Origin of the sequence: Sphingomonas sp. Leaf231 (assembly GCF_001421995.1) — a bacterium.
Taxonomy (GTDB): domain Bacteria; phylum Pseudomonadota; class Alphaproteobacteria; order Sphingomonadales; family Sphingomonadaceae; genus Sphingomonas.
In genome coordinates, this window is record NZ_LMLS01000004.1 from 1 (window position 1) to 56145 (window position 56145).

The window sequence follows — 56145 nt, forward strand, 5'->3', positions numbered from 1 at the left end:
GGCACTTCCCCCTTCCTACCTTCCGGTAGGTCGTGGCCAGCACCCTGTCCCTGCTACAACCACCGCGGCACCGGATCTCCCAGCCCGCCGCTGCGGTGACACCCATCTAGGGGAGCGATCTGGCGGCGTAAAGCCCTTTTTGTACATTTTCGGCAAAAAAATGGAACGAGCCCTCCTGTGGGTCATTGTGGGCGCCTGACGCGCCATGATGTTGGCCCATATGCCGGCGATGCGCGACGTCGCCATGGTCGGAGCCGAACTTCGCACCCGTCGTCATCGGAGCGAGACTTCAGTTCGGCATCATCCCGCTGGACCATACCGTCGTACAATCGCCCAACCGCCGCAGCCAGGGACGGTCCAGGTCCCGCTTCGTTGCGTTCCCGGACTCGTCCACGCGGCCGAACCGCGGCAAAGTTTCATCCTTATGAGAAGCAGGGATACCGCTGCGCCGTCACCGAGCCTTAGGTCGATCTCTCTGTCATATGCTGTGCCGAGCCAATCGTGATCGCCGCAGCCGCCAAATTTCCGCGCATTGTCGATCGTACGATCCTGCGCAGCGGCAACGATCCGACGAATATCTCGTTGCTGCGCGCGACCCGGGGTGGGATGGTCGCCGCCATGCGCCGCACCCTCGCTTTGTCCGCCCTGCTCTGCCTTACCGCCCCCGCGCTTGCGCAATCGCCGCAATCAGTACGCGCCGACGATCGCGCCAATTACGTCCGTGCGATCGCGGCCGGGTACAAGGCCGCATTCCTGTGCGGCGGCATCTTCAACGCCGGTCGAACCGAACGACAGGTCGAGGCGCTGGAGTTGAAAGGTATCTACCCCGAATACGACCAGATCGTCCCCACCCTCTCCGCGCAGGTCGATCGTCGTGCCGGCACCGTCAGCGTCGCTTTCGACCGCCAGCTTACGCCGCGACTGGCCGTGTGGACTGCGGGCAAGGGCTGCACCCTCGCCCCGATCGGCGCACCTGCCGCCGCGCACCGCTCCGTCGCGCCGCCGCCGGTCGCCGGTCCCGATCCCCGAGCATGGCCGCTGGGAGACGCCGGCATCGCACCCCGCCCCTCCGACGCGATGGCCCGTGTCGTCGACCGTGCCTTCGATGGCGGCTATGGTCGCGGCAGCGAAACGCTGGGCATCGTCGTCCTGCGCGACGGGCGCGTCGTTGCAGAGCGTTACCGCGACGGTTTCGGCCCGTTCGTCGCCAACCGCACGTGGTCGGTCGCAAAAAGCATCACCGGTACGCTGGTCGGCCTCAGCGGGGTCGACGTTCGTTGCCCCGCCGACATACCGGAATGGCGCATCCGCCACCGCGCCGATCCGCGCGCCGCCATAACGCTCGACAAGTTGCTGCGCATGGCGTCGGGGTTGCATAGCGACACCGCCGGCAACCGCACCGACGCGATCTATTTCGGCGGCACCACCGTCACCGAACAGGCGACGTCGTGGCCGCTTTCGTCGCGCCCGGGTGAACGGTTCCGCTACGCCAACAACGACATCATGCTGGCCGCGCGGTCGCTACGCGCGACACTGGGCGACGCCCGCTACCGCGCACTGCCCGCACGGCTGTTCACCGCGCTCGGCATGCGCCACACGGTCGCGCAGAGCGACTGGCAAGACAATCTCATCGCCTCCAGCGATATGTGGACCACGGCCCGCGATCTCGCCCGCCTCGGCCAGTTCTGGCTGCAGGACGGCTTGTGGCAGGGGCGCCGCCTGCTTCCCGCCGGCTGGATGCGCTACATGACGACCCCCGCCGGCCCGCAGCCCGATCGCAGCGAGGGTTATGGCGCGTCGATCTGGCTGTTCGGTGCCGCGCAGGGGCTGCCGGACGGCAGCTATTCCGCGCAGGGGAACCGTGGCCAGTACGTCATGGTCGTCCCCTCGCAGCGACTGGTCGTCGTCCGTCGCGGCGAGGACCCCGGCAGCGCACGGTTCGACGTCGCCCGCTTCACTGCGGATCTGATTGCCGCACCATGACCTTCGACAGCTGGGAACACGTCGCCACCTTCGCGCTCACCCTTCCAGCGACGGAGGCAGCGACGTCCTACAATCAGCCCGCCATCAAGACGCGCGGCAAGCTGATCTGCTCGACCGGGCACGAAGCCGGCAGCTTCCATATCGCCGCCTCGCACGCTGAAAAGGCGGTGCTGATCGACAGCGATCCCGAGACCTTCTGGCAGACGCCGCATCATGCGAACTGGCCAGGCCTGCTCGCGCGCCACGGCAGCAGCGATCCCGCACGGATCCGGATCGTCATCACCCGCGCATGGTGGGATCGCTCGACCCGGGTGACACAGGCGGCCTATGGCCCCCGTCCCTGATCGCTTCACCCGCTTCGTCGCGATCGACTGGTCGGGCGCGAAAGGAGCGCGGCACCCGGGGATCGCGGTCGCCATGTGCCACGCCGGCGACACAGCTCCCGCGCTGGTCGCGCCGCCCGCCGGAACGCTGTGGTCGCGCACCGGCGTCCTCGACTGGTTGCGCGACCGCCGCCACGAGCCGCTGCTGGCCGGATTCGACTTCAGCTTCTCCGCGCCGTTCGTGGCGCGCGGCGCACATTTGCCGGGGGAGACGACCACCGCCGACGCCCACGCGCTATGGGCGTATGTCGATCGTCACTGCGACGACGTCGATCTCGGCGCGGCCTCCTTCCTCACCGCGCGCCGCGGTCGCCACTTCTACCTCGGTGCGGCCGACGGGGCGAAACGCGACTTCCTCCACTGGCGGGTCTGCGAACAGGCCGATGCCACCACCAAGCCCTCGACCGTTTACGACGCGATCGGCGCGGCCCAGGTCGCCAAGGCGAGCTTCGCCGGCATGCGCCTGCTCCACCATCTCGACGATCACATCCCGGTTTGGCCATTCGATCCGGTACCGAAAAGTGGCGCGCTGATCATCGAGATCTACACCGCGATCGCCGCCCGAGCGGCCGGCCTACCGCGCGGGCGCAGCAAGCTGCGTGACGCCGCCGCGCTCGACACCGCGCTGGCGGCGCTCGGCAGCGGCCCGCATGCGCCGCTCACCCGCTACACCGATCATGCCACCGACGCGCTGATGACCGCGGCATGGCTCCGACGCGCAGTGAGCCGCAGCAACCTGTGGCACCCAGCCGCCCTGACCCGCGCTGTTGCTGTCACGGAGGGCTGGACCTTCGGCGTCGCCTGACGCATGGAGGGCGGACGATGGTCGGCCGGTTTAGCTCAGCTGGTAGAGCAGCGGTTTTGTAAACCGAAGGTCGCGGGTTCGATTCCTGCAACCGGCACCACGTAGAAAATCGCAAGACTCAGGTGAGTGCGCATGTCCGCCACTCATGCTCCATTCTCGTCGGTCCCGTGATGGAGCAGCCGATACCGGGCGCCAGCAATTCGTTCGCCCGCTCCGTCGCCGCTTGAGTCGCGCTCGCCAGTTTTTTGACCTCATCGGCGACCACGCCGAAACCACGCCCGGCGTCGCCCGCCCGCGCCGCCTCGATCGACGCATTCAGCGCCAGCAGGCGGGACTGGCTGGCGATGCTACCGATGGCATTCACGACCTGCGCCAGTTCCTGCATCGCGATCTCGAGCCTGGACTGCTGCCTGGTCAGTTCGTGCTGCGAAAGCAACAACTCGCTGTTGCGCGCAACGAGTTGCTCGTTGGCTTCGGCGAGGCGGATGTTGATGCCGTAGATCTCGCGCGTTTTGGCTTCCGCAAGTTGCTCGGCCGCCTCTCGCGCCGCGCGCTCTCGCGCGACCCGCCGTTCGAGCCGGGCTATAACGTCACCCGCTCCTTCGTCGCCCGTCATGCCGCCACGGCCTGGTGACAGCGTTCGACGCGAAAGCGGATCGCCTCGCCCGCCGGCGTATAGCTGACAGCGACCGGCTCGTTGAGATGAATTCCAGCGCCACGGATTACGCCCACGGCAAGATCGGCAAGCGGCTTGCAGCTCCTGTAATCGAGGGTCAGCCAATCCGCGCCACGCGCGACCACCCGAAACGACGGGAGCTCGGCATCCGGATACATCTTGCGCACTTCCGCCTCGTGAAAGGCGTCGATCCCCGCGAGTACATCGAACAGCGGGCGGCCACTGAACAAATGGGGGAAGCGTGTCACCCATGTGTCGAAACAGAAGGTGCCGAAGCGTTCAAGCAGCGGCGGCAGGCTCACGCCCGAACGTTGAGCGAGAGCGGTGATGAGCGCCACCATCTCCTGAAAAGGGTAGGTACCGACGCTCGTATACGCACCACCATGCGGCAGATCGGCCGCATCGATAACATCGTCGAGCATATCGGCGCCGAAGTCGCGCTCGCAGAAATCGAAGAATGTTGTGAACACCAACCCCTTCACGCCACCCTCCCTGATGCCAAGCCGGAAGCAGGTGGGCGAAAAGAAATAAGATTCCGTTAGATGCTGGTGTGAAACAGCGGCCTATCGACAGGCCGCGGCCGGGAGTTGCCGTATCATCCCGTTACCGGCGGATCGTCCAGCCGGCGCAGCAGTCGCGCGGGCGATCCGGCGACGACGCAGTCGGGCGGCACATACCGCGTCACCGTCGATCCCGCGCCGACGATCGCTCCTTGCCCGATCCGTACGCCGGGCAGAATCAGGCATCGGGCGCCGATCCACGCACCGTCCTCGACCACCACCGCGGCCGGCGTGACGTGTCCCGCACGACGTTGCGAAGCGCCGATCGTATGATCTGCCGTCACGAAGGTGCAATGGTGCCCGATCACCACGTCGCTTCCCAGCGAGATCACGGCGGAAAGATCGAAGTAGCAATGTCGGTTGATGAACACCCTGCGACCGGCGCGCAATCCGAAGCCGTTGATCCGGCAGCCACCCTTGATGGTTGGCTTCGCGCCGCACCGGAACTGTAGCGGATAGTAGAACCACGTACGCAGCCGTGAGCTGACGGGATCGTCGGGAAGGCGCGCCGCAACCGCGTTGACCATCCAGACGGTGATCGCTCGAACCGTCACCCGGATCATGCCGTCTCCTTCAGCAATCGCCGCGCGATCGGCGATCACGCCCCTAGCCCTTGATATAGATCAAGTTTGCCGGCGTCTACGTTCCACATGTCGGGCGGTCTGACGTATGCCCTCGTGCAACCCCCGCCACCATCGGCCGTTACGCGTGGGCAATGACGATAAAAGTCGCCAGCTACAACATGCGCAAGGCGCTTGGCACCGATCGGCGCCGCAATCCCGAGCGCGTTCTCCAAGTGCTGCGCGAGGTGGACGCAGACGTCATCGCGTTACAGGAAGCGGATCGCCGGTTTGGGCAACGTACCGCCGTCCTTACCCCGCACCTGCTGGAGGAGCATGGCGACTGGCAGTCGGTCGGGCTGGGCATGCGCGCGTCCAGCATGGGCTGGCACGGCAACGCGATCCTCGTGCGTAAATCGGCGCGCATCCTCGATTGCGAGCAGTTGCACTTGCCATCGCTGGAGCCGCGCGGAGCGGTGATGGCTGACGTCGCGATCGCCGGCATCACGTTGCGCGTGGTGGGCATGCACCTCGACTTGTCCGGGTTATGGCGTCGGCGTCAGGCCGCCGCGATCCTCTCCCACCTCGCCGCCAGCAGCCACGCGGTGCCTACCGTCATGATGGGCGACCTGAATGAATGGACACGCGCTGCCGGATGTCTGCGCGATTTTGGCACCGCTTTCCGGTTTGCGGAGACTGGCCCCAGCTTCCATGCGCGCCGCCCGATCGCGCGGCTCGACCGGATCATGGTTTCGCCCGAACTGAGCATCGTCGCTTGCGGGGTGCATCATTCACCCGCTTCGCGCGTCGCATCCGATCATTTGCCGATCTGGGCTGAACTTGCTCCATGATCGGCTCTTCGGCCCTGCCGTGCGGGCGCATGTGGCGCGGTCACTCGCCTTCGGCGATGCGCAGAGGCACGCCAGCGGTCGATCAACCACGTTCCGCCTTGTGCAACCGGTCGCACACGGGCAAAACCCTTTTGACGGCCACTCAGGATGAACTTGCGCTTCATCCGCGTGTTGCGCCATTCGATCAACGTTCAGGACAGGAGCACAAGATGGCAAAGTCGGCGGAAAAGCGCGGCAAGGACGAAACCAAGGCGGCCGAGAAGAAGGTCAAGGACACCGGTAAGCCGGCCAGCGGCGCACGCGGCGGCATCACCGCCCCGGTGACCCCATCGGCCGACCTTGCCGAGATCGTCGGCAAGGACGATCTGCCGCGGAGCGAGGTCGTCAGCAAGGTGTGGGAATACATCAAGAAGCACGATCTGCAGGACGCCAAGGACCGTCGTCAGATCAACGCCGATGACAAGCTGGAGAAGATCTTCGGCAAGAAGTCGGCGAGCATGTTCGAGATGAACAAGTTCCTCAGCGCGCACCTGACCGCCAAGAAGGCGTAACGGTCCCGGGTTCCGCACCCGTCTCGTCGAGGTCGACGTGGCGGGTGCGCGGCCGATCGCTTGCAACAGGCCGCACACCGCGCATCATCGCGATCCACAACATGTCGGCGACGTGACGCATCGCAGGGGGCAGTGCGCGATATTCAGGCGCCAACGTTACAGACGAAGATGCAGCAAGCTGCGCTCGCTACAGCATCGCATGAGGCCTTCGGCCTGACGCTCGCTTAGCCAACCCCGGAAGTCGAGCGGCACTCGCGCCAGGACGCGCCATCGTCCATGCCCGGTTCAAGCGCACAACGCGGCGACATCGTCCGGTCTGGCACCGCCCTGTGTCGGCCGACCGAACCCGATCCGGTACCATTTGCCCGCCGGACAGGCAGAGTCCGTCCTAGCGAATCCAGTTGCAAGGTAGATTTGGCCTACGCCAACGCCGCCTGAACATTCATGGCTGTAGCCAGCGCCCGATGACGTTTCTGGACTGCCTCTCCGTACAGCGGCGCGTCGCCCGGTTGCAGCACGAGCCGCAGCGTCGCGCCATCGACCGCAACCGACGACCGGGTCAGCGGGGCGGCGAGCCCGCCACTCAGCCGCTGGCCCAGCCGCATCGCCAATCCCCACTGCACCGCGCGACGCAGGGACGCTTCGTTTGCCAACGCCGGCAACGGTGCGGGGCTGGTGGTCGTCCCGCCCAGCGCGGTCCACAGTGCCTGCGCGAGCATCGCCCGTCCGCGTGCATCGATCGCGACCCAATTGCCGTGCAGCGCGATCTCCACGCCGCGCTCCGCTCGAAAGTCCGGATTGGCCCGCCAGCCGACGTCGGCGAGCTGGCACGCCGCGATCCGCAACCGTGCGTCGGCCACGCGATCATCCGCGAACAACGGCGCAATCCAATCGTCCAGCAAGTCACCATGTTCGGGAAAGCGCCCGCTGCGCCGCCCCTCGTCACGCGTCGCCACGATCAACGGGTCGGCGGCACGTTGCTCCACGGTCAGTTGCTCGTACAGCAACCCCTCGCGCAGGCCGTAGGCCGACACGATCGTGCCGGTATTCCGCAAATGCTTCAGGAGCGACGAAAGCAGGGCCGTCGCGTCGGCCAGGGTCGGGATGCGACCCGATGACAACCCCGCCACCCCCTTCAGTCGCGCCCGCCCGACCTGCGCCAGCGTGCGGCGCAGGCGCACGACCGTTTCGGGCGACATTTCATATTGATGGATGACCGGCAGCGGATAGCGCGTCGCCTCCATGTCGAGCCGGGCCAACGCGCGCCACGATCCGCCCACGAGGTAGAACGGGACATTCTTGCCGGCCCCCAGCCACTCGCTGTCGGCCAGCAAGGTACGGACGTGACCGTCCAGCCGACCCTTTTCGCGGAGCGCCGCGATCCGCAACACGCCCAGTGGAAAGGACGCGCGTTGCAGCAACTTGCCCCGGCGTACGCGGATCAGTTCGAGACTGCCCCCACCCAGATCGCCGACGATGCCGTCCGCTTCCGGGATGCCCGAAAGCACGCCGTAGCCGGCGGCCTCGGCCTCCTTTTCTCCGGGCAGGATTTCGACCGTGAGCCCCGCAGCCTCGGCTACCGCGATCAGCGCCACGCCGTTGCTGGCGTCGCGGACGGCGGCGGTGGCGACCGTGCGCAGCCTCGTGACGTCCATTTCGCGCGCCAGTGCGGCGAACCTGCCCAGCGCGGTTGCGGCCAACGCCATCGCCTGCGGGTCGATCGATCCCGACTGCGCAAGGCTCCGTCCCAATCCGGCCAGCACCTTTTCGTTGAACAGGATCGCCGGCAGTCGAGGCGGTCCCTGGTAAACGACCAGGCGGATCGAATTGGAGCCGATGTCGATGATCGCAGCGCGTGGTTCGTCGATCACGGCATCGGCACCGCGCCGGGGCCACTTCAACGCTTGCGCCTCAGCGACAATACGGGAACCTCGTCCCCGTCCAGTGCGGCGCCGCGACCCGACAGCGACGGATTGACCATGAAATAGCGGTGCAGGTTGAACGGCTTCTCACCGGGCGTATCGCGGACATAGCTGCCGTCCGCCTCCAATTCCCAGCTTTGTTCGTTGTCGATCAAATTGGCGACCATCACCTGGTCGAGCACCTGATCGTGAACGGTCTCGTTTTGCAGTGGCAGCAGATATTCAACCCGGCGGTCGAAATTGCGCGGCATCCAGTCCGCCGACGAGATATAGACCACCGCCCCATCGTTCGGCAGCGCCGCGCCGTTTCCAAAAGCGGTGATGCGGCTATGCTCCAGGAAGCGCCCGACCACCGATTTGACCCGGATGTTGTCTGACATGCCCGGCACCTTCGGCCGCAGGCAACAGATACCCCGCACGATCAGGTCGATGTCCACACCCGCGCAACTCGCCTCGTACAGCTTCTCGATAATCGCCGGATCGACGAGCGAGTTCATCTTCGCCCAGATCGACCCGCCTCGCCCGGCGCGTGCGTGCGCGATCTCGGCATCGATGCAGGTAACCAACTGCTCACGCAATGCCCGCGGGCTGAGCACCACCTTCTCGAGACCGGCCGGCTCGACATAGCCGGTTATGTAATTGAACATTCGCGCCGCATCACGTCCAATGCGAGGATCGGCAGTGAAGAAACTGAGATCAGTGTAGATTTTTGCCGTCACCGGGTGATAATTACCCGTTCCGAAATGGCAGTAGGTGCGGAATTTACCGTTTTCCCTGCGCACCACCATCGCCACCTTGGCGTGGGTCTTCCAGTCGATGAAGCCGTAGACCACCTGCACGCCGGCGCGTTCCAGTGCGCTGGCCCAATGCAGATTCTGCTCCTCGTCGAAGCGCGCCTTCAACTCGACGACTGCCGTCACCGACTTGCCGGCCTCTGCCGCCGCGATCAGCGCGCTGATGACCGCCGATTGCTTGCCGGCCCGATACAACGTCTGCTTGATCGCCACGACGTCGGGGTCGTTCGCCGCTTGCTTCAGGAAGGCCAACACCACGTCGAATGACTCGTAGGGATGGTGGACGACGATGTCCTTGCTTCGGATCGCGGCAAAGCAATCGCCGCCAAACTCACGGATCCGCTCGGGAAAACGCGGAGTGAACGGCACGAACTTTAAATCGGGGCGGTCCTCGTCCGCCAGCAGCGACAGGTCACCCACGCCCAGGAACGATCCGGTCTCGGTCACGATCGCGTCGGCGCTGCCCAGTTCCTCGCGCAGCGCGGCGGCCAGCGTCGCGGGCATGTTGGTTTCCAGCTCCAGCCTTATCACGCGCCCGCGTCGACGTCGCTTGATCGCGTTGGTGAAATAGCGGACGAGATCCTCCGCCTCTTCCTCTATCTCGATATCGCTGTCGCGCAGCACCCGGAACTCGGCGGCGCCCAGCACCTCATATCCGGGGAAAAGCATCGGCGCGAAGCGCTTGAGGACCGATTCTATCGCAACATAGCACGCACGTTCGCTGCCCGGCAGGCGTACGAAGCGCGGCATCGCGGCGGGCAGCATCACCAATTCGCGGATCGGCTCCTGGTCCGAACGGCGCACCAGATCGAACATCACCGCCATGCCGCGGTTGGGCATGAAGGGGAACGGATGAGCCGGGTCCAGTGCCTGCGGGGTGATGACCGGGAACAATTGCTCCTGGAAATACGTGTCGAGCCAGGCGCGCTGGTCGGCATCCAGCGCGTCCAGCGAGCGGCTGCCCAGCACCGAGATGCCGGCGTCGTTCAGGTCGCGGCGAATGTCCTGCCACACCGCCTGCTGGCTCGCCATCAGGGCATCGGCCTGATCGATGATCGCCGCCAATTGCTGTCCCGGCGTCAGCCCGTCGGCCGAGCGCGCCTCGACATCCTGCAGCTGCTGCCCTTTCAGCCCGGCGACCCGGACCATGAAAAACTCGTCGAGATTTGCTCCGGAAATCGCAAGGAAACGCAACCGCTCCAATAGCGGATGCGCCGGGTTGCACGCCTCTTCAAGCACACGCCGATTGAAGGCCAGCCACGACAATTCACGATTGAAGTATCGCTCGCCGTCACGCTCGACGAACGGATCGTCCAGCTGCATCTCGGCGTCCTTGCGCGCGATACTGGCAGGTCGGGTCATGATGGGCAGTCGCTCCGCTTGTTCGCTGTTCTTGCGCTTTCCAGCGTCTCGCGCGCCAGCGGGATCGTCAGGCGACGGCGCCCGGCCAACGCCGCGCGATCCAGTCTATCGATGGTGTCTGTGACGGCGGCATGACTCCGCTCCGTCCGCGCCGTCAACCACGTGATGAGGTCGGCCCGTGCTTCGAGATGGCGATGCGCGAAACCGCGTTCGAACAACGCCCCCATCAAAACGTCCTCGGGCGCGCCGATCTCTGCCGTCGGGCTGGCGGACAGACGGGAGCGAAGATCGGGCAACATGACGCTCCACGCGGGCGGCACCGCAGCGGCGATCAGCAGCAAGGGACGTCGTTCCTCTTGCGCGCGATTCCAGCTGTGGAAGACGACCTCTTCCTCGATCCGGTCGGCATCGTCGATCACCGATCCGCCCGATCGCGCGGCGAAGATCCGCCCGAGCAGCGAGCGACCCGATTGCGGAGGACCGGCCAGCACCGCGGTGCGCACGGGCCATGTCGCCCAATGTTCGAGCATCCGAACCGCACGGGCGTTCGAGTCGACGACGAGGAACTCGCCCTGCTGATCCGACGGCCAGGCCAGCGGCAGCGCAATCTGGTTCATCCCGCGGTTCCGGGGCGCGGCGCGATCGGCGGGGTCGCGACGGGCGGGCCGCCCCGGCGGATGCGCAACGTCGCGCCCGTTCCGATCACCTGCCAGCCACGCGCCTCCAACGCCGTCCGCAACGCCTCCGGCGTTCCAGCATACGTGACGTTCATCGACGACACGCCACCCAACGCCAGACTGGTCGTTACCGCGCCGGTAACGCCGGGCACGCCCCGCACCACCGACTCGGCGCCGGTCACCGCACCGGCGTCGGGCGTGTCGAACTGGATCGTCAGCGCCATCGTGGCGGTCGAGAGCGCCGGTTCGTCGGCGAGCAGGTCGGAGGCTTCCTCGGGCGGCGTTTCCACGACGGGCATGATCGGGTTCAGCCCGGGATCCAGCCCGAGATATCCCTCCCGCAACGCCCGCTGGTACACTTCGTCCAGTCGCTTCACACCGGCATCCAGCAGCGCCGCGATCCCGCTGGCCCCGCCGACGCGAAGGGTGAAGCGGCGAAGCAGCCGGTGGTCCGGGCCGTAACGGGCCTCGAACACGCCGACCACCGGCCCGCCCGGCCATTGCCGGTACAGGCGCACCATCGGCATCAGCACGTCGCTGGCGCCATATTGATCGACCAGCGCACGCCACCATCCCCGGTCCGGCCGCTGGGTCTGGCCCACGTTCAGCAGCAAGGGGTCCGGGCCGGTACCGGCCGGACGCACGTAATCGATCGCACTTGCGCCGGTACGGAAGCGCGCCCACGCCTCCTGCCACTGGGTGCGTTGCTCGAAAGCCGTGCCGACCCCGGTCGACCATTGCACCGGCACCACCACGAATGGCGAGGATCGCGAGACCGCCGCCGATACGCCCAGCAATCCGGCGGTCCGCGCGCGATCGAACAGAACGCCGAGACGGGCCAGATAGCGATGCGGCCCGATCTGCTCGTTCTCGACCACGATGCTCGACACGATCGAATCGAGCGTACCGTCGGAAACCGAAGCGCTGGCTCCACCCATCCGCTGCGACAATTGCGCATAGGCCTTGCGCTGCGCCTCGCGCCATCCCGCCAGCCGGGCGGCGTCGGGGTTCGTCCCCGCCGCATCGACTCGGATGCCCGACACCTCGAAATCGTTGGAGCTGTCCACCGCCGCCACGCCGCGGTCACCCCCCTCGATCTGCGCGACGACGCCACCGGCGGCAAGCACGGCGACCGTGGCGGTCAGGACGAGGGCGATGGGAAGGCGGCTGCGCATGGCGTTGGTCTTTTGACGAAGCAGGCGTGGAAATCCAAGCGCGATATGGCTAGTCGCATTCCGCATGAGCAACGAAGGCTATACTTACGAGAGCGCCGGCGTGTCGATCGCGGCCGGCAATGCGCTGGTCCGCGCCATCGCGCCGCTGGCCCGCGCCACCCGCCGCCCCGGCGCCGATGCCGATCTGGGCGGCTTCGGCGGCTTCTTCGACCTGAAGGCGGCCGGGTTCACCGATCCGCTGCTGGTCGCCGCCAATGACGGCGTCGGCACCAAGCTGAAGCTGGCGATCGAATGGGATCGCCACGCCGGCGTCGGGATCGATCTGGTTGCGATGTGCGCCAACGATCTGGTCGTTCAGGGTGCCGAACCACTGTTCTTCCTCGATTATTACGCGACGGGCCAGCTCGACAATGCAGTCGCGGAGGGCGTGGTCGCCTCGATCGCGGAGGGTTGCCGTATGGCGGGATGCGCGCTTATCGGCGGCGAAACGGCCGAAATGCCGGGTATGTACGCACCCGGAGATTACGACCTCGCCGGCTTCTGTGTCGGCGCGGTCGAACGTGGCGACGTGCTCACCGGGGCGACGATCGGCGCGGGTGACGTGATCCTTGGCCTGGCATCGTCAGGGGTGCACTCCAACGGTTTTTCGCTCGTACGGCGGCTGGCGACGGATAAGGGCTGGAAGCTGGATCGCCCGGCGCTGTTCGACGCCGACCGGTTGTTGATCGACGTGCTGATGGCACCGACTCGCATCTATGTCGCCAGCCTGCTGCCGCTGTTGCGCGCACACCGGATCAAGGGGCTGGCCCACATCACCGGTGGCGGGTTGCTCGAAAACATCCCGCGCGTGCTGCCGCGCGATGCGCACGCGCATATCGACGCCGATGCATGGGAACAGCCGCGGTTGATGGCGTTCCTCCAGGCGCAAGGTGCGATCGAGCCGGAGGAAATGGCTCGCACCTTCAATTGCGGGATCGGCATGGCGGTCGTCGTCGCGGCGGAGGAAGCCGGGGCGGTCGCGCAGATGTTGTCGGAGGCAGGCGAAACCGTCTTCACGATCGGGCGGGTCGAAGCAGGCGAGCGCGGCTGCACTGTGTCGGGCAGCACCGAGACGTGGAGCGCACGCGCCGGCTGGACCGCGACGCACCTCCAATGACCTCTGCCCGTCCCGCCAGGGTCGCAGTCCTGATCTCGGGTCGCGGCTCGAACATGCAGGCGCTGGTGACCACCCAGGACGAGTCGTTCCGCATCGTGCTGGTCGCCTCCGATCGGCCGGAGGCGGCCGGGCTTGCCTGGGCGCGCGAGCACGGTTTGCCGACCTTCGCGCTCGCTCCAAAAGGCATCGGCAAGCCTGCGTATGAGGCCGCTCTCGATGCCGCGCTGCGCGAGGCCGGCGCGGAATATATCGCGCTGGCCGGCTATATGCGGCTGTTGTCCGACGCGTTCGTCGCACGCTGGCGCGACCGGATCATCAACATTCATCCGTCGCTCCTGCCCAGGTACAAAGGCCTCGATACGCACGCACGCGCGATCGCAGCGGGTGATGCGACGGGCGGATGCTCGGTGCATGTCGTGACCGAAGAGCTGGACGCTGGCGAGGTGCTTGGCCGCGCCGAAGTGCCGATCCACGCGGACGACACGGCCGAAACGCTCGCAGCACGCGTGCTGATCGAGGAACATCGCCTGTATCCGGCGATGCTGAGGGAGTTTGTCCGACGATGACGAATATCGATCGAATTCGCGACGTCGCGATGCTGTTGCCGGAGGTGGAGGAGCGCACCACGGACGGCACGACGTCGTTCGTCGTCGATGGCAGCACCTTTGCGGAATATCGCCTGGACGCTTCCAGCATGCGCGTCCGCGACGAACAGCCGTTACCGGGCGATCGCGGGGAGCGCGCCGGCGACGGCGCAGCGTGGAGCGACATCGACATGACCGGCGATGTGGACTGGGTTCACACCGAGGATCGTATCGCGAGAAGCTGGGAGCTTGTCGCACCGCAGCGGCTCTTGGAAACCGGCGGGCGCTGAGGGCACTACCCGTCGTCGTCGGCAAGCCGCCGGTACAGTGCAGCTTTATGGGAAACGAGGACGCGCCCGGATATGCCGGCTCGCCTTCTGACCAACCCCGCCCTTCGAACCGGGTCGGTCTTCAGCGGAAGGCGTTATCGTGTCGTCCCGTCCGCGTCCTGAACCATCTCCACGTCGATCGACCGATCGAAGGCGATGCCGGCGCGCCCCTCCGTCTGCCACACCACACGCCCGACGACCCAGCCGACCCCGTCGATCTTGATCTGCACGACGCTGTCAGGTGGAAGGGGATGGGGCAATTCGGCCATCAACCCACCAGCGGAAACGTTGCGTATCCGCACGAGAAAGCCGGTGTCGTCGTCACCCAGGCGCATCCTGGCCGACAGGTGAAGTTCGCCACGGCCGCGATCGTCGGGGCGTTCAGAGGGGTTATGTTCGACCAAGCTGTGTCTCAACTGCCCCATTGCACTCGTCCGGATACCGGCCGGACGGATACCGTCTTAAAGGTTGACGAACGGTTAAGATCCGGTCGTCAGTCGTCGCGCGAAACCTTCTCCGCACGCTCGTGCCGCTCCTGCGCTTCGACCGTCATGGTCGCGATCGGTCGCGCTTCCAGCCGCCCCAGGCTGATCGGCTCACCCGATACCTCGCAATAACCATATTCGCCTTCGTCGATGCGACGCAATGCGGCGTCGATCTTGGAAATCAGTTTGCGCTGCCGGTCGCGCGTGCGCAACTCCAGCGACCAGTCCGCCTCGCTGGAGGCGCGATCGTTGAGATCGGCCTCACGCAGCGAATCGACTTGCAGTTGCGACAGCGTTCCTTGCGCCTCGCGGCGGATGGCGTCTTTCCAGTCCAGCAACTTTCGGCGGAAATATGCCTGCTGGCGCGGATTCATGAACGGTTCGTCGCTGCTTGGACGATAACCGTCCGGTGCCGGACCCGGTGGCGCCACCGGCTCGTCGAGCCCATTTTCGACCTGCGTCATCACCGTCGCCATCGACCTACTCCCGCCCACGTTCAGGATGTCGTCAGCATCGCTGCACGCCCCTTTGGGCGGGCCTATAATCCCCCGACCCGTCCCCGACAAGCGAGCACGACACGCTTGTCACCCACCATCGTCCTGCGGCTGTACACCCGTGCCGGCGCCGGGCGCGGCACGTCGGCACGGGCACGATCATGCCGCCTGCAACGCCTTCTCGATCTCGGCGATGGGATGGCCGGTCAAATCCTTGTCCAGCTCCCCGGCAAGCCGCGAACTGACTTCCTTATGATAATGCTTGCGCAGTTCGCCCAGGGTGCGCGGCGGCGCGACGACGATCAGCGAATCGAAGTCGTTCGACAGCGCGCGGCGCTTCAGCAGTTCGGCGGCGTCGGCGGCGAAGCGATCCTCTTCCAGCTGGTGGAAGTCGGTTTCCGCCATGCTGCCGCGCGACGGAGCGAATTGCGCCCCGCCACCCTGTGCGTGGTTCGATCCGCCCTGCGCCACATGCGGCGCACCTGCCCCGCTTTGCGTGGACGACGCACCGCCAGCCGCATCGGTCTTCTGGTCGCGATTGGCGGGGTTGGGACGTTCCTCGGCGTGTTCGACGACCAGGTTCGGATAGGTCGCGTCCCCTTCGTTGCGCAGGAACAGCAGCTTGCGCCCGTCGGCGACCAACACGACCGAATTGTGGGGAACCTGCATGCAAACTTCTCCTCTTGCGTTGTGGGTCAAGCGGAAGAACGCCGGCCACGCCGTGCGGGTTGCCTCGCGCTTGCGTGGCGGTCATAGCGCGGCCATGCACGACATCCGCCTGATCCGCGACGATCCTGACGCCTTCGATGCCGCCATGGCCCGGCGTGGCCTGCCCGCCGATGCGGAGATGCTGGTCGCGCTCGACCGCCGCCGCCGGGAAGCCGCCACCGAGGCGCAGGCTGCGCAGGCACGTCGCAACGAAGCGTCAAAGGCGATCGGCGCGGCGAAGGCGAAAAAGGACGAAGCCATCGCCGCCGCCTTGATGGCAGAGGTGGCGACGCTGAAAGAGCGATTGCCGCAACTCGAAGCCGAGGAAGCGGCGGCTGGCACCGCGCTCGACGCCGCCCTTGCCGCATTGCCCAACCTTCCCGCCGCCGACGTGCCGAACGGTGCGGACGAGGCGGACAATATGCTGGTGCACGAGCGTGGCGGGATTCCGTCGTTCGCGTTCGTGCCGCGCGAGCACGATGCGATCGGCCCGGCGCTCGGGCTGGATTTCGAAACGGGCACGGCGATCGCGGGTACGCGCTTCACTTTGGTCCGCGCCGATGCCGCGCGGCTGCAACGTGCGCTCGGGCAATTCATGCTCGATCGGCTGACCCGCGAACATGGCTATGAGGAAGTCGCCCCGCCGTTGATGGTGCATGACGAGGCGATGTTCGGCACCGGGCAGCTCCCGAAGTTTGCCGAGGACCTCTTTCGCACCACCGACGGCCGTTGGCTGATCCCGACCGCGGAGGTCTCGCTGACCAACATCGTCCGCGAGAAGATCCTTGCGCCTGACGTGCTGCCGTTGCGCTTCGCGGCGCTCACCCCGTGCTTCCGTTCCGAGGCGGGGGCCGCCGGGCGCGACACGCGCGGCTACATCCGCCAGCATCAGTTCGACAAGGTCGAGATGGTGTCGATCGTCGCGCCCGAGGCGAGCGAAGACGAACATGAGCGGATGACCGCCTGCGCCGAAGGTGCGCTCGACGCACTGGGTCTTGCCTACCGCCGCATGAAATTATGCACGGGCGACATGGGCTTCACCGCCGCGCGCACCTACGATCTGGAAGTGTGGTTGCCGGGGCAGCAGCGGTATCGCGAGATTTCCAGCTGCTCGACCTGCACCGATTTTCAGGCACGCCGCATGAACGCACGTTTCCGGCCGGAGGGGGAAAAGGCGACGCGCTTCGTCCACACGCTGAACGGTTCGGGGCTTGCGGTCGGGCGGACGCTGGTGGCGGTGCTGGAGAACTACCAGCGCGAGGACGGATCGGTGACCGTGCCGGAGGTTTTGCGGCCCTATCTCGGCGGCCTTGATGTGCTGGAGCCACGCTGATGCGCATCCTGCTTTCCAACGACGACGGCTATCACGCGCCGGGACTGGCCGTGCTGGAGCGGATCGCCGCGCAACTTTCCGACGACGTCTGGGTCTGCGCGCCGGCATCCGAACAATCGGGAACCGGACGATCGCTGACCCTGACGCGGCCGTTGCGCGTACGCGAATACGAACCGCGCCGTTTCGCGGTGTCGGGCACACCCACCGACGCGGTGATGTATGCACTGTCCGAGCTGCTGCGCGACACGCCGCCCGACCTTGTGCTGTCGGGCGTAAACCGCGGCGGCAACATCGCCGAGGACGTGATGTATTCCGGTACGGTCTCCGCCGCGATGGAGGGGGCTTTGGCCGGCATCCGTTCGGTGGCGCTCAGCCAGCGTTACGGACGCCGCGAACCCGGGGCGGACGTGTCGTTCGCCGCGGCGGAGGAATGGGGTGCGCGCGTCTTGCGGCCGCTGCTCGATCACGAATGGGCACCGCGGTCGGTGATGAACATCAACTTTCCCGAGCCGGAGGCCGGTGCGGTCAAGGGGGTACGCGTCGTGCCGCAGGGATTGCGCGATTACGGCCGCGTCCGTTTCGACCGGCGCACCGACCCGCGCGGCTTCGACTATCACTGGTTGTCGATGGGTGGCGCGATCCCGCGCGCCGACGATGCCACCGACATCTCCGCCGTCACCCAGGGCTGGATCACCGTCACCCCGCTCCAGCTAGACCTGACGCTGCACGGTTCGCTGCCGGCGCTGGCCGACGCCTACGCCGGGATATAGCGTAGGGGGCATGAAGGCGGCCACGGGAATTTCGGCGGCGCTGCTGCTCGCGGCATGTATTCCCGCCGGCGCGCCACCGTTCCCAAGCGCACCCTATCCTTCACCGACGTCCGTCCACCCGGAACCCGCTTCTGACCCACCGCCCCCGGCTGCGGAACCATCGAAAACCCGCGCGGCGCGGGTGCAACAACTGCCCGCCGCTCGTCCCGCATGGGAGGCGCGCCCGGTTTCCGCCGGCGCGCGGCTGGTGCGCGCGCAGGACATCGTCGTCAGGCCGGGCGACACGCTGGGCGCGATCGCCACGCGCACCGGGGCGGCCGTCGCGGCGATCGCGCGCCGTAACGCGCTGTCGCCGCCCTACATCCTGCGTGCGGGCCGGCGGCTGGAGATACCCGGCGGCCGCTATCACCGCGTCGAACCCGGCCAGACCGGGATCGCGATCGCGCGTGCCTATGGTGTACCGTGGAGCCAGGTGATCGCCGCCAACGACCTGCGCGATCCCTTCCTGCTGATGACCGGCCAGCGCGTCCTGATCCCCGCAGTGCCCGCCTCCGCTGCGGATCGTGCCGCCGCCTTCACCCTGGACGTCGATACGATCCTGACCGGCGGCGAGCCGGCGGTGGCAAGCGGACGGGCACCGGTTCGCCCCGTCGCCGGCGCCTCGCGCGTCCCCTCGCCGACCGTACCGATCGCCGGCCCCAGCGCAGCACCCGGACGCTTCGCCTGGCCGCTCTACGGTCGGATCGTCCGCCGCTTCGGTGCGGGGGCCAGCGGGGAGCGCTTCGACGGGATCGAGATCGCGGTCGCTTCGGGTACGGAGGTGAAGGCCACCGCCGCCGGCACCGTCGCCTATGCCGGGGACGGCATCGCCGCGCTCGGCGGGCTGGTGATCGTCCGGCATGGCGGCAACTGGACATCGATCTACGGACATGCCGGCAAGCTGCTGGTACGGCGCGGACAGGCGGTGACGCGTGGACAGGTCGTCGCGCTCAGCGGCGCAACCGGCTTCGCGGACCAGCCCGAGCTGCATTTCGAGCTGCGTCGCGGGCGCACGCCGATCGATCCGGTCACGCAATTGCCGCGCCGCTGACCTGCGTGTAACGAACGCGGCGTCATGACCCAATACCAGTCCGATCTGCTCCGCACGCTGTCCGCCCGCGGCTACATCCACCAGATGACCGACGCGGCGACGCTTGATACGTTGGCGGCGAAACAGGTCGTGCCCGGCTATATCGGCTTCGATCCGACTGCCCCGTCGCTGCACGTCGGCAGCCTGGTGCAGATCATGCTGTTGCGCCGCCTGCAACAGGCCGGCCACAAGCCGGTCGTGCTGATGGGGGGCGGCACTGGCAAGATCGGCGACCCCAGCTTCAAGGATGAGGCGCGCAAGCTGAACAGCGACGCGGTGATCGCGACGAACATCGCCGGCATCCGGCGGATATTCGATCGCTTCCTCACCTTCGGCGACGGACCGAGCGACGCGGTGATGCTCGACAACGCCGAGTGGCTCGACAAGCTGGAATACATCCCGTTCCTGCGCGAGGTCGGGCAGCATTTCAGCGTCAACCGTATGCTCGGGTTCGATTCGGTCAAGTTGCGGCTCGACCGCGAGCAATCGCTGTCGTTCCTCGAATTCAATTACATGATCCTGCAAGGCTACGACTTCCGCGAACTGTCGCGGCGGCAGGGCGTGCGGCTCCAGATGGGCGGCAGCGACCAATGGGGCAATATCGTCAACGGCGTCGAACTGGCGCGGCGGATGGACGGTGTCGAAGTGTTCGGCGTCACCACCCCGCTGCTCACCACCGCCTCGGGCGAGAAGATGGGCAAGACGGTCGCGGGTGCCGTGTGGCTGCACGAGGATCAGCTGCCGCACTTCGATTACTGGCAATTCTGGCGCAACACCGACGACCGCGACGTCGGCCGGTTTCTGCGGCTGTTCACCGACCTGCCGCTGGATGAGATCGCGCGGCTGGAATCGCTGGAAGGCGCGGAGATCAACGAGGCCAAGAAGCTCCTTGCCAACGAAGCGACCGCGATGTGCCGGGGACGCGACGCGGCCGAGGGTGCCGCCGAAACCGCACGTCGAACCTTCGAGGAGGGCGCGAGCGGCGCTTCGCTACCGTCGATCGTCGCTGGCGGCGCGACGCCGCTGGTCGACGTGCTTGTCGCGCTCGGCTTCGCGAGTTCCAAGGGGGAGGCGCGTCGCCTCATCAAGGGCGGCGGCGCACGCATCGACGGAGAGAAGATCGCCGACGAAGCTGCGGTGGTGACGGTCGGCGATGCGCCGGTGCGCATCTCCGCGGGCAAGAAGCACCATGGCATCGTTAACCCCGCCTAACGACTTTGCTCACTCCGCGTTAACCGCCGTCGGGCGATAGCCGGGGGGTAGCGTAGGAGGACGAACATGCCCGCACGACAGGCGATGATGGCGTATGAGGATCGGGTCGAGCCGCGCGACGAAACGCTGCATCGCGCGCGACTTAGCAGCGCCGATGGAAACGCCTGGCTGGTGACGATCGTCAACCTTTCGCCGAACGGATTCATGGCGCGCTGTGATGACGCAATCGCCGTCGGCACCGCCGTGACCGTCACCTTCCCGGTGGTGGGCGCGTTCGTCGCAGAGGTCCGCTGGGCATTGGGAGGCCGGATCGGCTGCAAGCTATCGCGGGAAGTGCCGCCGGCGCTGTACCAGTTCGTGTTGCAGGCGATGCGCTAACCGCGCCGGAACACCACGACACCGATCAGCACCAGGGCGATTCCCGCGAGCTTCGTCACCGTGACCGGTTGCTGCGGCAGATCCAGCAAGCCGAAATGATCGAGCGTCAGTGCCGCCGCCAGCTGGCTGGCGATCGCGACGCTCAACGCCGCCGCGATTCCCATCCGCGGTGCCGCGAAGGCCAACGCCGCGACAAACGCCGCGCCGTACAATCCGCCGAGCCATGCCCACCACGGCGCGCTGCGCAGCGCCGATAACGGCGTGCGATCGACCGCCCACACCGCCAGCAACGTCGCCGTGCCGATCGCGAAGGAGACCAGCGCCGCCAGCCATACCGATCCCGATGCGCGCGCCAGCGCGGCGTTGGTCGGCGGCTGGATCGCCAGTCCCAGCCCGGCGATCACGACGATGACGATCGGCAAGAAACCAGCCATGGGTACGTCCCTTATCCCGAGCGCAGCAGCGCGACGCCCGCATCGCGCTCGAACAGGTACAATGCGACCCGCGCCGCCTGGCCGCGCGCACCGCTCAACCCGCCATCGCGATCGATCAGCAGCCGCGCGTCGTCGGTCGCCGCCGGCAGCAGCTCGGACAGCAGATCGGGCGTGGCGAGCCGGAACATCGCCTCGCCGGATTGGCGCACGCCCAGCAACTCGCCCGCACCACGCAGCCGCAGATCCTCCTCGGCGATGCGGAAGCCGTCGTTGGTCTCGCGCATCAGCGCCAGCCTTGCGCGCGCCGTTTCGCTGAGCGCGTTCCCCCGCAGCAACAGGCACACCGACCTGCCCCCGCCACGTCCGACCCGCCCGCGCAACTGATGCAGCTGCGCCAGCCCGAAACGGTCGGCATGCTCGATCACGATCAGCGTCGCGTTGGGCACGTCGACCCCGACCTCGATCACCGTCGTCGCGACCAGCACGCCGGTCTCGCCCGCCGCGAAGCGCGCCATCACGGCATCCTTCTCCGGCCCCTTCATCCGCCCGTGCACCAGGCCGACGCGGTCGCCGAACCGGCTGGCCAGCGCCGCCGCACGCGCCTCCGCGGCTTGCAGGTCGCTGGTTTCGCTTTCCTCGACCAGCGGGCAGACCCAATAGGCTTGCTTGCCCTCCGACAGATGCCGGCCGAGCGCGTTGACCACTTCGTCGACGCGTTCCTCCGACAGGACGCGCGTCTCGATCGGCTCGCGTCCCGGTGGCATTTCGTCCAGCCGGCTCTGGTCCATCTCGCCATGCAGCGCGAGGGTCAGCGTCCGCGGGATCGGCGTCGCGGTCATCGCCAGCACGTGCGGCGGGGTGCGCCCCTTGTCCTGCAACAACATCCGTTCCGCCACGCCGAACCGATGCTGCTCGTCGACGACCACCAGCCCCAGATCGCGGTACGTCACCGCTTCCTGGAAAATGGCATGCGTGCCGATCAGGATGTGAATCGATCCGTCCGCCACCCCCATCAACGTCGCCTCGCGCACCCGGCCCTTGTCACGACCGGTCAGCACCGCGATCTCAATCGGCAGCCCGGCGAGCAGGCGCCGCAAGGTTTCGTGATGCTGCCGCGCCAGGATTTCGGTCGGGGCCAGCAACGCGCCCTGTGCGCCCGCCTCGACCGCAATCAGCAACGCCAGCGCCGCCACCAGGGTCTTTCCCGAGCCGACGTCGCCCTGCAACAGCCGCAGCATCGGTGCGGCTTGTGCCAGATCGCCCTCGATCTCGCGCACGCTGCGCGCCTGCGCGCCGGTCGGCTGGTACGGCAGCCGCAGCATGTCGCGCAAATGCCCGTCGCCCTGCAACGCCCGCCCACGTCGCTTGCGCGTGTCGGCGCGAACGATCGACAGCGCCAGCTGGTTCGCGAACACCTCGTCATACGCCAGCCGTGCGCGGGCGACCGCATCCGATGGATCGCCATGCAGCCGCGCCACCGCCTCGCGCCACGCCGGCCACTCACGCTGCGCCTTCAGGCTCGGCTCGATCCACTCGGGCAGGTCGGGCGCGCGCGCCAGCGCCTGTTCGATCAAGCCGCCCAGCCGCCGCGACGTCATGCCCTCGGTCAGCGGATAGATCGCCTCACGCTCGCGAAAGCCGTCCTCCTCACCGCCCACTTCCGGATGGATGATCTGCAGATCCTGCCCATATTGGTCGAGCCGTCCGGACACGCGCTTCGCTTCGCCCAGCGGCAGCAGCTTGCGCACGCGCCCCGATCCGCCGCCGAAGAACACCAGACCTACCGTGTTGCCGTGCGCGTCCGCCGCCAGCACGCGGGTCGGCGCACGCGGGCTGCTGCTGGTGCGGTAATCCGTCGGGGTCAGCGTGATCGCGATCGTGCGCCCGACGTCACCATGCAGCAATTCCTCGCGCGGCAGCCGGTCGACCCAGCCGGAGGGCAAATGGAACAGCAGATCCAGCACGCGCGCGATCCCCAGCCGGTCGAGCGGACGCGCAAGGGCGGGGCCGATGCCTTTGAGCGCCTCCACTTCGGCAAACAGCGGATTGAGGATATCGGGTCGCATGACTATCTGGGGTCGATACCCTGCCCCGACGGCCGCCGCCAGCGTCCGCCGGTCGTTTTGCATTGGAACGTCATGGATCACGACATCCGCCTGAAACGTCTGCGCTTCCGTGCGTGGCATCGCGGCACGCGCGAGGCCGACCTGATGATCGGCGGCTTCTTCGACGCGCATGGAGCGTCGTGGAGTGCCGAACAGCTCGACTGGTTCGAGCGCCTGCTGGAGGAGCAGGACGTCGACATCATGGGCTGGGCGATCGGATCGATTTCCTGCCCGCCCGAATGGAATGGCGCGATGATGGACACGATGCGCCGGATCGATTTCGTCACCGTCCTCGATACCGGAATGTGATATTGCCCGACCTTTCCACGATCCTGAAGGCCACCGTTCCGCTCACCCTGTCAGGGGTGCCGGGAGGATTTCTGCCGTCGCTGCTCGCCGATCTGGCGCGGGCCGCCCCGCGCCGCGCGGTGTTCGTCGCCGCCGACGAAGCGCAGATGCGCAGCATCGCGGTCACTGCGCCGTTCTTCGCGCCGGAGCTTGAGGTCGTTCAGCTGCCCGCGTGGGACTGCCTGCCCTACGACCGCGCCTCGCCGACGCTGCGGGTCATGGCGGAGCGGATCGGCGCGCTGCATCGCTTGCAGCAAAAGCCGCGCGGCCCGCAGCTCGTGCTCACCACCGTCAACGCGTTGACGCAGCGTACGTTGACGCCGTTCCGCATCCGCCAATTGGTCGCGGAGCTCAAACCCGGCGCGCGGATCGGCCGCGACCGGCTCGGCGCGCTGTTGCAGGCCAACGGCTATGTCCGCACCGATACCGTCCACGATCAGGGCGAATATGCGGTGCGCGGCGGGATCGTCGACCTGTTCCCCAGCGGCGAGGAGAATGCGCTGCGGCTGGACTTCTTCGGCGACGAGATCGAAAGCGTCCGCACCTTCGATCCCGCGGACCAACGCACCACCGGGCGTCTCGACGGCTTCGTCCTGCTGCCCGCGTCCGAGGCGCTGCTGGACGAGGAGAGCATCAAGCGGTTCCGCACCCAGTACCGCGAGAAGTTCGGTGCGACCGCGACCGGCGATCCGCTGTATCAGGCGGTCAGCGACGGGCGGCGGCTCGCCGGGATGGAGCATTGGCTGCCGCTGTTCGAGGAGAAGCTGGCGACGCCATGGGACCACCTCGGCGACGATGCGGTGGTCGTGCGCGACGCCGGCACGACCGCTGCGGTGGAGAGCCGGCTGGAGGCGGTCGCCGATTATTACGAGAATCGCAAACGCGCCGAGGCGGCGGAGCCGGGCAGCTATCGCGCCTTGCCCGCCAAGACCCTGTACCTCGACGAGGCTGAGTGGCGCGAAGAGGTGGCGGGGATGCCCGCGCATCTTACCACGCCGTTCCACGAACCCGCATCGTCCACCGTATTGGACTTCAACGTCGACGGTCCGCGCGACTTCGCGCCGGAACGCGCCAACCAGGCCAACGTCTACGAAGCGGTCGTGGCGCATGTCGCGCGACTGAAGAAGGACGGACGCAAGCCGATCCTCGCCAGCTATTCGGTTGGCGCGCGTGATCGGCTGAAGAACCTCCTTGACGATCACGGGCTGGCCGGGGCGCGGCTGGCGGATAGCTGGCAGGACGCATTGGGCGCGGCGGATCGCGGCGTCGCGCTGACCGTCGTCGGCCTGGATCACGGTTTCACCGCGCCCGGCGTGGCGGTGCTGACTGAGCAGGACATGCTGGGCGACCGGCTGGTCCGTCGCGCCAAGCGGCGTAAATCCGCCGATGCTTTCCTCGCGGAACTCGCCACGCTGACGCCGGGCGATCTGGTCGTCCACAGCGATCACGGCATCGGCCGCTACGTCGGTTTGACTCAGGTTCCGGTCGCCAAGGCGCCGCACGATTGCGTCCAGCTGGAATATGCCGGCGGCGACAAGCTCTACATACCCGTCGAAAACCTCGAGGTCCTGTCACGCTACGGATCGTCGGAGGAAGGCGCCAGCCTCGACCGGCTCGGCGGCGAGGCATGGCAGCGTCGCAAGAGCCGCATGAAGGAGCGGATCCGCGAGATCGCGGGAACGCTGATCGCAGTCGCCGCAGAGCGCGCTTTGCGTCCCGGCGAAGTCGCCGAACGCGATTCGAGCGGCTATCCCGCTTTTGTCGATCGTTTCCCCTATGAGGAAACCGACGATCAGGATCGCGCGATCGAGGAGGTGCTGGGCGATCTGGCGGCGGGCAAGCCGATGGATCGGCTGATCGTCGGCGACGTCGGCTTCGGGAAGACCGAAGTCGCGCTGCGCGCCGCGTTCGTTGCGGCGATGGCCGGAATGCAGGTCGCGGTCGTCTGCCCGACCACGTTGCTGGCGCGCCAGCATTACAACAATTTCGTGCAGCGTTTCGAAGGCTTCCCGCTGGAGATCGGTCGCCTGTCGCGGCTGGTGACGGCGTCGGAGGCAAAGAAGACCAAGGACGGTCTGGCCAACGGCACGGTCGATATCGTCATCGGCACCCATGCGCTGCTGGCGAAGGGCGTTGATTTCAAGCGGCTCGGGCTGGTCGTGGTCGACGAGGAACAGCGGTTCGGCGTGACGCACAAGGAGCGGCTGAAAACGCTGCGCGCCGACGTCCATATGCTGACGCTCACCGCGACGCCGATCCCGCGCACCCTCCAAATGGCGATGGGCGGCCTGCGCGAGCTGTCGGTCATCCAGACCCCGCCGGTCGATCGTCTCGCGGTCCGCACCTATGTCATGCCGTGGGATCCGGTCGTGCTGCGCGAGGCGTTGCTGCGCGAACATTATCGCGGCGGGCAGAGTTTCCTCGTCACGCCGCGGATCGCCGACCTGCCCGACATCGAGGAGTTCCTGCGCCGCGAGGTGCCCGAGATCCGCTACGTCATCGCGCACGGACAGATGAGCCCGACCGACGTGGAGGAGCGGATGAGCGCCTTCTACGACAAGAAGTTCGAGGTACTGGTGTCGACCTCGATCATCGAGAGCGGCATCGACATCCCGTCCGCCAACACGATGATCGTCAACCGCGCGGACCGGTTCGGGCTGGCGCAGCTGTACCAGTTGCGTGGCCGCGTCGGCCGGTCGAAGACCCGCGCTTATGCGTATATGGTCGCCCCGCCGGAACGACAGATGACCGATGCCGCGGAGAAGCGCCTGAAGGTGCTGAGCGATCTCGATTCGCTGGGCGCGGGTTTCCAGCTTGCCAGCCACGACCTCGACATCCGCGGCGCGGGCAATCTGCTCGGCGACGAGCAGTCCGGGCATATCAAGGAAGTCGGCTACGAACTCTACCAGTCGATGCTGGAAGAGGCGATCATGGAGGCCAAGGCCGGCGGCCTGCGCGAACGCCAGCGCGACTTCTCGCCGCAGATCACGGTCGACGCGCCGATCCTGATCCCGGAGGAATATGTCCCCGATCTCGACCTGCGCATGGGGCTGTATCGCCGCCTGAACGACATCGATGAGGTTCAGGGGCTGGATGCGTTCGCCGCCGAGATGATCGACCGGTTCGGCCCGCTGCCCGAGGCGACCGACAATCTGGTGCGGATCATGGAGATCAAGCTCCACGCGCGAAAGGCGTGCATCGCCAAGCTGGATGTGGGGCCGAAGGGCGCGCTCGTGGCATTTCACGACGATACGCCGCCGAACGTGCCGGCCCTGCTCGCCTATGTCGACAAGCTGGGCGGCGTCGCGAAGCTGCGCCCAGACAGCAAGCTGGCGCTGACCCGCGCCTGGGCCGATCCGAAGGCGCGGCTCCACGGCGCGCTGCAATTGTCGAAGGGGCTGGCGAAGGCGGCGGGGTAACCGCCGCCGTCGATCAGCTGCTGTGGTCGGAAATGATCCGCCAGCCGTCCTTGCGCCGCTCGAACAGCAGCGTCGTCAGCCCGGTCTGGGGCGCGGCGCCGGAAGGGGTCAGCGTCCAGCGCGCGACATGCAGGACGTGCACCGCGCTCAGCGGCCGCCACGCCAGCGGCTGGAAGCTCAGCCGCCCGCGAGTATTGCGGCCGGCCACGAAGCTTTTGGCGTAACTCTCCGCGATTGCCGGCTTTCCTTGCACCACCTTGTCCCCGGCGACATAGACCGCGTCGGGTGCGTAGATGGCCGTGAAGCGGGCGAGATCGCCGGCGTTCCAACCTGCGGCACTTTCCGCCATCGCAGCGGATACCGCCGCCTGCGGCGTACTCGCGGCGGCGGCCGCGACGATCAGCAAACCCATCGTCATCCGCTTATCCCCGCTTGCGCTCGTTCGTGACCAGCTCGATCAGCGCAGCGTCGTCCAGCGGCTCCGCGCAGAGAAATCCCTGATAGAAGGTGCAACCGCGCGCTGCCAGCAACAGCCGCTGCGCCTCCGTCTCCACCCCTTCGGCGATCGTCTCCAGCCCCAGCCCTTCGGCGATCGCGAGCACGCCCTGCATCACCACCCGGTTCCGTGGGTCGTTCACCGCCGCCTGCGTCAGGCTGCGGTCGATCTTCAGGTAATCGAGCGGCAACCGTGCGACATAGGACAGGCTGGAGTAACCGGTTCCGAAATCGTCCAGCGCCACCCGGCATCCTGCGGCACGCAGCGCCGCCAGCGCCGCGCCCGCCGCGTGGAGATTGTCGATCATCGCCCCTTCGGTCACCTCGGCGGTGACGCGCCCCGGTGCGATCCCGGCTTCGCGCACCCGCGCCAGAAAGCGGCTGACGAACGGGGTGCGCGACAGGTCGGTCGCGGTGACGTTCACCGCGATCCGCAAGCGGGCCAGCGCGTCGGGCCAGTCCGCCGCGCGACGCAGCGCCAGCGCCTGGATATGATCCGACAGCGCGATCCCCAGCCCCGCGCGATCAGCGGCCGCCAGCAATGTCTCCGCCCCCAACATGCCGAGCCGCGGGTGGTGCCACCGCGCCAGCGCCTCCACGCCGGTGATCCGCCCGTCGATCAATTGTACCTGCGGCTGGAAGCGGACGTCGATTTCCTGCCGCTCCAACGCGCGGTGGAGGTCGGCCGCCAGCGCCGCGAGCGACACGCCCCTACCGTCCGCCGCAATCCGGCGGGTCGCGCCTTCGTTGGCGCGGGCATAGGCCAATGCCTCTGCCGAACGGCGCAACAGCTGATCGAGCGGCTCGTCCGCCGCCATGCGCGCCACGCCGATCCGGGCGCCCAGCTGGATCGTCTCGGCATCGATCTCGAACGGATGCTCCAGCGCCCGTTCGATCGCGTCCACCGCTGCGTCGCCGACCTGTTCCTCACCATCGACCAGGATCGTGAAGGTCGCGCCGCTGCGCACCGCCGCCGTGCGGAATTCCGCCACCGCCCCACTCAGCCGTGCGTCGATCGCATCGACCAGCTGGTCCGCGGTTGCCCGCCCGTAAGCGGCATTGACGATCTCGAAGCTGGTCGGCGCTACCGTGACCGCAGTGACGCCGGCACGGGCGGCGGCGACCAGATGTTCCTGATCCTCGCTGGCAGTTCGTTCGCCGCGACGCCGTCCAGCGGCACGTTGCATGGTTCGGGAGTGACGCTCCATGACACCGTGGTAGGGTGCGCGGAGCGATGCGGCAATCCGATCTTGCCGGGTGATGAACGACTCAATAGCTTTCGGCGTTGTGACGACAATGACTCAGAACGACAGCGCGGCTGCGCCGCTCATCGACGGCTTCGGCCGCACCATCCGCTACCTGCGCGTGTCGGTGACGGATCGCTGCGATCTGCGCTGCCGCTATTGCATGGCGGAGGAAATGACCTTCCTTCCCCGCGCCAGCATCGCCACGCTGGAGGAACTTGCGATCATCGCCGAACGGTTCGTGGCGCGCGGCGTGCGCAAGATCCGCCTGTCGGGCGGTGAGCCGCTGGTCCGGCGGGACGTGATGCAATTGGTGCAAAGGCTGGGCCGGCATGTCGGCGACACGCTCGACGAACTGACGATGACCACCAACGGCACCCGGCTGCGCGAACACGCCCCGGCGCTGCGCGATGCAGGCATTCGCCGCCTGAACGTCAGCCTCGACAGCCGTGACCCCGCGCTTTTCCGTCATGTTACCCGGCACGGGGATGTGGCGCAGGTGCTGGACGGGATCGCCGCCGCGCGCGATGCCGGACTTGCCGTAAAGGTCAACATGGTGGCGCTGAAAGGCCTCAACGAGGATGAGATCGCCACGATGCTCGGCTGGTGCGTTGCGGAGGGTCACGACCTGACGTTGATCGAGACGATGCCTTTGGGTGCCGTAGACGAGGATCGCACCGATCGTTTCCTGCCGCTGACCGTCGTCAAGGAACGTCTGGACGCCCGCTTCTCGCTGTTCCATGACGCCGCGCAGACCGGTGGGCCGGCACGTTACTGGCGGGTGGACGGCGGGCCGACCCGGCTGGGGTTGATCTCGCCATTGACGCAGAACTTCTGCGACGGGTGCAACCGCGTACGGCTGACCACCGAGGGGCGGCTCTACACTTGTCTGGGCCACGACGATCACCGCGATCTGCGGGCCGCGCTGCGCGACGGCGGCGTGCCCGCGCTCGACGCCATGATCGAAGATGCGCTAGCCACCAAGCCGCGCCGTCACGATTTCCGGATCGGCCGCGACGAAGCGCCCGCGGTGGCACGGCATATGAGCGTCACCGGCGGATGAGCCAATATCCGCGGCGTGCGCTGGTCGCCTCGCCCACCCCCCCGGCCCAGGCCGCGCGCGCCGAGCTTGCCGATGCATGGGATTGGTGCCCGCTGGAGGAAGCCGATCTCGTCGTCGCTCTGGGCGGCGACGGTTTCATGCTTCAGACGCTGCACCTGCTGCTCGAACGTCGCCGCGCGGTGGTGCCGGTCTATGGCATGAATCTCGGCACGGTCGGGTTCCTGATGAACGAATGGCGTCGCCATGACCTCGACGGACGGATCGAGCGGGCGCGCGCCTTCAAGGTCACACCGCTGACCGCCACCGCCACCGCCGGCGATGGACGCCTGCACACCCTGCCCGCGATCAACGAGGTCTCGCTGCTCCGCGAGACGCGGCAGACCGCGAAGCTGGAAGTCAGGATCAACGACCGCATCGTACTTGACGAATTATCGTGTGACGGCATCCTCGTCGCCACGCCCGCCGGGTCGACCGCCTACAATCTGTCCGCACATGGCCCGATCCTGCCGCTGGGTTCGCGGATGCTGGCGCTGACGCCGATCAGCGCGTTTCGGCCCCGGCGCTGGCGCGGTGCGATCCTGCCCGACAAGACGCGGGTGTCGCTGCGCGTGCTGGACGGCGGCAAGCGCCCGGTTTCCGCGGTCGCCGACCACCGCGAGATCCGCGACGTGGTGCAGGTCGATATCGAGATGGACCGCGCCCGCGAGTTGACGCTGCTGTTCGATCCCGAACATGCGCTGGACGATCGCATCACCATGGAGCAGTTCGTCGCCTGAACGGCACCGATCGCAATAAGGGTCTTGCGCCGCGCAAAAGCGGCTTTATAGACCCCCTCCACGACGTTCCCTGATAGCTCAGCGGTAGAGCTCTCGACTGTTAATCGAGCGGCCGTAGGTTCGAATCCTACTCAGGGAGCCAGTCGTTTCGGACTGCCGCGGCGCATGCGCGTCGGGTGCTTGCCGCAGGTGAAGCAATCGCCTTCCGCTCGTGATGGAGCGTTTATGTTCATCGCACGTTCCACTCATCTCGGCTAAGCGACGATTCGTCGCGCCGTAACGGTGCGTTGGAGAGTGCCATGATGAAGAAGTTCGGCCGCTCGGCAATGATCATCGCGCTGGCGGCCAGCACGACGCTGGTGGCTGCGTGCGCCACCGAAACCGCCTATCGACCCGCCACCGGCAATGGCTTCTATCGCACCGGCTACAGCGACGTGCGGATCGAGCCGAATCGCTACCGCATCACCTTCGCCGGCAACACCGTTACCGATCGTGACGTGGTGGAGCGGTATCTGCTGTTCCGCGCGGCCGAGCTGACGTTGCAGAACGGTTATGATTACTTCGTGATGGCCGATCGCGACACCGATCGTCAGGCCCGTACCTATTCGACGCCGGGCTTCGGCGGCGGTGGTTGGGGTCCGGGCTTCGGCGCGTTCGGTGGCGGTCTGTGGGGGCCTCGCTGGGGCTTCTACGGTCGTGGCTTCGGTTATCGCGCCTGGGATCCGTTCTGGGGCGGTGGCTGGGGCGGCTGGGGTGGCGGTGCCGACATCCGGACGGTCGACCGGTACGAGGCATCGGCCGAGATCGTGATGTTCAAGGGCACGCCGGAACGGGGGAACGTCCGCGCCTTTAACGCGCGCAACGTCACCGAGTCGCTCGGGCCGACGATACGCCTGCCCAAGGCGTCGTAGCCGACGTTGATCGCTGGACTTGGACAAGGCGCCGGTCAGATCGACCGGCGCCCTTTTTCATGCATCAGTGCGGCGCCAGACCCAGCTCCACGCCGGTCTTGTCGTGCAAGGCGAAGCGATCGACGAGGTCGGCGCTGGCCCGGTCGTAACCGATCACCTCCACCACCGAACCGTCGCGGCGCAGGCGTGCGACGACCTTGTCGAGCGCGGCAACCCCCGAAATGTCCCAGAAATGCGCCGTCGACACGTCGATGACGACGGCGCGCCCCGCCTCCGCCACGAAAGCGCGGGTGAAGCGGTCGACGGAGGCGAAGAAGATCTCGCCGCGCACCTGGTAGCGCACCGGCACCCCATCGGTCCGCTCGACCGCGAACATCCGGCGTACCTTGCCGGCGAAGAAGATGCCCGACAGCAGCACGCCCGCCGCGACGCCCTGCGCCAGATCGCGGGTGGCGACGACGACGGCGACGGTCACCAGCATCACCACCGAGGATGTGGGCGGATGACGGCGCAGGTTGGCGATGGAATTCCAGCTGAACGTGCCGATCGACACCATTACCATCACCGCCACCAACGCGGGCATCGGGATGCGCCCGACGACCGGGCCGAGCACCGCGAGCAGGAACAGCAGGAACGCGCCGGCGACGAAGGTCGACAGCCGTTTGCGCCCGCCGGAAGTGACGTTGATGACCGACTGGCCGATCATCGCGCACCCGCCCATTCCGCCGACCAGCGCGGCGGCGATGTTGGCCCCGCCCTGCCCCATGCACTCGCGACGCTTGTCGCTGTCGGTATCGGTCATGTCGTCGACGATCTGCGCGGTCAGCATCGATTCGAGCAGCCCGACCGCCGCCATCGTCAGCGAGAACGGCAGGATGATCCGCAACGTCTCCCAGGTAAGCGGCACCTGCGGCAGCGCCAGCGAAGGCAACCCTTCCGGCAGCCGTCCCATGTCGCCGACGGTGCGAACCGGCATGCCGGACCAGATCGCGACGATCGTCAGCACGACGATCGCGACCAGTGGGGACGGCACCGCCTTCGTGACGCGCGGCAACAGATAGATGATCGCCAGAGCCGCAGCGACCATCGCATAGGTGTGCCACGTCACGCCGGTCAGCTGTGGCAGTTGCGCCATGAAGATCAGGATCGCCAAAGCGTTCACGAACCCGGTGATGACCGAGCGCGAGACGAACTGCATCAACAGATCAAGCCGCAGCAACCCGGCGACGATCTGGACGAGGCCCATCAGGATCGTCGCGGCGAAAAGGTAATCGACGCCGTGATCGCGGACCAGCGGGGTCACCAGCACCGCGACCGCGGCGGTCGCGGCGGAGATCATCGCCGGTCGTCCGCCGAGCAGCGAGACCACGATCGCGATGGCGATCGAGGCATAGAGGCCGACGCGCGGATCGACGCCGGCGATGATCGAGAAGCCGATCGCTTCGGGAATGAGCGCGAGGGCGACGACGACGCCGGCGAGGATCTCGCGGCGCGCCTCGCCCGCATCCGCGCACCACGCGGACCGGAAGTGGGAAATGAAAGAGGTCATGTGCCTGTCGTGAACGCAACACGTGTCCACGCGCGTACGACGACGCGACGAAAGGAATACACGTGGAGGTTGCCCGGCGGATCGGCGGCCGGGATAGCCACCCGGATTTGCACCGGGTCCATGCGGATGTGCGCCCTTACGCGACACCGGCCGGCGAAAGCAAGCGTGGCGCTTCGCGGGCGGAGCGACGGCGCGGAAGTTGACAAACCTCACACCACGTCGCGGTTCGGAACATTCGCCCGAGATCCGGGCAAGGTTCCGCTGTCACGTATCGAACGCGAACGGCCCCGTAGGGGCCGTGGACGGCACGAAGCGGAAGCGCGGATCAGGTCCGGGCGACGCGGGAGCGTGCAAGTCGGCGGAATGTCGATCCGGCACGATCGCGACATCGCTGGCGGACGGGTGGACGACGAAGCAAGCCGGGGCATGGCCACGATGATAACCCGGCCATGGGTTTGTAGGACAGGCGGGCCGTTCGCCGTTGCCCGTACACAGGCTCGCTGCCGCCCCGCTTGCCCGTGATCGCAAGGTGGCGAAGCGATCCAGGGCTTGCTGGTCCGGCTCCGGAGCGCTTCGCCACGCTCGCCATGACGGCGGGGGGCGCGGGGGCGCTACCTACCGCTCTCCCACCCGGCGTGCGTCAGGCGGCGCCGTGGCAATGCTTGTACTTGCGCCCCGACCCGCACGGGCATGGCGCATTGCGGCTGACCTGGCCTTCCCAATTGGCGGGATCGTCGCCGAGGTCCGCGCCGCTCGGCTGCGGAATCTGCAATGGCGGCAGCTGCGTGGTCACCAGACCGCGCGTGCCGGCATCGACGTCGTTGGAATTGTCCTCCCCGGTGAACGGGTCGAAATGGGTGGTGATGAAGTCCGGCAGGTCGGGCAGCGGCGGCGGTGCCTGCAACTGGAACTCGGCGAAGGCGATCGTGCGCGTGACGTCCTCACGGATCGCCTCCAGCATCCGCTGGAACAGGTTGAACGCCTCCTGCTTGTATTCGTTAATCGGCGTCTTCTGCGCATAGGCGCGCAGGTGCACCACCTGACGCAGCGCGTCGAGCATCGCGAGATGCTCCTTCCAGTGATGGTCGAGGTTCTGGAGCAGGATCGACTTTTCCACCGACGTCCACGTCGCGGGTTCGAGGTCGGCGGCCTTGGCCTCCACCATCGCATCCGCGGCCGCCTGCACGCGTTCCGTGACGATCTCCGGGTCGATCGCATCCTCGGTCAGCCAGTCGTCGATGGGTGGAGCCAGGTTCAGCACCTCGGCCAGCCGCGTCTTCATCCCCTCGACATCCCATTGCTCGGGATAGGAATTCGGCGGGCAGGCCTCACCGACGATCGCGTTGACCGTCTCGGCACGCATGTCGGTCACGACGTCGCCGACCGTGTCGGCATCCATGATGTCGGCGCGCTGTTCGTAGATTACCTTGCGCTGGTCGTTCATCACGTCATCATATTCGACGACCTGCTTGCGGATGTCGTAATTGCGCGCCTCGACCTTCTTCTGCGCGGTCTCGATCGCCTTGGTCAGCCACTTGCTGCCGATCGCCTCACCGTCGTTGATGTTGTTGCGCATCATCTTGGCGAACAAGGTATCCGGGCCGAAGATGCGCAGCAGGTCGTCGTCCAGCGACAGGTAGAAGCGGCTGAGCCCGGGATCGCCCTGACGCCCCGAACGGCCGCGCAACTGGTTGTCGATGCGGCGGCTTTCGTGCCGCTCGGTCGCCAGCACGAACAGGCCGCCGGCCTCCAGCACCTTTTGCTTCTCGGCCCCGATCTCGGCGCGGATCTGCTCGATCGCGGCGTCGCGGTCCGGCCCCTCGGGCATGCCCGCCAGCTCGTCCTCGACGCGCATCTCCAAATTGCCGCCCAGCTGGATGTCGGTGCCGCGCCCCGCCATGTTGGTCGCGATCGTCACCGCGCCCAGCCGTCCGGCCTGCGCGACGATATGCGCTTCCCGCTCGTGATAGCGTGCGTTCAGCACCGAATGGTCGACGCCCTCCTGCCGGAGGAATTCGCTGAGCAGTTCGGACTTCTCGATCGACACGGTGCCGACCAGCACCGGCTGCCCGGTTTCGGCATGTTCGCGGATCTTCTTGGCGATCGCGCGGAACTTGTCCTGCGTGTCCTTGTAGAATTCGTCCTCTTCGTCGACGCGGTGCACCGGCTTGTTGGTAGGGATCGTCACCACGCTCATCTTGTAGATGTCGTAGAACTCGGCCGCCTCGGTCGCCGCGGTGCCGGTCATCCCCGCCAGCTTGGGGTACATGCGGAAGTAGTTCTGGAAGGTGATCGAGGCCATCGTCTGGTTCTCGGGTTCGATCTGCACGCCTTCCTTGGCCTCGACCGCCTGGTGCAGGCCGTCGGACCAACGGCGGCCGTCCATCATGCGCCCGGTGAATTCGTCGATGATGACGACCTTGCCGTCCTTGACGATGTAATCGGTGTCCCGCTTGAACATCGCGTTCGCGCGCAGCGCCTGGTTCAGGTGGTGCACCACCTGCGTATTCTCGAAATCATACAGGTTGGCGCCTTCCAGCAGACCGGCCGCTTCCAGCAACCGCTCGGCGCGCTCGGTGCCATCCTCGGTCAGGACGATCGACTTCTGCTTCTCGTCCTTCTCGTAATCCTCCTCGTTCAGCTGCTTCACGATCGCGTCGACACCGATGTACAGTTCGGACTTGTCGTCGGTCGGGCCGGAGATGATCAACGGGGTGCGCGCCTCGTCGATCAGCACCGAATCGACCTCGTCGACGATCGCCATCGCGAACGGGCGTTGCACCATCGACGCGCGATCGTACTTCATGTTGTCGCGCAGATAATCGAAGCCGAATTCGTTGTTCGTGCCGTACGTGATGTCGGCGGCATAGGCCTGGCGGCGCTGCTCGTCCGACAGATTGGGGACGATCACCCCGGTGGTCAGCCCCAGGAAGCGATAGACCCGGCCCATCCAGTCGGCGTCGCGACTGGCGAGATAGTCGTTGACGGTGATGACGTGGACGCCGTCACCCGGCAGCGCGTTGAGATAGGTGGCGAGCGTGGCGACCAGCGTCTTGCCCTCGCCGGTGCGCATCTCGGCGATTTCGCCGCGATGAAGGACGATGCCGCCGATCATCTGCACGTCGTAATGGCGCTGGCCCAGCACGCGCTTCGCGGCCTCGCGCACGGTTGCGAATGCTTCGGGCAGCAATTGGTCGAGCGTTTCGCCGTTCGCCATCCGCTCGCGGAAGTGCGTGGTCTGCTGCGCCAGCGTGTCGTCGTCCATCGCCTGCAGCGTGGGTTCGAACGAGGCGATCTTCGCGAGGATCGGGTTGAGCGACTTGACGTAACGGTCGTTGGACGAACCGAAGAGCGATTTGGCAATGCCGCCGAACATGGGCGTGATCCTGTATCTGGAAGCGGCGCGGCTCCGCCCCTGTCGGGCGGCCGCGCGGGAGGAAATGGCGTGAAGGACGGGCCGCGCGCTATTCGCGCCGGCGGCTCGCGAAGATCGGCTGTGCCGCGACGAACGTGAAGGCACGTGCACGCGGGGCGGCGACCTGGTCGGCGACGGTCACGTCGACCTGCGCGGGCCTGGCCGCGATCCGCCGCGCCGCGCCCGCGATCGCCGCGGCGTTCACCTGCTGCGCGACCGTCTGCGCAACCTGCGGCTGACGCACGCTCGCGCCCGTACCGGTCAACGCCGAGATCAGCGCGGAAAGGAGCAGGAGCAGGTTCACGGAGCCGGACATAAGCCCTCCGACACGAATTTCACTAAAATAGTGAAAAGCGCGGGCCGTGTGGATATGGCGCGGGCATGTCATCGGCCACCTCCCCGCTCGCCACGCCCTTCCCCGAAATGCCGCCGATCGCCGGCGTGCGGCTGCGCGTCGCGCGGGCGCGGTACAAGGAATGGGATCGCACCGATCTGACCTTCGTCGATTTCGTGCCGGGCACGACCGTGGCGGGCGTGCTGACGCAATCGAAATGCCCGTCGCCGGAGGTGGAGTGGTGCCGCCGCGCGCTGGTGCTGGGTCAGGCGCGGGCGCTGGTCGTCAACGCCGGCAATTCCAATGCCTTCACCGGAGAGCGCGGGCGTGACGCGGTGGAGGCGATCGCGGCGCAGGCGGCGCAGGCGATCGGATGCCAGCCATCCGACGTGTTCGTCGCTTCCACCGGGGTGATCGGCGTGCCCTTGCCGATCGACAAGGCGCAGGCCGGCCTGGCGGCGGCGTTCGTTGCGCCGGAAGCGGACTGGCACGCGGCCGCCGAGACGATCGGCACCACCGACACCTATGCCAAGGGCGTCGGCGCGACCGCGATCGTCGGTGGCCGCCCCGTGACGATCGCCGCGATCATCAAGGGATCGGGGATGATCGCGCCCGACATGGCGACGATGCTGGGCTTCATCTTCACCGATGCCGCGGTCGAGGCGCCGTTCCTGCAAGCGGCGCTGGCCGCCGCCAATGCGCGCAGCTTCTCGTGCATCACCGTCGACGGCGACACCTCGACCAGCGACACCGTGCTCGCCTTCGCGACCGGCGCGGCGGGCAATGCGCCGCTCGCCGACGACGACAGCGAAGGTGCGGATGCGTTCCGCGCCGCGCTGGCGGATGTGTGCCGGCAGCTCGCCTTGCTGGTGGTTCGCGACGGCGAGGGCGCGACGAAGTTGATCGAGGTGACCGTGGAGGGCGCGGACAGCGACCGGTCGGCGCACCGCATCGCGATGTCGATCGCCAACTCGCCGCTGGTCAAGACCGCGATCGCCGGCGAAGACGCCAATTGGGGCCGCATCGTGATGGCCGTCGGCAAGGCGGGCGAGCCGGCCGAGCGCGACCTGCTGGCGATCCGCTTCGGCGCGACGCAAGTGGCCGAGGGCGGGCTGGCGGTCGCCGGATACGACGAGGCACCGGTCGCCGCCCACCTGCGCGGCCAGGAAGTGGAGATCGGCGTCGACCTGGGGCTGGGCGAAGGCCGGGCGACGGTGTGGACCTGCGACCTGACCCACGGCTACATCTCGATCAACGCCGATTATCGGAGCTGACGCGGCGATGCTGACGATCTGGGGCCGGCTGAATTCGCACAACGTCAAGAAGGTCGTCTGGATCGCCGAGGAACTCGGGCTGCCGTACCGGCGTCACGACGTCGGCGGTGTGTTCGGAATGGACGACGCCTATCTGGCGAAGAACCCGAATGCGCTGATCCCGACGATCGAGGACGACGGGGTGGTGCTGTGGGAATCGAACGCGATCCTGCGCTATCTGGTGGCGCGATATGGCGACGATACGATGTGGCCGGCCGATCCCGCGCGACGTGCGTTGGCGGACCGCTGGATGGACTGGCAGTTCGGCTACGCCGATGCGCAACGGGATGCGTTCGTGAACCTCGTGCGGCGTTCAGCCGACCAGCGCGACGAGGCCGCAGTCGAGCGGTCGGCGGCGGCATGTGGACGGATGATGGCGGTGCTCGACCGCCATCTCGCAGGTACACCCTGGCTGTCGGGCGACGCATTCGGCACCGGCGACATCCCGGTAGGCGTGTACGCCCACACCTATTTCGCGCTCGGCCTGGTCCGCGGCGAGGTGCCGCACGTCGCGAACTGGTATGCGCGGCTGCAGGAACGGCCCGGCTATGCCGCCAACGTGATGATCCCGCTGACCTGACGACAGCGACGATCGGTCGGCCTCGATGCGCCTCTCGGGAACAACCGCAAATTACGCCGATGGCGCGGCGGCGCCCTGCATGATCGCAGGCGCCGCCGCCAGCATCAGGCCAGTTCGCCCGCCAGCCACGCCTTCAGCTGATTCTTCGGCTCGGCTCCCACCTTGGTGGCGGCGGGCACGCCGCCCTTGAACAGGATCATCGTCGGGATGCCGCGCACGCCGTACTGGCCGGGTGAATCGGGGTTTTCGTCGATGTTGAGCTTGGCGATCGTCACCTGCTCGCCCAATTCCTCGCTGATCTCCTCCAGCGACGGGCCGATCAGCTTGCACGGGCCGCACCATTCGGCCCAGAAATCGACCAGCACCGGCTTGTCGGCGGAAAGCACGTCGTTCTGGAAGCTGGCGTCGGTGATCGTCTTCGTGGCCATGTCATTCTCCTTCGATGCGTCCAAACTAGGAAGCCGTGGGCGCGCGCTCAACCATCGGCGGCCAAGCTTTGCTCCGACCCGGCCAAGCGGCGCTTGATCGGGTCGAGTATCGCGGTCGGCAAGTCGATCATCCGCGGCCCGGCGGTGTACAGCAACGCGACCTGCACCGCCGCCCCCGGGAAGATCACCTCCAGCGCGGCGTGGTAGGCCGCCATCTGGCGCAAGTGATAGTCGGGCACGGCATCCAGGTCCGTCGGCACGCTGCGCCCGGTCTTGTAGTCGACCGCGCGCACCATGCCCTCGCCCACCAGCAGCCGGTCGATCACGCCGGAGATGACCCGCCCGCTCGGCAAAGTCGCTGCGATCGGTGCCTCGGCCAGCGCATCGCCGCCGAACAGCGGTGCGAAGCGCGGATCGTCGATCACCGCCAGCACCGGCGCGATCACCGCATCGGCATTCGCGACGCCGCGCGCCGCCAGCCAGCGCGCCGCCGCCGCGTGCCGGGTGGCCGGTGCGAGCGGCGGCAGACGCTCGAACAGCGCGTGCATCAGGCGGCCACGCTCCGCCGCATCGCGCGCGGCGGGCGCGGGCGGCGCATCGCTGACCTCGTCGTCGCCGACCGAGGACGGGGCGAGCGGGCGCGGCGGCTTCGCATCCTCGGGCGCGGGGCGGCGCGCCCAGCCGGGTAGCGCGACCGGCGCGGCGGGCGCGTCGCCCGCGCCCCCCTTTGGCGGCACCGCGCGCGCGGGCGAGCGCCCGGCGAAGACCCGCGCCTCCGCCTCCGCGGGCACGCCCAGCGCATCGAGCGTCCGCGCGGCGGCGGCGTACCAGCTCGCCTCCGGCGGCACGCCCTGCCATTTGGCGCTCAGCGATCCCGCGATCACCAGCCGTTCCTCGGCACGCGTCGCGGCGACATAGAACAGCCGCCAATGTTCCTGCCGCTCGCGCTGCTCGACCTGCGCCAGCGCGGCGTCGATCGCGCCGGCGCGCTCCGCGCTGCGTGGACGGAACACCGGCACCGGACGGTCGAACCCGTCGGGCGTCCACATCAAGGTCGATCGCGGCGACGAATCGGGATCGGCGGTGGCATCGGCCAGGATCACCAGCGGCGCCTGCAACCCCTTCGCCCCGTGCGCGGTCATCACCCGCACCGCGTCGAGCGGCGCGGAGGCATCGCGCACGATCTCCACCTCGTCACGTTCGAACCAGTCGAGGAAGCGTTGCAGCGACGGCGTCGACCCGGTCTCGAAATCCAGCGCGGCGTTCAGCAATTCCTCGATCGGATCGCGCGCTTCCTCGCCCAGCCGCGCCAGCAACTTGCGCCGCCCGTCGAGCGGGCCGGACAACAGCGTCTCCAGAAAGCGATACGGCGTGTCGAAATCGGCGCTGCCGAGCAATCCCGCCATCACCGCCACACGGTCGCCGTGATGCCGCGACAGGTGCCGCCACAGCGACCCCTGCCGCTCCACCGCGCGTTCCAGCAACTCGTCCTGCGTCCAGCCGATCAGCGGCGAAACCAGCAGGCTGGCGAGACTCAGATCGTCGTCGGGTTGCAACACGAAGCGGACCGCCGCCAGCAGATCCTGCACCGCCAGCGGCGCGGACAGCCGCAACCGGTCGACGCCCGCCACCGGCACCCCCTCCGCATAAAGCCGCGCCACCAGCAATTGCGCCAGTTCGCCGCGCCGCTTGACCAGGATCATCACATCCTCGGGCCGCAGCCGCCGCCCCTTGCTTTCCAGCATCAGCCCGCCGTGTTCGACCGGGCCGAGCCAGCGCTTCACCGCCTGCGCGATGCGGGTGGCATTGCCGCGAACCGCATCGTCGATCCACCCTTCCTCGCCACCGTCCTCGGCCTCGCTTGCGCCCGCCGCGATCGGTGGCCACAAGGTGACCGCGCCCGGCCCGGCGACGCGGCTGGCGTGCGCGGGGATGTCCTCCGCCGCGCCCAGCCCGGCCGCGCCGACCGTGGCGATCGCCTGATCCACGAACTCCAGCACCGGCGCGGTCGAGCGAAACGAATCGGTGAGCGACAGCCGGTCGAACGGCAGGCCGCGTTCGTGGTCGGGCATCATCTCGTCGCCGGACACGTCGCGCGCGCGCGCCGCGAAGTAATTCTCCGCAGCCAGGAAGTTGATCGGATCGGTGCCCTGGAATCCGAAGATCGCCTGTTTCAGGTCGCCGACCGTAAACAGCGTGCGCACCGATGGCGCGTAGACGCCGCGTCCGACGAAATATTCGTCGACCAGCGCGCGGATGATCGTCCACTGCGCGACGTTCGTGTCCTGCGCCTCGTCGACCAGCACATGTTCGGTGATCTGATCCAGCTTGTAGCGGATCCATTCGCCGATCCCCTCCTGCCGCAACAGCGCCACCGCCGCGCCGATCAGGTCGTCGAAATCGACCGCGCCGCTGCGCCGCTTCGCCGCGGCATAAGCGCGCGCATAATCGCGCCCGACCTCCAGCGCGGCACCAAGCCGGTCGGCATAGGCGGCGCGCACCCGCAGCGACAGCAACTCGCCGCACCAGCCGTGCATCGCCATCGCATGTTCGGCGTAATCGGGGTCGACGGGCGCGCGTCCCTTGCCGAACGACAGCGGATCGCCGTCCTTCTTCGCCCAGACCAGATGCAGCGCGTCGAGCGTCGCGGCGCGTTCGTCCACGTCCGCCGCCAACCATGCGCCGATCGCCCCGGCACGCTCGATGCCGCTCTTCGTGCCCCAGCCGCGGTTCAGCGCGGCGATGGTGTCCAGCGTCGCACGGTCGATCGCGTCGTCGCCGCACGATGCGCGAATATGCGCGGCGACGTCGCCGAGCGGCAGGCCAAGCTGCGTACGGACGAACGGTGCGATACCGGCGGGCAGCGCCTCCAGTCCGTCATGCGCACGCGCGCATTCGGCCAGGAATTGCTCCGCGCCCTGTTCGCCCAGCCGCACGCTCAGCGCGCCGATCGTCTCGACGGGCCGCGCCCGCCCCTCGCGCTCGGCCTGCACCAGCAGATCCGACAGCGCCTGCCGCCGCAGCAACGCTTCCTCGCGCGGCTCGATCGGGCGGAACCCCGGCACCAGCCCGGCCTCGATCGGAAAGGCGGCGAGCAAGCCCTGGCAGAACCCGTGAATCGTCTGGATGCGCAGCCCGCCGCCCGGCGCGTCGAGCACGCGCGCGAACAGCGTCCGCGCCCGCGCGATCAGCACCGCGGTCGGCCGCTCGCCCAGCGCGTCGAGATCCGCGCCCAGCGCGGTATCGGGCATCCGCACCCATGCCGCGAGCTGCCGATTGACGCGCGCCGCCATCTCCGCCGCGCCCGCCTTGGTGAAGGTCAGGCACAGGATCGACCCCGGCTCGACATCGCGCAACAACAGCCGGAACACGCGCGCCGCCAGCACCTGCGTCTTGCCGGTCCCCGCCGATGCCGACAGCCAGACATGCGCCTCCGGCCGGCTGGCGCGCAATTGCGCATCCTTCAACTGGGGCAGCGGCGCGACGGCGCGGGGGGTCATGCGGCAACTTCCATCGTGCGACGATCAGGCATCGCGACCATACCATTCGTCGCGGCGCATCAGCTGGTCGTACTCCGCATAGGGCGCGAATTCCGGATGCAGCTTGGCGGTGAACGGCTCCTCGCCGGTCAGCCAGCGCGCTGCCGCTTCGGCGAAACTGTCGCGCGCGGCACGGACGAAATCTTCGGTGACGATCCGCCCGCCCTTGCCCGCCGGATCGGCGGGGCTGGACACCGCACCGAAGGCGTCGCCCTTCTTGGCGAGCGACCAATATTCGAATGCGGTCGCGTGCCCGCCGATGCCCGCAAACCCGCCTTGCTCCGCGATCGCGCCGAGCAGCCCCAGTTGCAGGTTGAACCCGCCACGCACCGCCGCGACCGACGGGGCCTTGCCCGTCTTGTAGTCGACGATGCCCAGCCCGCCATCGGGCATCCGGTCGACCCGGTCGAAGCGTCCGGTCAATTCGATCCCCGCCAGCTCGGCGGTGCCGCGCCCTTCGACCGCCAATACCTCGCGCCCCGCGGCGCGATCGGCGATGGTCCGCGCCGCCACCCACTCGAACGCCGCGATAAGCCGCGGCTGCCACAAGGCCCGCAACAGCGGATGCGTCGACGGATCGGCCAGCAACATCAGCGCGCGGGGCAACAGGCGCTCGGGATCGCACGCATCCTCGCGCGCCCATGCCTCCAGCACGCCGTGCACCGCCGTCCCGCGCCATGCCGCGCTGGGATCGGCATCGACCGCGTCGAGCGGCGACAGCTTCAGGATGCGCCGTGCGTAGAAAGCGAACGGGTCCGCCTTCAGCCGATCGACCTCGGTTACCGAGATCTGGCGCGGGCGCAACGCCTTGCGCGGCATCGGTGCAGGGCGGTCGACCGGCGTCGGCACGGCAATACCGTCCAGCGTGCGTGCCCATGCCGCCAGCGTGGCGTCGCGCGGGAATCGCTCCCCCGTCATCGCCTCCAGCCGCAACCAGAAGCGCGAGGCCAGCGCGGGCGAGCGCGCATCGCGGCGCGCGCGGGTCATCACGACTTCGCGCGCGCCCAGCGCCTGCCCGAAATCGTGCGCCGCCACGCCGATCCCGCGCTCCAGCCCGGGCAGCCCCAGGTCGGCGCGCACGCGCGGGGCCAGCCACGGATCGGGCGCGGGCAAGCCCGGCCACGTGCCTTCGTTCAGCCCGGACAGGATCATGAGGTCGGCCGATTGCAGCCGCGCCTCCATCAACCCATAGATCGCCAGCCGCGCATGTCGTTCACGCGGCAACAGCCGGATCGCGATCTCGTCCATCAACAGGCGCAGCAACGGCGCGAAGCCGGCGGGCGCGATCGTACGCGGTCCCAGCGGTGCCTGCGTTTCCAGTCCGGTCAGCAGGTCCGCCGCCGCGCGCCCCGCCGGGCCGCGCCACGCCTCGTCCCCCGCCAGCAGGTTCGCCGCCTCGCGCAGGCACGCGACCAGCCCCGGCAGTGTCGCGACCTCGGCACCGAAGCCGCGCGCCACCGGCTCCAGCAGCACGCGCGCCTCGCGCCACCATTCGGCGGCGCGCGCGCGCTCCGGCGTGGCGGCAAGGTGACGATCCAGCCCGATCAGCCCCGGTGCCGGGCGCGGCCCGCGCAGCGCACGGTCGAGCCGCCGCACCCCGTCGAGCCATTCGCCGCGACCCTCGCCCGCGCGGACCAGCGGATGCTTCAGCAGCGTCAGCAACGCCATCGGCGCAAAATCCTGTGCCGCCGCCTCGACGATCGCGGTCAGCAGCGTGCCCGGCGGCAGGATCGCCAGCGCGCGCCCGGCGCTGTCGTCGACCTCGATCCCCCAGCGTCGGCAATGCGCCGCCACCCGCCGCGCCAGCATCCGGTCCGGCGTGACCAGTGCAGCGGTCAGCCCGGGCGTCTCCACCGCCTCGCGCAATTTCAGCGCCACCGCCTGCGCCTCCTCGGCCGGCGTGGCCAGTTCGACCGCGGTGACGCCGGTCAGGCGGCGGTCGGCGGCATCCAGCGCGGTCCATTTGGCGGTGAAGCGCGCCGGGGCCAGCGCATTGGCGATCGCGCGGCCGCGCGCGGCGGTGGCGTCATGCTCGCTCGCGGCGGCCCAGCGCGACACCTCCGCGCGATCGGCCCCGATCCGCTCCAGCAACAGTTTCAGGTGGAATTGCGGATGCACCTCGATCGCGCGTCGCCGCAGCCCGGTGGCCGGATCGGGATCGTGCGGCCCCAACGCCGTCCATTCCTCGTCCGCCATCGTCAGGTCCAGGTCGGCGAACACCACCATCCCGCGCGGCATGCCGGCGACGACGCGCAGCAGCCGTGCGACGGCGGGTGCCGGATCGGTGATGCCGGCCGCGCACACGAACCCCGCCGGGGGCACGTCACGCCACCGCGCCGCCTGCCGGTCGAGCAGGTGGATGCGGCGCTCGGCCGCGTCGATGCAGCCCAGCCGCTCGCGCTCCGCCGGCCAGCGATCAAGCAGGATACGGAACAGGCGCAGCGCGGTTTCCCAATGGTCCGACAGCCCCTCTCCGGGGTCGATCGCGGCCAGACGCGCGGGCGGCACTTCCTCGACGATCAACTGGTCCAGCGTGCGCGCCAGTTCGCCCGCCAGCCGCACCGCCTCGGCCGCATCGACCGGGCGGCCGGCGGCGGCGCGTTCCTCCTCGACCAGCCGCGCCAGGATCATCCGCCGTTGCAACGGATCGACCGCGGGCGGCAACGGCGGCACCGCGTCGGCGGGGTCCAGCGCGGCCCCGACGCCGGCGTCGAGTTCCTCGCCGCCCAGCGCGACGATGCGTGGCAGCAGCAACGCGCCGCCGCTGGCGCGCACGAACGCTTCGCGCACCGCCAGCCCGCCACGATTGTTGGGCACCAGCACCAGCCCGCGCGCCAACGCCAGCCGGTCGTCGCCGTACCGCCGCAGCAGCCCGGCGACCAGCGCATCGGCAAACGCCCGGTGTGCGGGAATGGTATGGAGCCGCAGCCCCCGCCCGCCGGTCGCGGCGGGCGCGTCAGCCATCGGCGAACAGCGCCTCGGTCCGTGCCACCGCCGCGGGCACGTTCACCTCGGACCACAAGCCCTGGTGCACCAGTCCGAACGCCCGACCGGCCTCAATCGCGCGGTTCCAGAACAGGTTGGTGGAAAACGGCCCGTCCGGGCAGTCGCGGATCAGCCGCGGCGATACGATCTGCACGCCGGTGAACACGAACGGCGCGACCCGGCCGGGCTTGCGCCGTCCGCTGATCCGCCCGTCGGCGGCAAGGTGGAAATCACCCTGTCCCGCATGATTGTGCGCACGTGCATAGGGCACCATCAGCAGCAGCGCGTCCATCGTCGCGTCGTTCCAGCGATCGGCGAGCTGGCGGATCGCGTCGGTCGGCCCGTCGAGCCACAGATTGTCGCTGTTGACGACCAGGAACGGCTCGTCGCCCAGCAGCGGCAATGCCTGCGCCAGCCCGCCCCCGGTCTCCATCAATTGCGGGCGTTCGTCGGACACGACCACCTCGATCCCATGGACGCGGTGGCGCAGATGCGCTTCCAGCGCGTCGGCGAGATAATGGACGTTCACCACCGCCCGCTCCACCCCGGCGGCGCGCAGCCGGTCGAACGTGTGATCGATCAGCGTGCGTCCGCGCACCTCGACCAGCGGCTTGGGGCGGGTGGCGGTCAGCGGGCGCATCCGCTTGCCGATGCCCGCCGCCATCACCATCGCGGTGCGCGGCACGCGCTTGCCGGGGTCGGGGCGGATGTAGCGCGGGCGCGTCACGCGACACCCCGCGCTTCGGCGATGCGCAGCGGGTCGCCGCGCCATTCGGGCGGGATGTTGTCGTCGAACCAGCGCGCGACCGGGGCCAGCGCCGGCTCGCTCAGGTCCCGCTCCAGATACGCCCACACGCGCGGGCACAAACCGGCGTAGCGCGGCTTGCCGTCACGCTTCCACAGCCGTGCGAAGATGCCGACGATCTTGGCGTTCCGCTGCGCACCCAGCACGTGATAGGATCGCATGAAGTCGTCGCCCTCGCCCGTCGCGGCGCGATAATGCGCGAGCATCCGCTCCTCCAGCGCCGGATCGACGTCGCGCCGCGCATCCTGCAACAACGAGACGAGATCATAGGCCGGGTGGCCAGCCAGCGCGTCCTGAAAATCGAGCAGTCCGAGCGAGCGCTTCTCACCCACCAGCATCAGATTCTCGGCGTGATAATCGCGCAGCACCGTGACCGGCGTCGCCGGCTCGGCATGGTGGAGCACCTTCTCCCAGGCGGCGCGATAACCGTCCGCGTCGACCGTCATCCCGATCGCGGGACAATACCAGTCGACCAGCAGCCCGGCCTCGCGCAGCAATTCGGCACGATCATAGGCGCGCCACGGCCCGGCAGGCTCGGCACGCAACGCCACCAGCAGATCGACCGCCGCCGCGTACAATGCCACCGCATCGTCCGCATCGGCATCAACGGTTTCGCGCAGCCGCACGTCGCCGAAATCCTCCAGCAGCACCAGCCCGCGCGTCAGGTCGACGGCATGGATCGTGGGCGCCGCGAACCCGCGCTCTTTCAGCCATGTCGCCACCGCAAGGAACGGTCGCGGATCTTCATGCGGTGGCGGCGCGTCCATCAGGATCGCACGCCGCGCGCCGGCGTGGACGCGGAAGTAGCGCCGGAACGACGCATCGCCGGCCAGCGGCTCGATGCGCGCGCCGCTCCATCCATGTGCGTCGAGAAAGGCGGGCGCGTCCGTCGGCGGTATCATCGTGGCCATCGCCCGTCCCAAGCGGCGGGCGCGGCCCAAGTCAAGCGACGCGCGCCATCATCGGTCGTCGCGATGGCGATCGCCAGCGCATCGGGCCAATGCCCCGCACCGGCGCGCTCCGGCCATTCGACCAGCAGCGCCGCGTCCAGCCGCGCCTCCTCCAGCCCCAGTTCGGCGATCTCGGCAGGATCGTCGAGCCGGTACAGATCGATGTGCAGCACGGGCACGCGCACCTCCGGCGGGTCATAGGGCTGGACGATCGCGAACGTCGGGCTGGGTGCCTCGCCCGCCAGTCCCAGCGCCGCCAGTACGCCGCGCGCCAGGCTGGTCTTGCCCGCGCCCAGCCCACCCGTCAGCGTCACCACGTCGCCCGCGCGCAGGATCGCCGCCAGCCGCGCGCCGAACGCCGCGGTCGCGTCCGCGTCGGCCAGCACCTCCTCGCCGCCCGTCATCGCCGCGGCAGGTCGACGGTCACCACCGTCCCCGTATCGGGCGTGCTGACCAGCGCGATCGTGCCGCCATGCGCCTCGACGAATTGCTTGGCGAGCGGAAGGCCCAGCCCCAGCGCCCGTTCCCCGGCGGCGGACACACCCTCGCCCGCGAACCGATCGAAGGCGCGGCCGACCTGTTCCGGCGTCATGCCGGGGCCGTCGTCGGACACCACGATCCGCGCGGCGCGCGCGTTGCCGTCGACCAGCAATCGCACATGTCCGTTTTCGGGCGCGGTGCCGATCGCGCGACGCAACAGATGCTCCACCACCTCGCGGATGCGCCGCGCATCGCCGGTCAGCCGCCCGGCGGAGCGCTGCACCTCGACGGTCAGTTCGATCTGGTGGCGTTTGGCGGTGGCGCGCAGCGCGTCGGCTGCGGCGCGCGCCACCGCCGCCACGTCGATATCGGCCCGCTCCAGCGGGCGCGCGCCACTGTCGGTCGAGGTCAGATCCAGCACGTCGTCGATCAGCAGACCGAGCCGGTCGACCGAGTCGAGGATCGCGTCGAGATAGGCGATCGCATCGGTCGACAGGTCGCCGGCATAGCCGCCGTGAAGCATTTCCGCGAACCCGCTGATCGAGGTCAACGGCGTGCGCAATTCGTAGCTCATGTTGGCGACGAACGCCGTCTTGACCTGATCGGCCGCCTCCAGTGCGTCGTTGCGGTCGCGCAACGCCTGCTCCATCGCGCGACTGTCGCTGATGTCGAGCATCGTGAACAATGCGTTGCCATCGGGCAGCGGCACGGCGGCGAACTCGAACTGGCGCCCGTCGGCCAGTGCGATGTGACCCGCGCGCTGCTGGCGCTCGATCGTCGCCACGCGCACCAGCTCCGCGATCGATCGCGCCCGCCGCGGATTGGACAGCTTCGGGGCGACCTTCTCGGCGATCACATCCACGCGCGGGTGGCCGGTCAGGAAATCCTCGTCCAGATCCCACAACGCCCGGAACCGCGTGTTCCACAATTGCAAGCGTCCGTCCGCCGAAAACACGCCCAGCGCCTCGAACAGATTGTCGAACGTGGCGGTGCGCACGCGCAGCAAGGTGTCACGCGCGCTGGCCAGCTGGACCTGTTCGGTGCGATCCTCGAAGAACACCATCAATCCGCCGTCGGGGATCGGTTGCGCGACGACGCGCAGGTGCGTGCCGCCGGGCAGGTGCCAATTTTCCTCGACGGCGGTGTCCGCGCCGACGAACCAGGCGCGACGGTCAGCCTTCCAGCCGGGGAAGTCGCGGACCTCGGGCACGCGATTGGCCTCGCGCATCCGCTCCAGCACGCGATCGAACTCGGGGCGATCCGCCAGCCACTCCAGCCGCATCGCGAACATGCGCCGGAACGGCTGATTGCAGAAGATCAGGCTGCGGTCGCGCGCGAACTGCGCCACACCCGCCGACAACCGGTCGAGCATCGCACGCTGCGCCTCGGCGAACCGGCGTTCGCGCGCGTGGCTCTGTTCCAGTTCCTCGATATCGATCGCATAGCCCGCCACCCCGCCGACCGGCAGCGGCACGTCGTGGATGCGTAGCGAGCGCCGCGCGCCGCCGATCGTCGCCGGCAGCACGCGCTGTTGCGGACGCCCTTCGTCGCGAGCCAGCGCCGCGCCCGTCGTCGGTGTACCCTGCCCCGAATCGTCGACCAATTCTATGCCGCGCCCGACCACGTCACTGGCGTCGCCGCCCTCCACGGCGGTGACATAGGCGGAATTGACCATCGCCAGCTGCAGGTCGGTGTCCCGGTACCAGATCGGCAGCGGCGCGGCCTCCACCAGACCGGTAAGCGCGTCGAACGCGTCCGACAGATCCTCGAAATCCGCGCGCAGCCGCCGCATCTCGCCTTCACTGGCGGTGGAATCGTAGAACCACAGGATCACCGCTTCGCCGCACCGGTCGCCCTGCACGGTCAACGTGCGACCACCGTCGCGCGCGTGGATGGTGTGGGTGAAGTTGCGCGCGGAACGCTGGCACGCGACCAGCCCCTTCGACAACGCCTGCGCCTCGCTGGATTGCAACCCCCAGCCCGCGGCCTCCACTTCCTGAAGGTACGACGGGATGTCGCTGAACCCCAGCCAGTCGGCGACGCGGCGCGCCATCTCGATCCGCCCGTCGGGCGTGACCACCATCGGCTGGACCGGCGCCGCGGCGAACAGCGTCTCCATCGTGTCGCGCCCGCGCACCGCATCCGCCGCGCTGTTCCGCGCCCGCAGGCCCAGCGCGATCAGCACCACGCCGGCAACCACGAACAGCAGCATGACAGCGCCGACCACGATCGCGACGACGGGCGCGATCGAGATCATGGGACGAGCGCGGCAGACGACATGCTCACCTGTCTAGGGTCGGCGTGCCGTACCGGCAAGCCACCGGTCGCTTGGTCACGAAAAAGGGCGAGGCCAGCGGCCCCGCCCTTCTGCAATCGTCACCGTTGGGGAACGATCAATAGCGGTAGTGATCCGGCTTGAACGGGCCTTCCACCGGAACGCCGATGTAGCTGGCCTGCTTGGCGGTCAGCTTCGACAGCTGGACGCCCAGCTTGTCCAGGTGCAGCGCCGCGACCTTTTCGTCGAGGTGCTTGGGCAGGACGTAGACCTCGTTCTTGTAGTTCTCGGACTTGGTCCACAGTTCGATCTGCGCCAGCGTCTGGTTGGTGAACGATGCCGACATCACGAACGACGGGTGGCCGGTCGCGCAGCCCAGGTTCACCAGCCGGCCCTTGGCCAGGATGATGATCTGCTTGCCGTCCGGGAACTTCACCAGATCGGTGCCCGGCTTCACTTCCGACCATTCGTAGTTGCTGAGCGCCGCGATCTGGATCTCGCTGTCGAAGTGGCCGATGTTGCAGACGATCGCCATCGGCTTCATCGCCTTCATGTGATCGGCGGTGATGACGTCGGCGTTGCCGGTCGCGGTGCAGAAGATGTCCGCGCGCTTCACCGCCTCGTCCATCGTGACGACCTCGAAGCCTTCCATCGCGGCCTGCAATGCGCAGATCGGATCGACCTCGGTCACCATCACGCGCGCGCCGCCGTTACGCAGCGACTGCGCCGAGCCCTTGCCGACGTCACCGAAACCGGCGACGCAGGCGACCTTGCCGGCCAGCATCACGTCGGTGGCGCGACGGATCGCGTCGACCAGCGATTCCTTGCAGCCGTACAGATTGTCGAACTTCGACTTGGTCACCGAGTCGTTGACGTTGATCGCGGGGAACGGCAGCTCGCCCTTCTTCGCGATCTCGTACAGGCGATGGACGCCGGTGGTGGTCTCTTCCGACACGCCCTTCAGGTTCTTGACCGTCTCGGTCAGGTAACCCGGATACTTGGCGATGAACGCCTTGACCGAACGCTGGAACTCGACCTCTTCCTCGTTCTCCGGCTCGCCGAAGGTCGCACCCGCTTCCAGCTTGGCGCCCCACAGCGCGAACATCGTCGCATCGCCGCCGTCGTCGAGGATGATGTTGGCGGTCTGGCCGTCCGTATCGGCACCCCAGTTGAAGATGTCGCCGACGTAATCCCAGTAATCGGCGAGCGTCTCACCCTTTACCGCGAACACCGGGATACCCGCCGCCGCGATCGCCGCCGCGGCGTGATCCTGGGTCGAATAGATGTTGCAGGTCGCCCAGCGCACGTCGGCGCCCAGCGCGGTCAGCGTTTCGATCAGCACCGCTGTCTGGATCGTCATGTGCAGCGATCCGGTGATGCGCGCGCCCTTCAACGGCTGCGACGCACCGAATTCCTCACGCAGCGCCATCAGGCCGGGCATCTCCGTCTCGGCGATCGCGATTTCCGCGCGGCCGAAATCGGCCAGGCCGATGTCCTTGATGACGTAGTCGTTCTTCTCGATCACGGGGGCGGTTGCCACGGCGATGTCTCCAGTCTGTTGAGGCCGACCAAGGCGTGCAGGCACACCGATCGGCATCCGCGCGCCTTAGCCGCGATACGCGTCCGGAGCAAATATAAAGGTATCTTTATATGTGATCGGCCGCCTTCCGGCCCCGCCGCGCCGCGGATCGACCCGTCAGCTGTGCCCGCTCTGGCTGGACAGCAATCGCGGGTCCACGCCGGCGGCTACGAAGCCACGCGTCCACCGCTCGTTCACCGGCGTGTCGAACAGCATGTCCGGCGTGTCCGGCACGTTCAGCCAGCCGTGGCGCGTCAGTTCGGTTTCCAGCTGACCTGCGCCCCAGCCGGCGTAACCCAGCGCCACCAGCCATTTCGACGGCCCCTTTCCCGAAGCGATCGCGCGCAGCACGTCCAGCGTGCCGGACAATCGCCAGCGCCCCGCGACGTCGATCGTGTCCTGCCCGCCCCAGTCCGCCGAATGCAGTACGAAGCCGCGTCGCGGCTCGACCGGCCCGCCATAATGCACGGGTGCGTCGGGCGCCTCGCCCGGCGCGATCTCCAGCTGCTCCAGCACCTCGTGCAGGCCCAGGCCGTTGACGACCGCGCCCACGCCGACGCCCAGCGCGCCCTCGGCATCGTGGCTGCAGATCGCGATCACCGAATGCTCGAACCGCGGATCGCCGATGCCCGGCATCGCGAGCAGGAACTGGCCGGTCAGGAAGGTCGCTTGCTCCATGCCTCCGATCTAGGCGCTCGCACCGCGCTTGCCAAAGCTTGAAATTGCCGGCGGGCGTCGCCATCGCTGGCAGATACCCTAACCGGAGTTACGTTCATGACCATCGGCATCGGCGATTCCCTTCCCTCGGTCCAGCTGACCCGTCTGACCGCCGACGGGCGCGAGCCGGTCGATACCGCCAGCTATTTCAAGGGCCGTCGCGTCGCTCTGTTCGCCGTACCCGGCGCGTACACGCCGACCTGCTCGGCCAAGCACTTGCCCGGCTTCGTCGAAAAGGCGGACGCACTGAAGGCCAGGGGCGTGGACGAGATCGCCTGCACCGCGGTCAACGACCCGTTCGTGCTGGAGGCGTGGGCCAGGGCCAGCGATGCGAAGGGCGTGACGATGCTCGCCGATGGCAACGCCGATTTCGCCACCGCGCTGGGCCTCGACATGGATGGCACCAAGTTCGGCATGGGCCGCCGCAGCCAGCGGTACGCGATGGTCGTCAACGACGGCGTCGTCGAATCGTTGTTCGTCGAGGAGCCGGGCGAGTTCCGCGTCAGCTCCGCCGACCACCTGCTCGAAACCCTCTGATCCCGATCGCCCCGCCGTGCATGCGGCGGGGCGGCTTGCCGCATGCACGGCGACTATGTAACCGTCGGACATGACAGCCAACGACCTCGTCCGCGAACTCGACCGCCTCTACACCGCGTCGGTCGATCGACTGAAGGCGGCGATCACCGCCTATATCGCCGATGGCATCGTGCCGGACCGCGCCACGCGCAGCGACGGCTCGTTCGCCTATCCCGAAATACGGCTGCGGTTCGTCGGCGGCGATGGCCGCCCCACCCCGATGCGCTCGTTCGGGCGGCTGGTAAGCCCCGGCGATTATCGCATCAGCGTAACCAAACCGGCGGTGTTCGCCGATTATCTGGTCGAGCAACTGACGCTGCTGATCGAGGATTACGACGTCGAGGTCACGGCGGTTCCCGGCACGCAGGAGATCCCCTATCCCTATGTGATCGATGCGGGCCACGCGCTCAGCCTGGACGCAACCTCCGCCGCCGAGCTGGCGCGCTTCTTCCCTACGACCGAACTGGCGTTCATCGGTGACGAGATCGCCGACGGCCTGTGGGCGTCGATCGACGGCACGCGCCCGCTCGCCCTGTTCGACGGGTTGCGCACCGACTTCAGCCTGGCGCGGCTGCGGCATTACACCGGCACCCCGCCCGAACATGTCCAGCGCTACGTGCTGTTCACCAACTACCATCGCTACGTCGACGAATTCGTCCGCTGGGGCGCGCAACAGGTCGGCGAGGGCGGCCGCTTCACCGCGCTGTCCGGCCCGGGCGGCGTGCTTTTCAAGGCTGGCGACGACCCCGCGATGCTGGACGACAGCGCGTGGCGGCGGTTGCAGATGCCCGCCTATCACCTGATGGCCGACGACCGCACCGGCATCACGCTGGTCAACATCGGCGTGGGCCCGTCGAACGCCAAGACGATCTGCGACCATCTTGCGGTGATGCGGCCGGAGGCGTGGGTGATGATCGGCCATTGCGGTGGGCTGCGCCCGTCGCAGCGGATCGGCGACTACGTTCTGGCGCACGCCTACCTGCGCGACGACCATGTGCTGGACGACATGCTCCCGCCCGAGATTCCGGTGCCCGCGATCGCCGAGGTGCAACAGGCGCTGGCGCGCGCCGCCGAAACGGTGTCGGGGCAGAGCGGCGACGAACTCAAGCGTCGGCTGCGCACCGGTACGATCGTCACCACCGACGATCGCAACTGGGAATTGCGCTACGCCCGGTCCGCGTTGCGCTTCTCGCTCAGCCGCGCGGTGGCGATCGACATGGAGTCGGCGACGATCGCCGCACAGGGCTATCGCTTCCGCGTCCCCTACGGCACGTTGCTATGCGTGTCGGACAAGCCGCTGCACGGCGAACTGAAGCTGCCGGGACAGGCCAACCGCTTCTACGAACGCGCGATCAGCGAGCATATGCGGATCGGCATCGAGACGTGCGAGGAACTGCGGAGGGAGGGTGCGAAGCTGCACAGCCGCAAGCTGCGTGCCTTCAACGAGCCGCCGTTTCGCTGAGGGCGCGGAAACACTGCGGCATCCATGCGTTTCGCCCCCGAAATCATCGTCACGCAACGATAAGGGAGCAGATCATGGCCGACGACTCGACCGACACCCCGCCGGCGACCCCAGCGACTCCGCGCCGTCGCGCCCCGCGCAAGGCCGCCGCCCCCAAGGCGGCCAGCCCGCGCGCGACCAAGACGAAGTCGCCGAAGGCTGCGGAAAGCGGGGCGGTGCCTGCGAAGAAGCCAGCGGCCAAGCGTACCCGCACGACCACTGCCAAGCCGCGTTCCTCCACCGCGCGCAAGGCGGCGTCGCGCAGCGGTTCGGCGATCGACAAGGTCGGGGGCAAATGGGGCGCGGCGGCGATCGCCGGCGGCGTGGCCGCGATCGGAGCGGCAGCCACCGCGGCGTTGCTGACGTTGCGCGGCTCGACGCCGAAATCGCCGCGTCTGCCCGCACCCGACACCGCCAAGAAGGCGCACCAGCCCGACGGCAAGGATTCGTCGAAGTCGTTTGCCGCCGGGATCGCGGACGAGAACACGATCCCCGACAAGGCGTGACGCCGGATCGGTCGGTCGCCGACCGACCGTCGCGGATACCGTGCCAGGGTAGTTGCCGCGACTGGCGGACGGTGTGCACCAGCCAGCGCCTCGGCGCTTCTTACGGGGCCGCTCGGCGATGAAGATGATCCGCCTGTTCGGGCGACCCGCGCTCGCACGTCAAGGCGGATTTTTCTCTGGCTGCCGCACGGGGTGACGGGCTGATATCGATCGGCCGTCGGACCTCCGGGAGAAAACCAGCCCCTCCGCCGATCGTCACCGCGGACGCGATCCGGTGTCCCGCGATCTTCGCCGGGCGGGAACAGAAGCCCTGGGCCGGATCATATCCGGCGCAGCGATCCGATGTGGGAGCCCGAACGCCTAGTCCAGAAAGTCCGCGATCGCCTGCCCAAGTTCGGGTTTCGTCACCGAACTCATGTGGTTGCCAGGCACCTCGACAAAGCGCGCCTGCGGCAGTGCATCGGCCAGCGCCGGAGCCGAGCCATTGTCGTCGTCGTCCTTGCCGCACACCACCAGCACCGGCAGCACGATCGTGTCGAGTAACTCGGCCGGCGTCTCGACGAACGTGTCGATAATGCCGAGCAACGCCACCGGATCGCCCCCGGTGGTCTTCAGAAACGCCTCGGCCATCCATTCCGGGCTGCCGCGTTCGTGTTTGCCAAGGTTGGTCAGGATGTTGCGGAAATGTCCTGCGCGACGGTCGGCCCGGACGATCCCGTCCAGCCCCATCCCGGCGATCACCGCCCGCCGCGGCGTCGCGCCGGTCGCCAGCATCCGCACGACGGTACGCGCGCCCAGCGAATAACCGCCCAGATCATAATCGGTAAGGCCAAGATGCGCGATCAACGCATGGCCGTCGCGGGTCAGCGCGTCGGGCGGATAGGCGTCCGCCTCGTGCGGGCATGCGCTGTCTCCGTGTGCGCGCAGATCGGGCATGATGA

General features: G+C 67.9%; 50 protein-coding genes, 2 tRNA genes and 1 other annotated feature (1 of these 53 only partly in view). Of the genes, 25 read left to right on the forward strand and 27 right to left on the reverse strand.

The annotated features are described in order from the left end of the window. Positions 1-501 precede the first annotated feature (501 nt). From ASE95_RS13055 to ASE95_RS13070, 4 genes are all read left to right on the forward strand, one after another. Positions 502-1983 carry a serine hydrolase domain-containing protein gene (locus ASE95_RS13055; RefSeq protein WP_235528320.1) on the forward strand — a complete coding sequence of 494 codons (1482 nt, stop codon included), beginning with the start codon at positions 502-504 and terminating at the stop codon, positions 1981-1983. Then, on the forward strand, positions 1980-2327 hold the full coding sequence (locus tag ASE95_RS13060; RefSeq protein WP_056636988.1) for a hypothetical protein: 348 nt from the start codon (positions 1980-1982) through the stop codon (positions 2325-2327). The genes ASE95_RS13055 and ASE95_RS13060 overlap by 4 nt, the downstream gene beginning before the upstream one ends. Then, positions 2311-3171 (forward strand): hypothetical protein, encoded by an 861-nt coding sequence (locus tag ASE95_RS13065; protein ID WP_056636991.1) that lies wholly within the window; start codon positions 2311-2313, stop codon positions 3169-3171. Before ASE95_RS13060 ends, ASE95_RS13065 begins: the two co-directional genes overlap by 17 nt. Positions 3172-3195: 24 nt before the next feature. Continuing rightward, positions 3196-3271, forward strand: a tRNA-Thr gene (locus tag ASE95_RS13070). Between the two features lie 18 nt (positions 3272-3289). Here the strand turns inward: ASE95_RS13070 and ASE95_RS18445 are convergent. The 3 genes from ASE95_RS18445 to ASE95_RS18515 form a co-directional block, all read right to left on the reverse strand. Beyond that, positions 3290-3787, reverse strand: a complete 498-nt coding sequence (locus tag ASE95_RS18445) for a methyl-accepting chemotaxis protein (protein ID WP_056636994.1) — start codon at positions 3785-3787, stop codon at positions 3290-3292. Next, on the reverse strand, positions 3784-4329 hold the full coding sequence (locus ASE95_RS13080) for a heme NO-binding domain-containing protein (protein ID WP_056636996.1): 546 nt from the start codon (positions 4327-4329) through the stop codon (positions 3784-3786). The genes ASE95_RS18445 and ASE95_RS13080 overlap by 4 nt, the downstream gene beginning before the upstream one ends. A 113-nt stretch (positions 4330-4442) precedes the next feature. Then, positions 4443-4970, reverse strand: a complete 528-nt coding sequence (locus tag ASE95_RS18515; protein WP_156348039.1) for an acyltransferase — start codon at positions 4968-4970, stop codon at positions 4443-4445. A gap of 152 nt (positions 4971-5122) precedes the next feature. Here ASE95_RS18515 and ASE95_RS13090 point away from each other — a divergent pair, with 152 nt between their 5' ends. Together ASE95_RS13090 and ASE95_RS18520 are read left to right on the forward strand one after the other, a co-directional pair. Next, positions 5123-5818 carry an endonuclease/exonuclease/phosphatase family protein gene (locus ASE95_RS13090; protein WP_056637001.1) on the forward strand — a complete coding sequence of 232 codons (696 nt, stop codon included), beginning with the start codon at positions 5123-5125 and terminating at the stop codon, positions 5816-5818. Further along, complete coding sequence (locus ASE95_RS18520) at positions 5815-6369, forward strand: SWIB/MDM2 domain-containing protein (RefSeq protein ID WP_327196722.1); 555 nt, start codon at positions 5815-5817, stop codon at positions 6367-6369. The genes ASE95_RS13090 and ASE95_RS18520 overlap by 4 nt, the downstream gene beginning before the upstream one ends. Before the next feature lie 419 nt (positions 6370-6788). Here the strand turns inward: ASE95_RS18520 and ASE95_RS13100 are convergent, their stop codons facing one another. The 4 genes from ASE95_RS13100 to ASE95_RS13115 are packed head-to-tail and all read right to left on the reverse strand — an operon-like array spanning position 6789 to position 12299. Further along, positions 6789-8270 carry a Ppx/GppA family phosphatase gene (locus ASE95_RS13100; RefSeq protein WP_200918832.1) on the reverse strand — a complete coding sequence of 494 codons (1482 nt, stop codon included), beginning with the start codon at positions 8268-8270 and terminating at the stop codon, positions 6789-6791. Next, complete coding sequence (locus tag ASE95_RS13105; RefSeq protein WP_056637003.1) at positions 8267-10447, reverse strand: RNA degradosome polyphosphate kinase; 2181 nt, start codon at positions 10445-10447, stop codon at positions 8267-8269. Before ASE95_RS13105 ends, ASE95_RS13100 begins: the two co-directional genes overlap by 4 nt. Beyond that, entirely contained in the window at positions 10444-11064 is a 621-nt protein-coding gene (locus tag ASE95_RS13110) for an HdaA/DnaA family protein (protein ID WP_056637006.1), read from the reverse strand. Before ASE95_RS13110 ends, ASE95_RS13105 begins: the two co-directional genes overlap by 4 nt. After that, positions 11061-12299 carry a hypothetical protein gene (locus ASE95_RS13115; RefSeq protein ID WP_056637009.1) on the reverse strand — a complete coding sequence of 413 codons (1239 nt, stop codon included), beginning with the start codon at positions 12297-12299 and terminating at the stop codon, positions 11061-11063. The genes ASE95_RS13110 and ASE95_RS13115 overlap by 4 nt, the downstream gene beginning before the upstream one ends. A gap of 64 nt (positions 12300-12363) precedes the next feature. Here ASE95_RS13115 and purM point away from each other — a divergent pair, with 64 nt between their 5' ends. Genes purM through ASE95_RS13130 form a run of 3 tightly spaced genes read left to right on the forward strand, consistent with a single transcriptional unit; the run spans position 12364 to position 14329 of the window. After that, positions 12364-13455, forward strand: coding sequence for a phosphoribosylformylglycinamidine cyclo-ligase (gene purM, locus ASE95_RS13120; protein WP_056637012.1), 1092 nt, complete (start codon positions 12364-12366; stop codon positions 13453-13455). After that, positions 13452-14021: a phosphoribosylglycinamide formyltransferase gene (gene purN, locus ASE95_RS13125; protein ID WP_056637017.1), complete on the forward strand. Its 570-nt coding sequence runs from the start codon at positions 13452-13454 to the stop codon at positions 14019-14021. Before purM ends, purN begins: the two co-directional genes overlap by 4 nt. After that, complete coding sequence (locus ASE95_RS13130; protein ID WP_056637020.1) at positions 14018-14329, forward strand: hypothetical protein; 312 nt, start codon at positions 14018-14020, stop codon at positions 14327-14329. Before purN ends, ASE95_RS13130 begins: the two co-directional genes overlap by 4 nt. A 134-nt stretch (positions 14330-14463) precedes the next feature. On the opposite strand, the gene ASE95_RS13135 is transcribed toward ASE95_RS13130, so the two are convergent. The 3 genes from ASE95_RS13135 to ASE95_RS13145 all read right to left on the reverse strand — a co-directional run bounded on the left by ASE95_RS13135 (position 14464) and on the right by ASE95_RS13145 (position 16016). Further along, complete coding sequence (locus tag ASE95_RS13135) at positions 14464-14772, reverse strand: PilZ domain-containing protein (protein WP_235528321.1); 309 nt, start codon at positions 14770-14772, stop codon at positions 14464-14466. 89 nt (positions 14773-14861) lie between these two features. Next, on the reverse strand, positions 14862-15317 hold the full coding sequence (dksA, locus tag ASE95_RS13140) for an RNA polymerase-binding protein DksA (RefSeq protein WP_443025463.1): 456 nt from the start codon (positions 15315-15317) through the stop codon (positions 14862-14864). Between the two features lie 189 nt (positions 15318-15506). Beyond that, positions 15507-16016: a host attachment family protein gene (locus ASE95_RS13145; protein ID WP_056637029.1), complete on the reverse strand. Its 510-nt coding sequence runs from the start codon at positions 16014-16016 to the stop codon at positions 15507-15509. Positions 16017-16110: 94 nt separating this feature from the next. Here ASE95_RS13145 and serS point away from each other — a divergent pair, with 94 nt between their 5' ends. The 5 genes from serS (at position 16111) to ASE95_RS13170 (ending at position 20877) form a co-directional block, all read left to right on the forward strand. Beyond that, positions 16111-17388: a serine--tRNA ligase gene (gene serS, locus ASE95_RS13150; RefSeq protein WP_056637709.1), complete on the forward strand. Its 1278-nt coding sequence runs from the start codon at positions 16111-16113 to the stop codon at positions 17386-17388. Continuing rightward, entirely contained in the window at positions 17388-18158 is a 771-nt protein-coding gene (gene surE, locus ASE95_RS13155) for a 5'/3'-nucleotidase SurE (RefSeq protein WP_056637032.1), read from the forward strand. The genes serS and surE overlap by 1 nt, the downstream gene beginning before the upstream one ends. Before the next feature lie 10 nt (positions 18159-18168). After that, positions 18169-19248 (forward strand): M23 family metallopeptidase, encoded by a 1080-nt coding sequence (locus ASE95_RS13160; protein WP_056637036.1) that lies wholly within the window; start codon positions 18169-18171, stop codon positions 19246-19248. A gap of 24 nt (positions 19249-19272) precedes the next feature. Continuing rightward, the gene (tyrS, locus tag ASE95_RS13165; RefSeq protein ID WP_056637039.1) at positions 19273-20499 is read left to right on the forward strand and encodes a tyrosine--tRNA ligase; all 1227 of its coding nucleotides are present in this window, start codon (positions 19273-19275) and stop codon (positions 20497-20499) included. Positions 20500-20565: 66 nt separating this feature from the next. Continuing rightward, positions 20566-20877, forward strand: coding sequence for a PilZ domain-containing protein (locus ASE95_RS13170; protein ID WP_056637042.1), 312 nt, complete (start codon positions 20566-20568; stop codon positions 20875-20877). Here ASE95_RS13170 and ASE95_RS13175 read toward each other — a convergent pair. Both ASE95_RS13175 and recG read right to left on the reverse strand, forming a co-directional pair. Then, positions 20874-21311, reverse strand: coding sequence for a DMT family transporter (locus ASE95_RS13175; protein ID WP_056637045.1), 438 nt, complete (start codon positions 21309-21311; stop codon positions 20874-20876). The genes ASE95_RS13170 and ASE95_RS13175 overlap by 4 nt on opposite strands. Before the next feature lie 11 nt (positions 21312-21322). After that, the gene (gene recG / locus ASE95_RS13180) at positions 21323-23377 is read right to left on the reverse strand and encodes an ATP-dependent DNA helicase RecG (RefSeq protein WP_056637048.1); all 2055 of its coding nucleotides are present in this window, start codon (positions 23375-23377) and stop codon (positions 21323-21325) included. Between the two features lie 72 nt (positions 23378-23449). Between recG and ASE95_RS13185 the strand changes: the two genes are divergently transcribed. After that, positions 23450-23725 (forward strand): FAD assembly factor SdhE, encoded by a 276-nt coding sequence (locus ASE95_RS13185; RefSeq protein ID WP_056637051.1) that lies wholly within the window; start codon positions 23450-23452, stop codon positions 23723-23725. 2 nt (positions 23726-23727) lie between these two features. Then, entirely contained in the window at positions 23728-27183 is a 3456-nt protein-coding gene (mfd, locus tag ASE95_RS13190; RefSeq protein WP_056637054.1) for a transcription-repair coupling factor, read from the forward strand. A gap of 13 nt (positions 27184-27196) precedes the next feature. On the opposite strand, the gene ASE95_RS13195 is transcribed toward mfd, so the two are convergent. Beyond that, complete coding sequence (locus ASE95_RS13195; protein ID WP_156348040.1) at positions 27197-27601, reverse strand: YybH family protein; 405 nt, start codon at positions 27599-27601, stop codon at positions 27197-27199. A gap of 4 nt (positions 27602-27605) precedes the next feature. Beyond that, positions 27606-28886 carry a GGDEF domain-containing phosphodiesterase gene (locus ASE95_RS13200; protein WP_082450140.1) on the reverse strand — a complete coding sequence of 427 codons (1281 nt, stop codon included), beginning with the start codon at positions 28884-28886 and terminating at the stop codon, positions 27606-27608. Between the two features lie 88 nt (positions 28887-28974). On the opposite strand from ASE95_RS13200, the gene moaA reads away from it, so the two are divergent. From moaA to ASE95_RS13220, 4 genes are all read left to right on the forward strand, one after another. After that, complete coding sequence (gene moaA / locus ASE95_RS13205) at positions 28975-29985, forward strand: GTP 3',8-cyclase MoaA (RefSeq protein ID WP_056637060.1); 1011 nt, start codon at positions 28975-28977, stop codon at positions 29983-29985. After that, entirely contained in the window at positions 29982-30761 is a 780-nt protein-coding gene (locus tag ASE95_RS13210; protein ID WP_056637064.1) for an NAD kinase, read from the forward strand. The genes moaA and ASE95_RS13210 overlap by 4 nt, the downstream gene beginning before the upstream one ends. Before the next feature lie 67 nt (positions 30762-30828). Then, a tRNA-Asn gene (locus tag ASE95_RS13215) sits at positions 30829-30903 on the forward strand. Between the two features lie 160 nt (positions 30904-31063). After that, positions 31064-31672 (forward strand): CC0125/CC1285 family lipoprotein, encoded by a 609-nt coding sequence (locus ASE95_RS13220; protein ID WP_056637714.1) that lies wholly within the window; start codon positions 31064-31066, stop codon positions 31670-31672. A 64-nt stretch (positions 31673-31736) separates the two neighbouring features. On the opposite strand, the gene ASE95_RS13225 is transcribed toward ASE95_RS13220, so the two are convergent. The 3 genes from ASE95_RS13225 to ASE95_RS13235 form a co-directional block, all read right to left on the reverse strand. Next, positions 31737-33221: a SulP family inorganic anion transporter gene (locus ASE95_RS13225; protein WP_056637067.1), complete on the reverse strand. Its 1485-nt coding sequence runs from the start codon at positions 33219-33221 to the stop codon at positions 31737-31739. A 67-nt stretch (positions 33222-33288) separates the two neighbouring features. Further along, positions 33289-33344 (reverse strand) — a sequence feature (sul1 is cis-regulatory element that is thought to sense ions involved in sulfur or methionine metabolism; They are found in Alphaproteobacteria). A gap of 517 nt (positions 33345-33861) precedes the next feature. Next, positions 33862-36597, reverse strand: coding sequence for a preprotein translocase subunit SecA (gene secA, locus ASE95_RS13230; RefSeq protein ID WP_056637070.1), 2736 nt, complete (start codon positions 36595-36597; stop codon positions 33862-33864). Between the two features lie 88 nt (positions 36598-36685). Then, complete coding sequence (locus ASE95_RS13235) at positions 36686-36952, reverse strand: hypothetical protein (protein WP_056637073.1); 267 nt, start codon at positions 36950-36952, stop codon at positions 36686-36688. Positions 36953-37017: 65 nt separating this feature from the next. Here ASE95_RS13235 and argJ point away from each other — a divergent pair, with 65 nt between their 5' ends. Both argJ and ASE95_RS13245 read left to right on the forward strand, forming a co-directional pair. Then, entirely contained in the window at positions 37018-38244 is a 1227-nt protein-coding gene (argJ, locus tag ASE95_RS13240) for a bifunctional glutamate N-acetyltransferase/amino-acid acetyltransferase ArgJ (RefSeq protein ID WP_056637074.1), read from the forward strand. Positions 38245-38251: 7 nt separating this feature from the next. Continuing rightward, on the forward strand, positions 38252-38863 hold the full coding sequence (locus tag ASE95_RS13245) for a glutathione S-transferase family protein (protein ID WP_056637078.1): 612 nt from the start codon (positions 38252-38254) through the stop codon (positions 38861-38863). Between the two features lie 104 nt (positions 38864-38967). Here ASE95_RS13245 and trxA read toward each other — a convergent pair whose 3' ends face one another. The 9 genes from trxA to ASE95_RS13290 all read right to left on the reverse strand — a co-directional run bounded on the left by trxA (position 38968) and on the right by ASE95_RS13290 (position 52582). Further along, positions 38968-39291, reverse strand: a complete 324-nt coding sequence (gene trxA, locus ASE95_RS13250; RefSeq protein WP_056637081.1) for a thioredoxin — start codon at positions 39289-39291, stop codon at positions 38968-38970. 47 nt (positions 39292-39338) lie between these two features. Further along, positions 39339-42791, reverse strand: coding sequence for a double-strand break repair helicase AddA (addA, locus tag ASE95_RS13255; RefSeq protein ID WP_056637083.1), 3453 nt, complete (start codon positions 42789-42791; stop codon positions 39339-39341). 24 nt (positions 42792-42815) lie between these two features. Next, positions 42816-45794: a double-strand break repair protein AddB gene (addB, locus tag ASE95_RS13260; protein ID WP_056637088.1), complete on the reverse strand. Its 2979-nt coding sequence runs from the start codon at positions 45792-45794 to the stop codon at positions 42816-42818. Beyond that, positions 45787-46542 (reverse strand): nucleotidyltransferase family protein, encoded by a 756-nt coding sequence (locus ASE95_RS13265; RefSeq protein ID WP_235528322.1) that lies wholly within the window; start codon positions 46540-46542, stop codon positions 45787-45789. Before ASE95_RS13265 ends, addB begins: the two co-directional genes overlap by 8 nt. Beyond that, positions 46539-47522, reverse strand: coding sequence for an aminoglycoside phosphotransferase family protein (locus tag ASE95_RS13270; RefSeq protein WP_056637717.1), 984 nt, complete (start codon positions 47520-47522; stop codon positions 46539-46541). The genes ASE95_RS13265 and ASE95_RS13270 overlap by 4 nt, the downstream gene beginning before the upstream one ends. Next, the gene (gene tsaE, locus ASE95_RS13275) at positions 47519-47974 is read right to left on the reverse strand and encodes a tRNA (adenosine(37)-N6)-threonylcarbamoyltransferase complex ATPase subunit type 1 TsaE (protein ID WP_056637094.1); all 456 of its coding nucleotides are present in this window, start codon (positions 47972-47974) and stop codon (positions 47519-47521) included. The genes ASE95_RS13270 and tsaE overlap by 4 nt, the downstream gene beginning before the upstream one ends. After that, on the reverse strand, positions 47971-50307 hold the full coding sequence (locus ASE95_RS13280; RefSeq protein ID WP_056637097.1) for a sensor histidine kinase: 2337 nt from the start codon (positions 50305-50307) through the stop codon (positions 47971-47973). The genes tsaE and ASE95_RS13280 overlap by 4 nt, the downstream gene beginning before the upstream one ends. 136 nt (positions 50308-50443) lie before the next feature. Further along, the gene (gene ahcY, locus ASE95_RS13285; RefSeq protein WP_443025464.1) at positions 50444-51871 is read right to left on the reverse strand and encodes an adenosylhomocysteinase; all 1428 of its coding nucleotides are present in this window, start codon (positions 51869-51871) and stop codon (positions 50444-50446) included. Between the two features lie 150 nt (positions 51872-52021). After that, positions 52022-52582 carry a YqgE/AlgH family protein gene (locus tag ASE95_RS13290; protein WP_056637103.1) on the reverse strand — a complete coding sequence of 187 codons (561 nt, stop codon included), beginning with the start codon at positions 52580-52582 and terminating at the stop codon, positions 52022-52024. Positions 52583-52678: 96 nt separating this feature from the next. On the opposite strand from ASE95_RS13290, the gene ASE95_RS13295 reads away from it, so the two are divergent. The 3 genes from ASE95_RS13295 (at position 52679) to ASE95_RS13305 (ending at position 55204) form a co-directional block, all read left to right on the forward strand. Next, entirely contained in the window at positions 52679-53158 is a 480-nt protein-coding gene (locus tag ASE95_RS13295) for a peroxiredoxin (RefSeq protein WP_056637106.1), read from the forward strand. A 70-nt stretch (positions 53159-53228) separates the two neighbouring features. Beyond that, the gene (locus ASE95_RS13300; RefSeq protein WP_056637109.1) at positions 53229-54659 is read left to right on the forward strand and encodes an AMP nucleosidase; all 1431 of its coding nucleotides are present in this window, start codon (positions 53229-53231) and stop codon (positions 54657-54659) included. Positions 54660-54733: 74 nt separating this feature from the next. Next, positions 54734-55204, forward strand: coding sequence for a hypothetical protein (locus tag ASE95_RS13305; RefSeq protein WP_082450141.1), 471 nt, complete (start codon positions 54734-54736; stop codon positions 55202-55204). Between the two features lie 360 nt (positions 55205-55564). Here ASE95_RS13305 and ASE95_RS13310 read toward each other — a convergent pair whose 3' ends face one another. Next, a protein-coding gene (locus ASE95_RS13310) for an alpha/beta fold hydrolase (protein WP_056637112.1) crosses the window boundary here: on the reverse strand, positions 55565-56145 show its 3' portion. 178 nt of this gene lie beyond the right edge of the window; only the last 581 of its 759 coding nucleotides appear in the window; its start codon lies beyond the right edge, outside the window — the gene reads right to left on this strand; its stop codon occupies positions 55565-55567.

What these genes read in the sequence shown, in the direction of transcription:
- ASE95_RS13060 (WP_056636988.1), top strand. Translation starts at nt 1,980, where the DNA reads ATGACCTTCGACAGCTGGGAACACGTCGCCACCTTCGCGCTCACCCTT.
- ASE95_RS13065 (WP_056636991.1), top strand. Translation starts at nt 2,311, where the DNA reads ATGGCCCCCGTCCCTGATCGCTTCACCCGCTTCGTCGCGATCGACTGG.
- ASE95_RS18445 (WP_056636994.1), bottom strand. Translation starts at nt 3,787, where the DNA reads ATGACGGGCGACGAAGGAGCGGGTGACGTTATAGCCCGGCTCGAACGG.
- ASE95_RS18515 (WP_156348039.1), bottom strand. Translation starts at nt 4,970, where the DNA reads ATGATCCGGGTGACGGTTCGAGCGATCACCGTCTGGATGGTCAACGCG.
- ASE95_RS13090 (WP_056637001.1), top strand. Translation starts at nt 5,123, where the DNA reads ATGACGATAAAAGTCGCCAGCTACAACATGCGCAAGGCGCTTGGCACC.
- ASE95_RS18520 (WP_327196722.1), top strand. Translation starts at nt 5,815, where the DNA reads ATGATCGGCTCTTCGGCCCTGCCGTGCGGGCGCATGTGGCGCGGTCAC.
- ASE95_RS13105 (WP_056637003.1), bottom strand. Translation starts at nt 10,447, where the DNA reads ATGACCCGACCTGCCAGTATCGCGCGCAAGGACGCCGAGATGCAGCTG.
- ASE95_RS13110 (WP_056637006.1), bottom strand. Translation starts at nt 11,064, where the DNA reads ATGAACCAGATTGCGCTGCCGCTGGCCTGGCCGTCGGATCAGCAGGGC.
- ASE95_RS13115 (WP_056637009.1), bottom strand. Translation starts at nt 12,299, where the DNA reads ATGCGCAGCCGCCTTCCCATCGCCCTCGTCCTGACCGCCACGGTCGCC.
- purM (WP_056637012.1), top strand. Translation starts at nt 12,364, where the DNA reads ATGAGCAACGAAGGCTATACTTACGAGAGCGCCGGCGTGTCGATCGCG.
- purN (WP_056637017.1), top strand. Translation starts at nt 13,452, where the DNA reads ATGACCTCTGCCCGTCCCGCCAGGGTCGCAGTCCTGATCTCGGGTCGC.
- ASE95_RS13130 (WP_056637020.1), top strand. Translation starts at nt 14,018, where the DNA reads ATGACGAATATCGATCGAATTCGCGACGTCGCGATGCTGTTGCCGGAG.
- dksA (WP_443025463.1), bottom strand. Translation starts at nt 15,317, where the DNA reads ATGACGCAGGTCGAAAATGGGCTCGACGAGCCGGTGGCGCCACCGGGT.
- ASE95_RS13145 (WP_056637029.1), bottom strand. Translation starts at nt 16,016, where the DNA reads ATGCAGGTTCCCCACAATTCGGTCGTGTTGGTCGCCGACGGGCGCAAG.
- serS (WP_056637709.1), top strand. Translation starts at nt 16,111, where the DNA reads ATGCACGACATCCGCCTGATCCGCGACGATCCTGACGCCTTCGATGCC.
- surE (WP_056637032.1), top strand. Translation starts at nt 17,388, where the DNA reads ATGCGCATCCTGCTTTCCAACGACGACGGCTATCACGCGCCGGGACTG.
- ASE95_RS13160 (WP_056637036.1), top strand. Translation starts at nt 18,169, where the DNA reads ATGAAGGCGGCCACGGGAATTTCGGCGGCGCTGCTGCTCGCGGCATGT.
- tyrS (WP_056637039.1), top strand. Translation starts at nt 19,273, where the DNA reads ATGACCCAATACCAGTCCGATCTGCTCCGCACGCTGTCCGCCCGCGGC.
- ASE95_RS13170 (WP_056637042.1), top strand. Translation starts at nt 20,566, where the DNA reads ATGCCCGCACGACAGGCGATGATGGCGTATGAGGATCGGGTCGAGCCG.
- ASE95_RS13175 (WP_056637045.1), bottom strand. Translation starts at nt 21,311, where the DNA reads ATGGCTGGTTTCTTGCCGATCGTCATCGTCGTGATCGCCGGGCTGGGA.
- recG (WP_056637048.1), bottom strand. Translation starts at nt 23,377, where the DNA reads ATGCGACCCGATATCCTCAATCCGCTGTTTGCCGAAGTGGAGGCGCTC.
- ASE95_RS13185 (WP_056637051.1), top strand. Translation starts at nt 23,450, where the DNA reads ATGGATCACGACATCCGCCTGAAACGTCTGCGCTTCCGTGCGTGGCAT.
- ASE95_RS13195 (WP_156348040.1), bottom strand. Translation starts at nt 27,601, where the DNA reads ATGACGATGGGTTTGCTGATCGTCGCGGCCGCCGCCGCGAGTACGCCG.
- ASE95_RS13200 (WP_082450140.1), bottom strand. Translation starts at nt 28,886, where the DNA reads ATGGAGCGTCACTCCCGAACCATGCAACGTGCCGCTGGACGGCGTCGC.
- moaA (WP_056637060.1), top strand. Translation starts at nt 28,975, where the DNA reads ATGACTCAGAACGACAGCGCGGCTGCGCCGCTCATCGACGGCTTCGGC.
- ASE95_RS13210 (WP_056637064.1), top strand. Translation starts at nt 29,982, where the DNA reads ATGAGCCAATATCCGCGGCGTGCGCTGGTCGCCTCGCCCACCCCCCCG.
- ASE95_RS13220 (WP_056637714.1), top strand. Translation starts at nt 31,064, where the DNA reads ATGAAGAAGTTCGGCCGCTCGGCAATGATCATCGCGCTGGCGGCCAGC.
- ASE95_RS13225 (WP_056637067.1), bottom strand. Translation starts at nt 33,221, where the DNA reads ATGACCTCTTTCATTTCCCACTTCCGGTCCGCGTGGTGCGCGGATGCG.
- secA (WP_056637070.1), bottom strand. Translation starts at nt 36,597, where the DNA reads ATGTTCGGCGGCATTGCCAAATCGCTCTTCGGTTCGTCCAACGACCGT.
- ASE95_RS13235 (WP_056637073.1), bottom strand. Translation starts at nt 36,952, where the DNA reads ATGTCCGGCTCCGTGAACCTGCTCCTGCTCCTTTCCGCGCTGATCTCG.
- argJ (WP_056637074.1), top strand. Translation starts at nt 37,018, where the DNA reads ATGTCATCGGCCACCTCCCCGCTCGCCACGCCCTTCCCCGAAATGCCG.
- ASE95_RS13245 (WP_056637078.1), top strand. Translation starts at nt 38,252, where the DNA reads ATGCTGACGATCTGGGGCCGGCTGAATTCGCACAACGTCAAGAAGGTC.
- trxA (WP_056637081.1), bottom strand. Translation starts at nt 39,291, where the DNA reads ATGGCCACGAAGACGATCACCGACGCCAGCTTCCAGAACGACGTGCTT.
- addA (WP_056637083.1), bottom strand. Translation starts at nt 42,791, where the DNA reads ATGACCCCCCGCGCCGTCGCGCCGCTGCCCCAGTTGAAGGATGCGCAA.
- addB (WP_056637088.1), bottom strand. Translation starts at nt 45,794, where the DNA reads ATGGCTGACGCGCCCGCCGCGACCGGCGGGCGGGGGCTGCGGCTCCAT.
- ASE95_RS13270 (WP_056637717.1), bottom strand. Translation starts at nt 47,522, where the DNA reads ATGATACCGCCGACGGACGCGCCCGCCTTTCTCGACGCACATGGATGG.
- tsaE (WP_056637094.1), bottom strand. Translation starts at nt 47,974, where the DNA reads ATGACGGGCGGCGAGGAGGTGCTGGCCGACGCGGACGCGACCGCGGCG.
- ASE95_RS13280 (WP_056637097.1), bottom strand. Translation starts at nt 50,307, where the DNA reads ATGATCTCGATCGCGCCCGTCGTCGCGATCGTGGTCGGCGCTGTCATG.
- ASE95_RS13290 (WP_056637103.1), bottom strand. Translation starts at nt 52,582, where the DNA reads ATGGAGCAAGCGACCTTCCTGACCGGCCAGTTCCTGCTCGCGATGCCG.
- ASE95_RS13295 (WP_056637106.1), top strand. Translation starts at nt 52,679, where the DNA reads ATGACCATCGGCATCGGCGATTCCCTTCCCTCGGTCCAGCTGACCCGT.
- ASE95_RS13300 (WP_056637109.1), top strand. Translation starts at nt 53,229, where the DNA reads ATGACAGCCAACGACCTCGTCCGCGAACTCGACCGCCTCTACACCGCG.
- ASE95_RS13305 (WP_082450141.1), top strand. Translation starts at nt 54,734, where the DNA reads ATGGCCGACGACTCGACCGACACCCCGCCGGCGACCCCAGCGACTCCG.